57 protein-coding genes (2 of these 57 running past the window's edge) are annotated in these 56,459 nt (G+C 59.6%); 35 read left to right on the forward strand and 22 right to left on the reverse strand.

The window, feature by feature from the left end; genetic code table 11:
- The 4 genes in view from RGAI101_RS21275 to RGAI101_RS13400 are tightly spaced (at most 37 nt apart) and all read left to right on the forward strand, a layout consistent with a single transcriptional unit that may run on beyond the window.
- A protein-coding gene (locus RGAI101_RS21275) for an oligopeptide ABC transporter, permease protein (protein ID WP_008228757.1) crosses the window boundary here: on the forward strand, window positions 1–275 show its 3' portion. Its footprint begins 112 nt before the window's first position; only the last 275 of its 387 coding nucleotides appear in the window; its start codon lies beyond the left edge, outside the window; the stop codon is at window positions 273–275.
- 37 nt (window positions 276–312) lie between these two features.
- On the forward strand, window positions 313–834 hold the full coding sequence (locus tag RGAI101_RS21280; protein ID WP_157044681.1) for an ABC transporter permease: 522 nt from the start codon (window positions 313–315) through the stop codon (window positions 832–834).
- Complete coding sequence (locus RGAI101_RS13395; RefSeq protein ID WP_050763209.1) at window positions 831–2,777, forward strand: dipeptide/oligopeptide/nickel ABC transporter permease/ATP-binding protein; 1,947 nt, start codon at window positions 831–833, stop codon at window positions 2,775–2,777. Before RGAI101_RS21280 ends, RGAI101_RS13395 begins: the two co-directional genes overlap by 4 nt.
- Window positions 2,774–3,721 (forward strand): alpha/beta hydrolase family protein, encoded by a 948-nt coding sequence (locus tag RGAI101_RS13400; protein ID WP_008225625.1) that lies wholly within the window; start codon window positions 2,774–2,776, stop codon window positions 3,719–3,721. The genes RGAI101_RS13395 and RGAI101_RS13400 overlap by 4 nt, the downstream gene beginning before the upstream one ends.
- A 9-nt stretch (window positions 3,722–3,730) precedes the next feature.
- Here RGAI101_RS13400 and RGAI101_RS21285 read toward each other — a convergent pair whose 3' ends face one another.
- Window positions 3,731–4,675 (reverse strand): LysR substrate-binding domain-containing protein, encoded by a 945-nt coding sequence (locus RGAI101_RS21285; RefSeq protein WP_008227211.1) that lies wholly within the window; start codon window positions 4,673–4,675, stop codon window positions 3,731–3,733.
- A 115-nt stretch (window positions 4,676–4,790) separates the two neighbouring features.
- On the opposite strand from RGAI101_RS21285, the gene RGAI101_RS13410 reads away from it, so the two are divergent.
- From RGAI101_RS13410 to RGAI101_RS13425, 4 genes are all read left to right on the forward strand, one after another.
- Window positions 4,791–6,059 (forward strand): CaiB/BaiF CoA transferase family protein, encoded by a 1,269-nt coding sequence (locus RGAI101_RS13410; protein ID WP_008226166.1) that lies wholly within the window; start codon window positions 4,791–4,793, stop codon window positions 6,057–6,059.
- Between the two features lie 84 nt (window positions 6,060–6,143).
- Entirely contained in the window at window positions 6,144–7,727 is a 1,584-nt protein-coding gene (locus RGAI101_RS13415; RefSeq protein ID WP_198133700.1) for a carboxylesterase/lipase family protein, read from the forward strand.
- A gap of 74 nt (window positions 7,728–7,801) precedes the next feature.
- Complete coding sequence (locus RGAI101_RS13420) at window positions 7,802–8,695, forward strand: SDR family NAD(P)-dependent oxidoreductase (RefSeq protein ID WP_008227986.1); 894 nt, start codon at window positions 7,802–7,804, stop codon at window positions 8,693–8,695.
- Complete coding sequence (locus RGAI101_RS13425; RefSeq protein ID WP_157044682.1) at window positions 8,658–11,369, forward strand: AMP-binding protein; 2,712 nt, start codon at window positions 8,658–8,660, stop codon at window positions 11,367–11,369. Before RGAI101_RS13420 ends, RGAI101_RS13425 begins: the two co-directional genes overlap by 38 nt.
- Before the next feature lie 72 nt (window positions 11,370–11,441).
- Here RGAI101_RS13425 and RGAI101_RS13430 read toward each other — a convergent pair whose 3' ends face one another.
- From RGAI101_RS13430 to RGAI101_RS22160, 10 genes are all read right to left on the reverse strand, one after another.
- Window positions 11,442–11,990 (reverse strand): YaeQ family protein, encoded by a 549-nt coding sequence (locus RGAI101_RS13430; RefSeq protein WP_008227425.1) that lies wholly within the window; start codon window positions 11,988–11,990, stop codon window positions 11,442–11,444.
- Window positions 11,991–12,201: 211 nt separating this feature from the next.
- Window positions 12,202–13,293, reverse strand: a complete 1,092-nt coding sequence (locus RGAI101_RS13435; protein WP_008228899.1) for a cupin domain-containing protein — start codon at window positions 13,291–13,293, stop codon at window positions 12,202–12,204.
- A gap of 36 nt (window positions 13,294–13,329) precedes the next feature.
- A complete protein-coding gene (locus tag RGAI101_RS13440) occupies window positions 13,330–14,340 on the reverse strand; it encodes a DMT family transporter (RefSeq protein ID WP_050763212.1) in 1,011 nt (336 codons plus the stop codon).
- Window positions 14,341–14,406: 66 nt separating this feature from the next.
- Entirely contained in the window at window positions 14,407–15,513 is a 1,107-nt protein-coding gene (gene leuB, locus RGAI101_RS13445; protein ID WP_008225287.1) for a 3-isopropylmalate dehydrogenase, read from the reverse strand.
- Window positions 15,514–15,578: 65 nt separating this feature from the next.
- A complete protein-coding gene (locus RGAI101_RS13450; protein ID WP_037229593.1) occupies window positions 15,579–16,523 on the reverse strand; it encodes an endonuclease/exonuclease/phosphatase family protein in 945 nt (314 codons plus the stop codon).
- 32 nt (window positions 16,524–16,555) lie between these two features.
- Entirely contained in the window at window positions 16,556–17,398 is an 843-nt protein-coding gene (locus RGAI101_RS13455) for a hypothetical protein (protein WP_008225277.1), read from the reverse strand.
- A 314-nt stretch (window positions 17,399–17,712) separates the two neighbouring features.
- Window positions 17,713–18,318 (reverse strand): 3-isopropylmalate dehydratase small subunit, encoded by a 606-nt coding sequence (gene leuD / locus RGAI101_RS13460; protein ID WP_008228645.1) that lies wholly within the window; start codon window positions 18,316–18,318, stop codon window positions 17,713–17,715.
- A 54-nt stretch (window positions 18,319–18,372) separates the two neighbouring features.
- Complete coding sequence (locus tag RGAI101_RS13465; protein WP_008224976.1) at window positions 18,373–19,200, reverse strand: hypothetical protein; 828 nt, start codon at window positions 19,198–19,200, stop codon at window positions 18,373–18,375.
- Between the two features lie 15 nt (window positions 19,201–19,215).
- The gene (leuC, locus tag RGAI101_RS13470; RefSeq protein WP_008228417.1) at window positions 19,216–20,625 is read right to left on the reverse strand and encodes a 3-isopropylmalate dehydratase large subunit; all 1,410 of its coding nucleotides are present in this window, start codon (window positions 20,623–20,625) and stop codon (window positions 19,216–19,218) included.
- 65 nt (window positions 20,626–20,690) lie between these two features.
- Window positions 20,691–20,789, reverse strand: a complete 99-nt coding sequence (locus RGAI101_RS22160; RefSeq protein ID WP_085980062.1) for an isopropylmalate isomerase — start codon at window positions 20,787–20,789, stop codon at window positions 20,691–20,693.
- 193 nt (window positions 20,790–20,982) lie between these two features.
- On the opposite strand from RGAI101_RS22160, the gene RGAI101_RS13475 reads away from it, so the two are divergent.
- From RGAI101_RS13475 to rlmH, 5 genes are all read left to right on the forward strand, one after another.
- The gene (locus tag RGAI101_RS13475; RefSeq protein WP_037228285.1) at window positions 20,983–22,323 is read left to right on the forward strand and encodes a mechanosensitive ion channel family protein; all 1,341 of its coding nucleotides are present in this window, start codon (window positions 20,983–20,985) and stop codon (window positions 22,321–22,323) included.
- A 63-nt stretch (window positions 22,324–22,386) separates the two neighbouring features.
- Entirely contained in the window at window positions 22,387–23,118 is a 732-nt protein-coding gene (locus tag RGAI101_RS13480; protein ID WP_008226244.1) for a hypothetical protein, read from the forward strand.
- Between the two features lie 61 nt (window positions 23,119–23,179).
- Window positions 23,180–23,863 carry an FAD-binding oxidoreductase gene (locus RGAI101_RS13485; RefSeq protein WP_008225160.1) on the forward strand — a complete coding sequence of 228 codons (684 nt, stop codon included), beginning with the start codon at window positions 23,180–23,182 and terminating at the stop codon, window positions 23,861–23,863.
- A gap of 156 nt (window positions 23,864–24,019) precedes the next feature.
- Entirely contained in the window at window positions 24,020–24,388 is a 369-nt protein-coding gene (gene rsfS / locus RGAI101_RS13490; RefSeq protein ID WP_008226444.1) for a ribosome silencing factor, read from the forward strand.
- Window positions 24,389–24,406: 18 nt separating this feature from the next.
- On the forward strand, window positions 24,407–24,877 hold the full coding sequence (gene rlmH, locus RGAI101_RS13495; protein ID WP_008228420.1) for a 23S rRNA (pseudouridine(1915)-N(3))-methyltransferase RlmH: 471 nt from the start codon (window positions 24,407–24,409) through the stop codon (window positions 24,875–24,877).
- 19 nt (window positions 24,878–24,896) lie between these two features.
- Here rlmH and RGAI101_RS13500 read toward each other — a convergent pair whose 3' ends face one another.
- Both RGAI101_RS13500 and RGAI101_RS13505 read right to left on the reverse strand, forming a co-directional pair.
- Entirely contained in the window at window positions 24,897–25,253 is a 357-nt protein-coding gene (locus tag RGAI101_RS13500; RefSeq protein WP_008225016.1) for a hypothetical protein, read from the reverse strand.
- 34 nt (window positions 25,254–25,287) lie between these two features.
- A complete protein-coding gene (locus RGAI101_RS13505) occupies window positions 25,288–25,989 on the reverse strand; it encodes a DUF599 domain-containing protein (protein ID WP_037228288.1) in 702 nt (233 codons plus the stop codon).
- Between the two features lie 80 nt (window positions 25,990–26,069).
- Here RGAI101_RS13505 and RGAI101_RS13510 point away from each other — a divergent pair, with 80 nt between their 5' ends.
- The 7 genes from RGAI101_RS13510 (at window position 26,070) to RGAI101_RS13540 (ending at window position 33,399) form a co-directional block, all read left to right on the forward strand.
- Window positions 26,070–27,518, forward strand: a complete 1,449-nt coding sequence (locus RGAI101_RS13510; RefSeq protein ID WP_008228882.1) for an FAD-linked oxidase C-terminal domain-containing protein — start codon at window positions 26,070–26,072, stop codon at window positions 27,516–27,518.
- A 66-nt stretch (window positions 27,519–27,584) separates the two neighbouring features.
- The gene (locus RGAI101_RS13515) at window positions 27,585–28,703 is read left to right on the forward strand and encodes an FAD-binding protein (protein WP_008227259.1); all 1,119 of its coding nucleotides are present in this window, start codon (window positions 27,585–27,587) and stop codon (window positions 28,701–28,703) included.
- Window positions 28,700–29,065, forward strand: a complete 366-nt coding sequence (locus RGAI101_RS13520; RefSeq protein ID WP_008227701.1) for a hypothetical protein — start codon at window positions 28,700–28,702, stop codon at window positions 29,063–29,065. Before RGAI101_RS13515 ends, RGAI101_RS13520 begins: the two co-directional genes overlap by 4 nt.
- A gap of 48 nt (window positions 29,066–29,113) precedes the next feature.
- The gene (glcF, locus tag RGAI101_RS13525; protein WP_008228793.1) at window positions 29,114–30,505 is read left to right on the forward strand and encodes a glycolate oxidase subunit GlcF; all 1,392 of its coding nucleotides are present in this window, start codon (window positions 29,114–29,116) and stop codon (window positions 30,503–30,505) included.
- Window positions 30,506–30,612: 107 nt separating this feature from the next.
- Window positions 30,613–31,401 carry a trypsin-like serine peptidase gene (locus RGAI101_RS13530; protein WP_008228414.1) on the forward strand — a complete coding sequence of 263 codons (789 nt, stop codon included), beginning with the start codon at window positions 30,613–30,615 and terminating at the stop codon, window positions 31,399–31,401.
- A 168-nt stretch (window positions 31,402–31,569) separates the two neighbouring features.
- Window positions 31,570–32,040: an Hsp20 family protein gene (locus tag RGAI101_RS13535; RefSeq protein ID WP_037229596.1), complete on the forward strand. Its 471-nt coding sequence runs from the start codon at window positions 31,570–31,572 to the stop codon at window positions 32,038–32,040.
- A gap of 138 nt (window positions 32,041–32,178) precedes the next feature.
- Complete coding sequence (locus RGAI101_RS13540) at window positions 32,179–33,399, forward strand: aminotransferase-like domain-containing protein (RefSeq protein ID WP_008225711.1); 1,221 nt, start codon at window positions 32,179–32,181, stop codon at window positions 33,397–33,399.
- A gap of 44 nt (window positions 33,400–33,443) precedes the next feature.
- On the opposite strand, the gene RGAI101_RS13545 is transcribed toward RGAI101_RS13540, so the two are convergent.
- The gene (locus tag RGAI101_RS13545; protein ID WP_008225372.1) at window positions 33,444–34,916 is read right to left on the reverse strand and encodes an NAD-dependent succinate-semialdehyde dehydrogenase; all 1,473 of its coding nucleotides are present in this window, start codon (window positions 34,914–34,916) and stop codon (window positions 33,444–33,446) included.
- Window positions 34,917–35,009: 93 nt separating this feature from the next.
- Here RGAI101_RS13545 and RGAI101_RS13550 point away from each other — a divergent pair, with 93 nt between their 5' ends.
- From RGAI101_RS13550 to RGAI101_RS13570, 5 genes are all read left to right on the forward strand, one after another.
- The gene (locus RGAI101_RS13550) at window positions 35,010–35,801 is read left to right on the forward strand and encodes an alpha/beta hydrolase (RefSeq protein WP_008225468.1); all 792 of its coding nucleotides are present in this window, start codon (window positions 35,010–35,012) and stop codon (window positions 35,799–35,801) included.
- A 119-nt stretch (window positions 35,802–35,920) separates the two neighbouring features.
- On the forward strand, window positions 35,921–37,144 hold the full coding sequence (locus tag RGAI101_RS13555; protein WP_037228291.1) for an aminopeptidase P family protein: 1,224 nt from the start codon (window positions 35,921–35,923) through the stop codon (window positions 37,142–37,144).
- Window positions 37,145–37,387: 243 nt separating this feature from the next.
- Entirely contained in the window at window positions 37,388–38,473 is a 1,086-nt protein-coding gene (locus RGAI101_RS13560) for a histidine kinase dimerization/phosphoacceptor domain -containing protein (protein WP_008225635.1), read from the forward strand.
- Between the two features lie 96 nt (window positions 38,474–38,569).
- Window positions 38,570–38,836, forward strand: coding sequence for a hypothetical protein (locus RGAI101_RS13565; RefSeq protein WP_008227012.1), 267 nt, complete (start codon window positions 38,570–38,572; stop codon window positions 38,834–38,836).
- Between the two features lie 14 nt (window positions 38,837–38,850).
- Window positions 38,851–39,474, forward strand: coding sequence for a DUF1523 family protein (locus RGAI101_RS13570; RefSeq protein WP_008225704.1), 624 nt, complete (start codon window positions 38,851–38,853; stop codon window positions 39,472–39,474).
- Window positions 39,475–39,562: 88 nt separating this feature from the next.
- On the opposite strand, the gene RGAI101_RS13575 is transcribed toward RGAI101_RS13570, so the two are convergent.
- Together RGAI101_RS13575 and RGAI101_RS13580 are read right to left on the reverse strand one after the other, a co-directional pair.
- Window positions 39,563–39,943, reverse strand: coding sequence for a histidine triad nucleotide-binding protein (locus tag RGAI101_RS13575; protein ID WP_008225172.1), 381 nt, complete (start codon window positions 39,941–39,943; stop codon window positions 39,563–39,565).
- Window positions 39,944–39,952: 9 nt separating this feature from the next.
- A complete protein-coding gene (locus tag RGAI101_RS13580) occupies window positions 39,953–41,530 on the reverse strand; it encodes a DUF5928 domain-containing protein (RefSeq protein ID WP_037229597.1) in 1,578 nt (525 codons plus the stop codon).
- A gap of 155 nt (window positions 41,531–41,685) precedes the next feature.
- Between RGAI101_RS13580 and RGAI101_RS13585 the strand changes: the two genes are divergently transcribed.
- Window positions 41,686–42,504 (forward strand): sulfotransferase family protein, encoded by an 819-nt coding sequence (locus RGAI101_RS13585; protein ID WP_037228293.1) that lies wholly within the window; start codon window positions 41,686–41,688, stop codon window positions 42,502–42,504.
- A 37-nt stretch (window positions 42,505–42,541) separates the two neighbouring features.
- Here RGAI101_RS13585 and RGAI101_RS13590 read toward each other — a convergent pair whose 3' ends face one another.
- Window positions 42,542–43,231, reverse strand: a complete 690-nt coding sequence (locus RGAI101_RS13590; RefSeq protein ID WP_008228708.1) for an SGNH/GDSL hydrolase family protein — start codon at window positions 43,229–43,231, stop codon at window positions 42,542–42,544.
- A 161-nt stretch (window positions 43,232–43,392) separates the two neighbouring features.
- Between RGAI101_RS13590 and smpB the strand changes: the two genes are divergently transcribed.
- From smpB to RGAI101_RS13605, 3 genes are all read left to right on the forward strand, one after another.
- Window positions 43,393–43,881 carry an SsrA-binding protein SmpB gene (gene smpB, locus RGAI101_RS13595; protein ID WP_037228295.1) on the forward strand — a complete coding sequence of 163 codons (489 nt, stop codon included), beginning with the start codon at window positions 43,393–43,395 and terminating at the stop codon, window positions 43,879–43,881.
- A gap of 105 nt (window positions 43,882–43,986) precedes the next feature.
- Entirely contained in the window at window positions 43,987–44,841 is an 855-nt protein-coding gene (gene sseA, locus RGAI101_RS13600; RefSeq protein ID WP_008227116.1) for a 3-mercaptopyruvate sulfurtransferase, read from the forward strand.
- Window positions 44,841–46,025: an amino acid aminotransferase gene (locus RGAI101_RS13605; protein ID WP_008225271.1), complete on the forward strand. Its 1,185-nt coding sequence runs from the start codon at window positions 44,841–44,843 to the stop codon at window positions 46,023–46,025. The genes sseA and RGAI101_RS13605 overlap by 1 nt, the downstream gene beginning before the upstream one ends.
- 151 nt (window positions 46,026–46,176) lie before the next feature.
- Here RGAI101_RS13605 and RGAI101_RS13610 read toward each other — a convergent pair whose 3' ends face one another.
- Window positions 46,177–47,478 carry an ammonium transporter gene (locus RGAI101_RS13610; RefSeq protein WP_037229599.1) on the reverse strand — a complete coding sequence of 434 codons (1,302 nt, stop codon included), beginning with the start codon at window positions 47,476–47,478 and terminating at the stop codon, window positions 46,177–46,179.
- A 16-nt stretch (window positions 47,479–47,494) separates the two neighbouring features.
- Window positions 47,495–47,833 (reverse strand): P-II family nitrogen regulator, encoded by a 339-nt coding sequence (locus tag RGAI101_RS13615; RefSeq protein WP_005851080.1) that lies wholly within the window; start codon window positions 47,831–47,833, stop codon window positions 47,495–47,497.
- 253 nt (window positions 47,834–48,086) lie between these two features.
- Here RGAI101_RS13615 and RGAI101_RS13620 point away from each other — a divergent pair, with 253 nt between their 5' ends.
- Complete coding sequence (locus RGAI101_RS13620; RefSeq protein WP_008224925.1) at window positions 48,087–50,285, forward strand: transglycosylase domain-containing protein; 2,199 nt, start codon at window positions 48,087–48,089, stop codon at window positions 50,283–50,285.
- Between the two features lie 119 nt (window positions 50,286–50,404).
- On the opposite strand, the gene RGAI101_RS13625 is transcribed toward RGAI101_RS13620, so the two are convergent.
- Window positions 50,405–50,998, reverse strand: coding sequence for an MlaC/ttg2D family ABC transporter substrate-binding protein (locus RGAI101_RS13625; protein ID WP_008225695.1), 594 nt, complete (start codon window positions 50,996–50,998; stop codon window positions 50,405–50,407).
- The gene (locus RGAI101_RS13630) at window positions 50,988–51,734 is read right to left on the reverse strand and encodes an MlaA family lipoprotein (RefSeq protein ID WP_157044683.1); all 747 of its coding nucleotides are present in this window, start codon (window positions 51,732–51,734) and stop codon (window positions 50,988–50,990) included. The genes RGAI101_RS13625 and RGAI101_RS13630 overlap by 11 nt, the downstream gene beginning before the upstream one ends.
- Before the next feature lie 192 nt (window positions 51,735–51,926).
- Between RGAI101_RS13630 and RGAI101_RS13635 the strand changes: the two genes are divergently transcribed.
- The 4 genes from RGAI101_RS13635 to RGAI101_RS13650 are packed head-to-tail and all read left to right on the forward strand — an operon-like array spanning window position 51,927 to window position 54,683.
- On the forward strand, window positions 51,927–52,385 hold the full coding sequence (locus tag RGAI101_RS13635) for a RidA family protein (protein ID WP_008228127.1): 459 nt from the start codon (window positions 51,927–51,929) through the stop codon (window positions 52,383–52,385).
- Window positions 52,382–53,143 (forward strand): glycerophosphodiester phosphodiesterase family protein, encoded by a 762-nt coding sequence (locus tag RGAI101_RS13640; RefSeq protein ID WP_008225397.1) that lies wholly within the window; start codon window positions 52,382–52,384, stop codon window positions 53,141–53,143. The genes RGAI101_RS13635 and RGAI101_RS13640 overlap by 4 nt, the downstream gene beginning before the upstream one ends.
- Window positions 53,144–53,193: 50 nt before the next feature.
- Window positions 53,194–54,381 (forward strand): GNAT family N-acetyltransferase, encoded by a 1,188-nt coding sequence (locus RGAI101_RS13645; RefSeq protein ID WP_037228304.1) that lies wholly within the window; start codon window positions 53,194–53,196, stop codon window positions 54,379–54,381.
- The gene (locus RGAI101_RS13650) at window positions 54,378–54,683 is read left to right on the forward strand and encodes a 4a-hydroxytetrahydrobiopterin dehydratase (RefSeq protein ID WP_008226023.1); all 306 of its coding nucleotides are present in this window, start codon (window positions 54,378–54,380) and stop codon (window positions 54,681–54,683) included. The genes RGAI101_RS13645 and RGAI101_RS13650 overlap by 4 nt, the downstream gene beginning before the upstream one ends.
- 77 nt (window positions 54,684–54,760) lie before the next feature.
- Here the strand turns inward: RGAI101_RS13650 and RGAI101_RS13655 are convergent, their stop codons facing one another.
- Entirely contained in the window at window positions 54,761–55,249 is a 489-nt protein-coding gene (locus tag RGAI101_RS13655; RefSeq protein ID WP_008229386.1) for a peroxiredoxin, read from the reverse strand.
- Between the two features lie 95 nt (window positions 55,250–55,344).
- Here RGAI101_RS13655 and RGAI101_RS13660 point away from each other — a divergent pair, with 95 nt between their 5' ends.
- A protein-coding gene (locus RGAI101_RS13660) for an NAD(P)/FAD-dependent oxidoreductase (protein ID WP_008227765.1) crosses the window boundary here: on the forward strand, window positions 55,345–56,459 show its 5' portion. 94 nt of this gene lie beyond the right edge of the window; the window shows 1,115 of its 1,209 coding nt (coding positions 1–1,115); the start codon lies at window positions 55,345–55,347; its stop codon lies beyond the right edge, outside the window.

Consider the following 56,459-nt stretch of genomic DNA (forward strand, 5'->3'; position numbering starts at 1 on the left):
TCATCGGCGACCGCGGATCGGATGCCCAGTATGAAATGGTGCGCGAACGGCTGGGTCTGAACCAGCCGTTCGTCGCCCGGTATTTTGACTGGCTGGGCCGTGCCGTTCAGGGCGACCTGGGCACGTCGTTTTTCAATTCGGTGCGGGTGACGGATGCGGTGTTGTTGCGCATGCCTGCCGCGCTGTCGCTGACGACTGGTGTCGGTGCTGATTTCGATTGTCGTGGGCCTGGGCGCAGGCATCGCCGCGGCATTGCGTCCGCGGTCCTGGATTGACCGTCTTGCAACCTTTGGCGCGACCATCGGGTAGGCCATCCCCAATTTCTGGCTGGGTCTGATCCTCGCGGCGATCTTTGCCGTCTGGCTGCGATGGTTTCCGGCTACCGGCTATGTGCCGCTAAGCGAATCGGTCATCGGATGGTTGCACTCTATTACCTTGCCTGCGCTTGCACTGGGTCTGTCGACCAGCGCGGCCATCGCACGGCAGGTGCGCTCCGCAATGGTGGGTGTCCTGCAGCAGGATTACATCCGCGCGGCACGGGCGCAGGGCCTGTCGGCGCGTCGGATCATTCTGAAGCACGCGCTCAAGAATGCCCTGGTGCCTGTGATCACGGTCCTGTCGTTTCAGGTCACCATCTTGCTGGGCGGTGCCCTGATCGTCGAACAGGTCTTTGCCATCAACGGCATCGGGTCCCTGGCCATCGCAGCGGTGCGCCAGCAGGACATTCCGATGATACAGGGCATCGTTCTGGTGTTGGTTCTGATCGTCATGGCGGTACAGCTGGTGACGGATATCCTTTATGGTCTCATTAACCCCAAGGCGCGCCCCTCATGACTGATACGACTGTCCCTGCGCCCCGCACACCACGCCCGGCCTGGATGAAACCCGCGACATTGGCCGTTGTGGTGCCGTCGGTCGCGGTGCTGGCCACGCTGGTCGTGTGCGCCCTGTTTGCCGGATGGCTGGCCCCCTATGATCCGCTGTCGCAAAATCTGATCAACGCGCTTCAGGGGCCGTCTGCGGACCATTGGCTTGGCACGGACGATCTGGGGAGGGACGTGCTGTCGCGCATGATCTTTGGCAGCCGGATTGCGGTTATCGCCGCCTGCGAAGCGACCGGGCTGGCCGTTCTGATCGGTGTGCCTGTCGGGCTGTTCATCGGTTATCGCGGTGGCTGGTGGGACTGGATCACCATGCGCATCGTCGAGGGCATCGTGTCCATTCCGGGGATAATGGTGGCCATTGTTATCATCGCCATTCTGGGTACAGGGCTGCACCGTGCAATGTTTGCGCTTGGTATTTTGTATTCGACGGCATTCTTGCGATTGGCGCGCTCTATCGTGCTGACCGAACGCGAGGAGGTTTACGTCAAATTCGCCCGTGTGATCGGCGCATCGTCGTCGCGCATTCTGATCCGGCACATTTTCCTGAACATCGCACCGCCGCTGATCGTTCAGGTGACATTGACCGTGGGCGCGGTTTTGCTGGCCGAAGCCGGGCTTAGCTTTATCGGGATCGGTGTGCAGCCGCCTCAGGCCAGCTGGGGGACAATGCTGAACACCGCTGCGGCCTATATGGAACTGAACGCCTTTCTGGCGGTGCCGCCGGGGCTGGCGATTGTGCTGACCGTGCTGGCAGTGAACCTGCTGGGCGATGTGCTGCGCGATTCCATCGGCCGGGGCGTTCGGGTGCCTGCATCGGCCCCGTCCAAGCCTGCAGCGCAGGTTCGGGTGGCTGCGGGCACGTCCATTGCGGCGCGTCCCGACGATGCGCTGCTGGTCGAGGGGCTCGAGGTGATGGTGTCGCCCAAAGACGGAGGAGAAGTGCCCGTTGTCACCAACATGTCCTTCCGTATTGCCAGGGGCGAAACGCTGGGGCTGTTCGGGGAATCCAGATCGGGCAAAACGGTAACCGGGCTCGGGTTGATGGGATCGATCGGGGCAGGGGGCTGGATCACCCGGGGCCGTATGATGCTGGACGGGACCGATTTACTGCGGCTGACCCCGGCGCAATTAGAAAAGGCACGCGGCAACGACGTGGCGATGGTGTTCCAGGATCCGACAACCAGCCTGAACCCGTCCATGACGGTAGAGCAGATCATAACCGAGCCGATGAAGGTTCACAGCCAGATGGCCCGGCAGGAACGCCGCCAGAAGGCCGCCGAGTTGTTGCGCCTTGTGAACCTACCGGAAACGCATCTGCCGCGCTATCCCAATGAATTTTCGGGCGGGCAACGCCAGCGGATCGCGATTGCCGCTGCCCTTGCTTTGCAGCCAAAGCTGATCGTGCTGGACGAACCCGTCAGCGCGCTGGACGTGTCGACGCAGAACCAGATCATCAATCTGCTGTACGAACGGCGTGACGCGCTTGGCATGTCGTATTTGCTGATCGCGTATGATCTTGCGCTGGTGCATCACATTTCGGACCGGATTGCTGTAATGTATCTTGGTCACATCGTCGAAGAAGGCCCTGCCGACCGTGTCTATCACCGCCCGGCGCATCCCTATACCAAGGCGCTGCTGGATGCGGTGCCGCTGCTGGATCCTGCACGCCAGCGAGCCCGCCGTTCCGAACGCCGGGCGGCGGCGGCTGACGATCTGCCCCGCGCGGCAGATGCGGGCTGCCCTTACCGCAACCGCTGTGCCTTCGCGATGGAACGCTGCCACCGTCATGCGCCGCCGGCTTTGCCTGTCGACGGCGGCGGTACTGCCCAGTGTTTTCTGGTTGATGCCCATCGCGCCGGAGTGTCCGCGCCCGAAGCCGAGGTTCTTGTATGACGATGCCGTGGAGCGCAAAATGCGACACCTATGACGTGGCGGTCAGCACTGTGCCCCTTGCCGATGATACTGGCGGCACGCTGTCGCTGACCTTGCGCTATCCGCACGAGGGCAAGGCAAAGGCGGTGGTCATCTTTTGTCACGGGTTGGGGTCAAGCGGCGCAGCCTACGGCGGGTTGGCCGAAGCTTGGGTCAAACAGGGGTATGTCGTCATCCAGCCGACCTTTGCAGACAGCATCTTCGAGGTGGCCCGCGCATTCCCCGAACTGGGGCTTGATCCGCAGGATGAAGACCTGGTGCTTTGGGCGCGAAAACCGTCTGCCATATGGCAAAAGATGTTCCAGATTTTGCATGATCCGGACTACTGGCTTGACCGGATACGTATCGTGAATGTGGTAATGGACCAGTTGCCGGACCTGCTTCAGCGGGCGTTTGCGCCAGCGGCCGGGCTGCCGCTGGCCATAGCCGGGCATTCCTTTGGGGCCTATACCGCGCAACTGCTGGCGGGGGTCGAAATCGACCTGCCCGATGGGCCCCGCAATTTTCGTGATGATAGATTTGCCGCGGCGCTTGTCCTCAGTGGGCAGGGCCGTGACCAACAGGGGCTGCGGGACGGGTCGTGGGACGATATGACCGGCCCTGTTTTGACCGTGACAGGCAAGCAGGACGGGGGCGCAAAGGGACAGGATTGGCACTGGAAATGCGAGCCCTTCGATCTGGCCCCAAGCGGTGGCAAGGTGCTGGCCGTGCTGGGGGATGCCAACCATTATCTGGGGGGCATGACGCCCGAAGGTGTTACAGTGCCGCATCAGTTCGAAGCCTTGTCGATGGTCACGACGGCGTTTCTGGATGCCTATGTCCGCCAGCGGGCCAGCGCGCGCAACTGGCTGGCGCTAGTCGAAGACCGCATCGGGAATTGCCCGGTCGTCTTTTCGCGCAAGTAGCGGGGCGGATCAGGTATCAAGGCCGGCGGACACGCTGACCAAGGCAGATCTAAACGCCTGAAGTCCGACCACGTGTTCATGTTCGATCAAGGTCAGAAAGCCGATTTCGATCGGGGGCAATCGCAGAAAACCAGTGTCCAGCGTCACGATCTGCTGTTTGACGGCCGGCGAGGTCAGCACAAGACGCGGCAGCACAGCCAACACCGGCATTTCGCGGGCAATGCCGACCAGCCCGTTGGGATCGGCGGCGACTTCTACCGCGATCCTGGGTTCTGAAAGGCCGTTGTTGCGAAATGCCGCGGTCAGTCCCGCGCGGTTCTTGGAGTCTTCGGGTGGCAGCGCCCATGTGGCGTTTTGGAGGTCTTCTGGCGTTGGTTTCGCACGCTTGGCCAGCGGATGGTCGATAGAGCAGACAACCACGAGGTCTGTTTTGAACAGATGCACATGGCGCAGGCTGTTTTTCATCTCCGGCGGGACCACCTCCCAATCGATGCGGCCGACGTAGCAGTTGATTTTCCCGTCCCACAGGTCGCGGGTCATGTCCTTGGCCAACCCCGAGCGGACTGCGTATCTGACATCGGTCCCGTCGTTGGCCGCGATCTGCAGCGCTGACGGGATGACATTGAACAACATCGCAGGATTGGTGCCGACGCGCACCACAGGGGCCAGACCTTCGTCAAGTTCTGCGGCAAGCGTGTGAAATGCGGCCAAGCCCGATCTGGCCCGCTGCAACGCAAGCGCCCCCATCTTGGTCAGCTCGACACCGCGCACCGAACGGCTGACCAGCGTCACGCCAAAGGCAAATTCAAGATCCTTGACCATTTGTGACACCGCAGGCTGGGTCAGGCCAAGCTGTTCGGCCACCGACCGCAAGGAGCCCTGATGTTGGATCAATTCCAGCAATCGAAGATGCCGCAACCGAAGCCGGTCGAGGTGTTGTGCGGAATGGGGCATCAGAAAATCCTATCACATTGCAGGTTTTTTGAACTTTTTCTATTGTTCGAGGCCCCGTATGGCAAGAGAGGATGGAGAATTTTCCAGCCATTTCACGTCAAGGCAGGAGAGCGTGATGAAGAGTGATTTCGAGACCGCAGGCACCGCAGATGCGCAGGCTGCAGATGCAGAGGAAGGGCGCGGGTTCCAACCGTTGGCGGGATTGCGTGTCGTGGATCTGAGTCAGGTTCTGGCGGGGCCCTTTGCGACCTATCAGCTTTCGCTGTTGGGCGCAGAGGTACTGAAGATCGAGAAACCGGGTGAAGGCGACTGGACGCGCAATGGCGGACCAAGTGGCGCGCTAAGCGAGATGGGCATGGGGCTGAATTTTCTGGCCCACAACGCCTCGAAAAAATCGGTGACGCTGGATTTGAAATCGCCAGAGGGGCTGGCCGCGCTGAAACGGCTGATTGCAACCGCTGATATCTTTGTCGAGAATTTCAAACCGGGCGTGGCCGAACGTTTGGGGCTGGGCTTTGAGGCTGTGCGCGAAATCTGCCCGCAGGTCGTGTACTGTTCCATATCCGCATATGGTCAGGATGGCCCGCTGCGCCAGCGCCCTGCCTATGATCATGTCATCCAGGGCATGTGCGGCATCATGATGACCACGGGGCAAAAGGGGGATGGCCCGACAAAGGTGGGTGCGCCCTTTGTCGATTATGCCACCGGAATGAATGCTGCGATGGCGATTTTGGCCGGACTGGCCGAGGTGCGCCGCACCGGGCAGGCGGTACAGATGGATGTGGCGATGCTGGACACGGCATTGATGATGATGGCGTCCCTGGTGACGCAGCATTTGACCGCTGGCTGGATGCCCGCGCAAAATGGCAACGAAGCCTGGAGCCAGAGCCCGTCGTCGGGGGCGTTCCAGACTTCCAGTGGCGTGCTGATGCTGGCGGCCAACAACGACAGGCAATTCGTAAAGCTTTGCGAGGCTGTCGGGCGCGCAGGTATTCTGGCAGATCAGCGCTGGGCGACGCCTGCGGCGCGCGCTGAAACCGCGATTGAATTACGCGAAGAACTGGTTGCGCTTTTCCTGACGCGCCCCGCCGCAGAGTGGGAAGAGATTCTTGCGGCAGCAGAGGTGCCCGCCGCGCGGGTCCGCAGCTTGGACGAAGTCGTGCAGGAAGAACAATTTGCTGCGCGCGATCTGATTTCGGAAATGACCATTCAGGGGCGTGATCTGCCGGTTCATGTTCCGAACTTGCCGTTCAAGGCCAACGGGACGAACCTGCACCCCGCGAGCGCCCCGCCTGTGCTGGGCTCTGACACCGAAGCCGTTTTGCGCTGTGCTGGGCTGAGCGCGCAAGACATTGCGACGATGCGCGACGCGGGCGTGATCTGACAAGACACCACATTTTCACACGGCAGGCTGCGCCCTTGGCGGCGCAGTACCCTGCAAGCAGTTTCGGGAGATCGGGCAATGGCGATGGATGGACAAGACCGCGGCGACACCGACACAGGGCCGACGGCGCAGTTTCCGGCAGGGGCGGCCCGCGGCGTGTCAGAGGCGGGGCTGAATGTATTTCGCGGTCTGCCCTATGCCTTGCCCCCCACGGGCAGACGGCGCTGGCAGCCCCCGGCATCAATGCCCGACTGGGAGGGGCTGCGCGATGCCACAAGGTTCGGTCCTGCCTGTCCACAGCCCTTTCGGCGGTCCGGCAGCGTCTACGAATGCGACATTCCGCTGAAAGACGAAGACTGCCTGAACCTGAACATATGGGCCCCAACGGGGGGCAAGGATCTGCCGGTCTTTGTCTGGATTCACGGCGGCAACCTGTTGCGCGGCGCGGGCAGCGAACCGCTGACCGAAGGGGCGGCTTTGGCACGGCGTGGCCAGGTGGTGGTTACCATCAACTACCGGCTCAACATCCTTGGCTATCTTTCGCACCCCGAACTGGACGCCGAAAGCGCCGATGGCGTTTCCGGTAACTATGGGTTGCTGGACCAGATCGCGGCACTGGAATGGGTTCAGCGCAACATCGCGGCGGTCGGCGGCAACCCCGACAATGTGACCGTCGCCGGAGAATCCGCAGGGGCGCTCAGCGTCTATTATCTGATGTGCGCGCCTGCGGCCAAGGGCCTGTTCCACCGGGCGATCGCGCAAAGCGGACACATCTGTTCGGCGCAGGCCCTCAAGACCGAAGTCTACGGCATGGGCACGGGGCACGAGACGGGAAAATCGATCATGGCCGCGCTTGGATGTCAAAGCATTGCCGCGTTGCGCGAGTGGGACCCACAGAACCTTGCCCTGGCGGCAGACAAGGCAGGCTTTACCGCGCAGGGGGTGGTTGACGGTGTTGTGTTGCCCGACCAGCAGCTGCACCTTTTCCAGACAGGACAGACGGCACAGGTCCCGCTGATCGCGGGATTTAACAGCGGTGAAATCCTGACGCTGGAATTCTTCATGCCGCCGCTGCCCGAAACCGCAGAGGATTACGAGGAGATGATCCGCGCGCGCTATGGCTCCCTTGCTGACCGGTTTCTGGCCCGGTATCCGTCCGATGACATCAAGGGCAGCACACAAGCCGCCGTTGGCGAGGCCCTGTTTGGCTGGAGCGCGCTAAGCGCGGCCAAAGCGCAGGTCAAAGCCGGTTTGCCAGCCTATGTTTACTACTTCGATCACGGCTATCCCGAGGCGCAAGACCGCGGGCTGCACGGGTTTCATGCGTGTGAACTGGCCTATTTGTTCAACACGATGGCAGCATCGCCGCCCGCCTGGCCCAAGGCACCGGACAGCGTGCAAGAGGCCAGCTTTACCCGCGCCTTTGGCGACTACTGGACGGGTTTCACCCGCGACGGGGTCCCGACAGCCACCGGGGCTCCGGACTGGCCCGACTACAGCGACAGCGGTGCGGTCATGCACTTTGCCGACACGCCGCGGGTTGCGCGCGATCTGTTCGGCGACATGTACGCTGTGATCGACGCAGATTTCGCACGGCGCAGGGCAGATGGAGACCGTCCATGGAGCTGGAACGCAGGCGTGGGCGCACCCGTGCCGTCAGCCGACTGACACCTCAGACAGACGTAGAAACGGGATAAAACCGGGGTGGCCTCCGGATCACAAGAATAAAGGCGAGGACAAGAATGATTGATCTGACTGGACGTGTGGCCATTGTAACGGGCGCAGGCGGGGGTTTGGGCCGCGCACATGCGCTGCTTTTGGCGTCGCGCGGGGCCCGTGTCGCGGTAAACGATCTGAGCGTTGCACAAGCGCAGGCCGTGGTGGATGAAATCACCGCAGCGGGCGGCGACGGGATGGCGGTTGCCGGGTCCGGATCGGATTTCGACGCGGTCGAAGGAATGGTGGCGCAGGTCATGGATCGCTGGGGCCGGATCGATGCGTTGGTGAACAACGCCGGTATTTTGCGGGACAAGTCATTTGCAAAGATGGCGCTGGAAGATTTCCGCCTTGTGATGGATGTTCACCTGATGGGGGCGGTCCACTGCGCCAAGGCCGTATGGCCGCATATGCAGGCGCAGGGCTATGGGCGGATTGTGATGACGACATCGTCGTCGGGCCTGTACGGAAACTTCGGTCAGTCAAACTATGGCGCTGCGAAAATGGCGCTGGTCGGGTTGATGCAGACATTGGCGATTGAAGGCGCACGCCATGACATCCGGATCAATTGCATCGCACCCACTGCGGCAACGCAAATGCTAGAGGGACTGTTGCCCGAAGCGGAACTGGACCTGCTGCAAGCCGACCACGTCAGCCCCGGACTGTTGACGTTGCTGCACGATGAAGCCCCCACGCGCACGATCTTGTGTGCCGGGGCAGGGGCCTTTGCCACCGCCAATGTCACGCTGACCGCCGGAGCCTATGCCGGAACGGGGCCGGACACCCCCGAGAAGGCACTGGCGCAATGGGAAAAGATCACCGACCGAACCGGCGAATGCGTGCCGCAATCGGGTGCCGAACAGGGACGTCAGGAACTGGCCCATGCCGGGTACACCCGCGACGATGTGCAACCGAATTGAACCGCGCACCGACAGCCCAAAAGGCGTACAGCACATGACCCAGTTGAAAACGACATGTCCGGTATTGCCGGTGACGACCATCCAGGACATCCGCGAAATCGAAGCGCAGCCCTATGACATCCATGTCACGGCCCGCAATCTATACGATCTGTTCCGCGCGACGGCCCTGCACGGTGGCACGCGCAAGGCATTGACGGTGTTGCGCTCCGGTGATCCGGATGATGTCGGCGTGTCCTTGAGCCATGCAGAGATGTTGCAGGCAGTGACGGGGGCCGCAAACCTGTTCCGGTCATTGGGGCTTGGCCCGCAAAAGGGGGGCGCGGCGTTCCTTGCGCCGACGGTGCCCGCCTTGTTGTTGGGCGCGCAGGTGGCGGGCGTGGCCAGCACGATCAACTATTTGCTAAGCGCGGAAGCGATCATTGACCTGCTGAACGCCCAAGCGGCGACGATCCTTGTGATCCCGGCGGCGTATCTGGACCAAACCTGTTGGGACAAGGGTAATTCCATCCGCCAGGCGGTCCCAACCTTGCAGCATGTGCTTGTGATCGGTGCAACGGAACAGGCAGACGGATTGACGCCGCTTGATGCTGTCTTACGGCCCTGCCGCACCGACGAATTGTCCTTTACGCCAACCGACGACCCGGATGCGGTGAGCGCGCTGTTTCACACCGGCGGCACCACAGGAAGCCCGAAGCTGGTGCCGTTGACGCATGGCAACCAGATTCACGCAGCCTTCGGATTCGGGCAGGTGTTCGGCTATGATGATACGGATGTGGTAATCAACGGGTTTCCGTTTTTCCATGTCGGCGGCACCATGACCGTTGGGTTGTCGGTGCTGGCGGCGGGCGGGCATCTGGTGGTGCCTTCTCCCTGTGCACTGCGTCCTGCCGAAGTGATCCAATCCTACTGGCACTTGGTCGAGGCGTTCTCGGCCACGGTGGTCAGTGGCGTGCCGACGTCAATCGCCGCACTGACGACAGCCTGGGCGGAGGGGCGCGATGTTTCATCCGTGAGGATGGCGGTCACGGGCGGTGCCGTGCTGCCCGCCGCAGTGGCAAAGCGGTTTCAGGATGTTACCGGCGTGCCGTTGTTTGAAACCTACGGGATGACGGAAACGGCTGCGGCCATCGCTTTTAACCCCGGACGGGGGACGGCCGTTTTAGGGAATGTCGGACTGCGCGCGCCCTATTCCGAAACCAGAATCGTCCAGGTAGATGACATGCAGACCGTGTGCACCCCGACCAAAAGCGGCCTGGTGCAGGTGCGCGGTCCGCAGGTGTTTCCGGGCTATGTCGATGCGGCGCATAACATCGGGGTGCTGGACGGCGACGGATGGCTGACAACGGGCGACATCGGCTATCTGACGGCGGATGAAACGCTGGTTCTGACAGGACGGGAAAAGGATTTGATCGTGCGCAGCGGTCACAATATCGACCCGTCGGCCATCGAGGACGTGGCAAACCGGTTTCCCGATGTACAAATCAGCGCCGCCGTGGGGTTGCCCGATCAATATGCAGGCGAAGTGCCGATATTGTTTGTGGTTCCCAACCCCGCTGCAACCATCGACGTCACAGCCCTGGCCGCGATGCTTGAGGCAGAACTGCATGAACCCCCCGCGCGTCCGCGCCGGATCATGGTGATAGATGCCTTCCCTGTGACGGCTGTGGGCAAGATTTTCAAACCAGCGCTGCGCGCGCGGGCGATTGTCGAAAAGCTGCGCACCGAGGTCGCGCATCATTGCGGCGACAGTGTATCGCTGGATGCGACAGTGGGCACGGATGCGCAGCAACGGGTGCAGGTTGATGCGGTCCTGACTGGTGCGACACCGGCACAGATCGCGGCGCTGCAAGCGGCACTGGCCCCCTTGCCGCAAGCCTATCGTCTGACCCGAGCAGACCCCTGTGTTCGGCTGGATGTGTCCGACGGCGTTGCCCTGCTGACCCTCGACAGACCAGACAGCCTGAATGCGGCATCCCGCGCCCTGATGCATTCGCTGGACGCGCGGCTGCACCAGATCAAGGCAATTCCCGACCTGCGCGTGGTCATACTGACAGGCGCGGGCCGGGCGTTCTGTGCAGGCGGCGATCTGATCGAATTCGACCAAGAGCGTGCTGCAGGCACACTGATTGACACGCTGGCTTATAACCAGAGGGTGATTTCGATGATCGAGGCGCTCGAGGTCCCGGTAATCGGTGCCGCCAACGGGATTGCCGTTGCCGGTGGTCTGGAAATGCTGCTGTGTTGCGACATTCTGCTGGCTGCCAGCACCGCACGGCTGGGCGACGGTCATGCGAAATTCGGCATCCTTCCGGCGGGCGGGGCGACGGTGCGTCTGGGGGAAAGGATCGGGCCGACACGTGCGGCGCAGTTGTTCTTTACGGCGGGAATGATTGACGCGCCCACGGCACAGGCTTGGGGGTTGGTCAACGAGGTGGTGCCTGCAGATCAGCTGCTGGAGCGCGCCCGGGAGCTGGCCGGTGAAATCGCCGCGTGCAGTCCGCAGGCCGTGCGCCGTATCAAAAGGCTCAGCCGTGCCGATGTGATTTCACCCGGTCGCGATGCCAGACTGGCCGCAGAGATCAGTGAATTCGCACAGCATATGGCGGGGACCGATCTGCAAGAAGGATTGCAGGCCTTTCGTGAAAAGCGGTTGCCGAAATACACGAAGGGTTAATCGAAAGCCCCCGTCCGGGCGATTGGGGATGGGGGCATTTGTAGGCGGGGGCGGATCGCGATCCGTCAAAGATCACTGATCGGCATCTTTCCATTTGACGGGGCTGACGTAGACGATGCTGTCATCGGCACTGACCATGACTTCGCCTTCCTGAATATTGACCTGCAATTTCATCGAACGGGCTGCAAGTTTCGCCAGGTCGCTCGTGTCCGTCTCTGAAAGATTTGTGACCTCGAGGTTGTTGAAACGGGTGGTGCTGTTCTTGATCTTTTCCCACCACATGTCGGCTGTCTTGCCGCCATAACTGTAGACAATCACCTTGTCGGCTTTGCCACAGGACTGGCGCACAACCTTCTCGCTGGGAAGTCCTAGGGCCACCCACAGTTCCAGCTCGTCGCTCAGGCTTTTTTGCCAAATGTCGGGTTCGTCATCTGTTGAAAGACCTTTTGTCATTTCCAGTTGTGCGTGGGCATTCAACGCAAAAGCCACAAGACGTACCATCAGCCGTTCATCCGTTTCCGAAGGGTGCTTGGCAACGGTCAGTTTATGGGTCTCGTAATAGTGCCGGTCCATATCGGAAACGGAAAGTTCAACTTTGTAAATGGTGGCTTTCTGCGCCATGATTTGTCCTGCTTTCAAAGATTGGGATGCCTAATGCGTCTGGCGGCGTTGTGAAAGCAGATAAGGACAGGCACCGCACAAAAGGCTGCTGCGATGTGTCACAAAGATGTTCTCACCTTGAAGGCGCGCGGGGGTTCGCGTGGCCTTGGCCTACGGTCTTGCCTGCCTCAGATCGCAAGTTTGCAAGAAACTGTCGCATCCGGCCGGTTTATCATCCCAGAAGCGTTGTGTTGAAATCACCGCGCAGACCGGCCTCGAGCAGTTCAAGGTCATCCGAGCATTGCGTATATTGCGCCACCATGCCTGGCGGAATGACGAAGGCGTCGCCGGGTTGCAGATCACGGGGGTCCTGACCTTCGGCGGTCAGGGTCATCGACCCTTCCATGACAAAGGTGAAATGGATGTCGGCGTCGTGTTTGCTGGGCGGCGGGGTCTGGCCATCGACGCGCACGACTTGGATACCTGCCACGCCTTTGGTGCCGTCACTGATCCCTGTGTCGCGCGCGGTAAAACCGGGAATCCGGAAAGGCTGCCAAACTGCACCGTCTTTCAGGTGATGCACAAAGCGCTGGCCGTCCCATTCGCGCATGGGGTCGCCCTTGCCATTGGGCAGGGTCATGTCGTGGTCGATGGTGGTGACATGCTCTGCTGGTACGCCAATCTCGATCACCTCGATGTTGGGCGATGCTTCGACCACGCGGTGGCGGATGCCGGGGGGCTGGGTCACGCAATCGCCCGCATGCAGGCGGATCAGATCGCCTTGATCTTCGTACAGGACATCGACCCAGCCGCGGTAGCAAAAGATCAGCTGAAACCCGACGGTATGGTAGTGCACCATATCCGGAACCGGGCCGCCATCAGGGATGCGGATGTGGCTGGCGATGATCGACCCGCCAAGCCGCGAGGGGATCAGATCGCGGTAATGCATGCCAGCGCGGCCAATGACCCAAGGGGCCTCGTCGCGCAGGCGACGCACCGCGAATTCGTGCTGCGTTTGCGGCTGGTCAACTGCGGGCGACAAGGGGGCAATTTCGATCTGCGTGCCATTGGGGGCCACCAGCGCGCGGGCACCATCGGCAAAGCTGTCGGGATCATCGGTCAGGATGCGGATCTTGCCGGGCGGCACGTCGGCCCCTTTTTCGATCCGGATGCGCAGACCGTGACCGGAAAAGCTGGCCACCGACGGGTCATCGGCGGGAAAGATGCTGTCGAGGCGCAGGCCAAGGGTCTTGGTATAGAACGGCAGATCATTGCGCAGTTCCTGGGTGGGCAACAGCACTTCGGCTTGGATCGGGTGTGTCATTTCAGGCTTCCGGTTTGGTTTGGCGCGACACTGGCACTAATCGCTGGCGTCCTCAACGGTCTGTTGTGTCTCGGGGCTGGCAACGCTGATGCGGGGCAGGCCGCCCATTTCGGGCCGGCGGCTTAGGGCGCGCAGGACCGGTTTGTTCAGCGATACGGAACCGCCGGTTTCACGCACGACAATGTAGATGCCGCTGGTAATGATGATGAACGCGCCCAGAAATGTCATCAGGTCGGTTGTTTCGTCAAAGAAAAGCCAGCCAAACAGCGCCGCCCAGATGATCTGGCTGTATTGCATCGGTGCGACCAGCGCGGCGTCGGCAAGGGTGTAGGCGCGGATCATCAGGGTCATCGCAAGGACCGCCAGAACGGACACCGCCAGCACCAGCCCCAGGTCGGCGATCGGCATGGGGACATAGACAAAGGGCAGCAGGCACAGCATCACCACGAAATTCGCCATCAGCGGATAAAGCAGCAGCACTTCGCGGCGTTCCTGTCCGCCGATCTTGCGCATCACGACGGCGGTCAGCGCAGTACCGAAAGCCGAGATGAACGCGGCCAGATGGCCGATACCCAGATCCGCAGTGCCGGGGCGCAGCACGACCAACACGCCCAGCATGCCGACCACAACGGCGACCCAGCGGTGCGCGCGCACAACTTCGCCCAATATCGGGACGGAAAGGATCGTGATCAGGATCGGGGAGGCAAACAGGATCGCATAGGTTTCGGCCAAGGGCAGGACGGAAAATGCGTAAAAGGCACTGAACCCGCCAACGACAACCGCAATCGTGCGCACCAGTGTCAGAAATGGTGATTTGGGCCGCAAATTCGCGGCGGTCTTGTCGCTGATCAGCATCAGCGTCACGACAGGAAAGCTTAGCAGAACGACAAAGAAAACGATCTGCACCGGAGAATATGTTTCCCCAAGCTGTTTGATCGCGGCGTCATGGGTCGCATAGACCGCAAAGGCAGCCAGTCCAATCACCATACCGCGCAAGCTTGACCCAAGCGCGGCAGTCGGTTCAGCAACTTTGTTTGTCTGGCTCATATCGGTTGCCCGGTCTTTTGGGAGGGCGAAACCCCGACCCGTTTTCAGGTCGGGGTTGGTCAAGTCTTAGAGGCTGGAGTCGAGCGCTGCCAGGATCGCATCGCCCATTTCGGCGGTCGAGATCGGCGTGCCGTCCTCTGGTCCCATCAGATCTGCGGTGCGTGCACCATCGGCCAGAACCTTTTCAACAGCTTGCTCAAGGCGCGTGGCCTCTTCGCCCTGATCAAAGGAATAGCGCAGCGCCATCGCAAAGCTCAGAATGCAGGCGATGGGGTTCGCCTTGCCCTGGCCCGCAATATCGGGGGCAGAGCCGTGTACGGGTTCGTACAGCGCCTTGGGGCGGCCATCGGCGTTGGGTGCCCCCAGCGACGCGGATGGCAACATGCCAAGGCTACCGGTCAGCATGGCGGCGCAATCGGACAGGATGTCGCCAAACAGGTTGTCGGTGACGATCACGTCGAACTGCTTGGGCGCGCGGACCAACTGCATCGCGCCGTTGTCTGCGTACATGTGGGACAGTTCGACATCAGCGTAATCTTCGTCATGCACTTTCTGCACGACCTCACGCCACAGGATGCCGCTTTCCATGACATTGGCTTTCTCCATCGAACAGACCTTGTTGCCACGGCGGCGGGCCAGTTCGAACGCCGACCGCGCGACGCGGTCAATCTCGGATTCGGTATAGCGCTGTGTGTTGATGCCGACCCGTTCGTTGCCTTCTTCGAAGATACCGCGTGGTTCGCCGAAATAGACACCGGATGTCAGTTCGCGCACGATCATGATGTCCAGACCAGCGACGATGTCTTTTTTCAGCGACGAGAAATCCGCGAGGGCGTCAAAGCACTGCGCGGGGCGCAGGTTGGAAAACAGGTCCATTTCCTTGCGCAGACGCAGCAAACCGCGTTCCGGCTTTACGCTGAAATCAAGCACATCGTATTTTGGACCGCCCACGGCACCCAGCAATACGGCATCTGCTGCCAGGGCCTTGGCCATTGTGTCGTCATGCAGGGGGGTGCCGTGTTTGTCATAGGCGGCACCACCGACCAGATCGTGTTCGACGTCGAACGCCAAGTCACGCTTTTCACCGTACCAATCAATGATGCGGACAACCTGGTCCATGACCTCGGGGCCGATGCCGTCACCGGCGAGGATAAGCAATGTGGGATTGGCCATGCGAAAACTCCTGAGAAATATGTTGCAAGCGGCGTAGCGCGACCACGTGGGGGCGTCAAGAACGGCTAGCCGTCCAGATCGACCCAGATCAGGCTGTGGCGGCTGGCTGCCGGGTCTTCTGCGCTGCCTGTTCCGACGACGCGCCAATCGGTCGAGGGCAGCAGGTAGTCAACGCGCATGGATCCTATTTCTTCGAATTGCGCTGTTTTCCGGTCTGGTATCGGGTCTTCGAACTGCGGATGCGTCAGGAGGGTGGTGATCGCGGATTTCAGCCCTTCGCCCTTGTCAGGGTCTAGATTTGCCCCACCCAAAAGCACAAACCTGTTCGCAGGCGGCGGATCAAAGGCACCGGCAAGGTACCTGTCCCAGAACATGATTTCGTCATGGTTGCGCTTGCCGTTGCGATCTTCGGGGCCGTCAAAGACAGGCGGGGTCGCGTGAAAGGTCAGCAGGGTGACGGCACCCAGACCGGGGACGTCCACGGGAACGACCCAGTGACCGTTTGACGACAACCGCAGCACCTGCTGCGCGTCATCTGAAGGAAAGGGGCCATCCTTGGTCATCGGCAAAAGGGCACCCGGCAGATCGCGCCACAGCATCGCGGTGTAATTCTGAACGCCTTCGGTCAGGATGGGATGGCGTGACAGGATCGCCATGGCACCGGCACCGAAAAAACGACCGTAGCCTTGGGCATCGCGGGCCTCTCCGGTTTTGCCGTTGCCGTCAAGATCAAGGCCGGTCTGACGCCCAGCGTTCGGGGGCAGGGCGAAACGGTGCGGATAATCGGGACCTGCCTGCGCGATCGCACCGGCAAGGGCATTCAGGGCAGCCCCCTGCAAATCATAATCAACGCCTTGGAGCACCAGAATGTCAGGCGCGGCCCCCGCGATAAGGCCAAGCACCGCGTCAATCTGCGCGTCGTCACCCTTGACGATATCGCGCAGCAAAAGACCGGGACCCTTGCGCGACAGTTCGGTGTTGAAGGTTGCGATGCGTACAGGATCGGCCAGCGCCGCGCCCGCGCAGATCAGGGCCCATGCGATCAGGCTGGCTGAAAGGCCTGATCGTCTGCTGCGGAGGCATAGGCGCGACGACGCTTTTCCTCGATCATGTCGGCGATTTTGCCCATGGCAATGCCGCGCATGATGATGCTTGCCGGAAGAAAGGCCCATGCGGCAATTGTCCAAATCTGGGTTTGCGGGTTCTGTAATGTAATCGGGTCTAACAGGTTTGCGGCTGCTTTGACCACTGCGGGGATCACGAAGGGCAGCAAAAAGCCAAGGGCGATGTTGATGCGGGCATCGCGCTGCAAGCGGTAGATTACATCGCCGCCGGCCGTGGGGTCGAACAAGGGCAGGTTGACCCAGACATTGAACGCGCCGTTGCGCGCAGGCCAGTTCATGATGCGTACAAGGATCAGGAAGGCGACCATCGACACGAGCGAGATCAGATAGGCCATCCCCGCCGACGTGCGCACCGACGTGACAAGATCATGGTCAGTGGTCTCGGGCAGCATCAGCACGATCATCCGGACCGGGGAATAAGGGAAATCCATCGCATTGCCGATAATCGTCCCGATCGACGTCAGCGCACCGGTCAATGCTGTCGGGTCGGTCTTGCCCCGCAGGATTACCGTCAGCACCAGAACCGTCACCGCAAGTGAAATAAAGCGCAACCGGTTGAACGGGGCGGCCTCGCGGAATTCGATGATGCTGGGGAAGTTGGAGTTGTATTCGATAAACGTCAAAAAGCAGGCAAGCAGCGCGACAAGCATCGTGATCTGGCTGGAATCGTTGATGACACCGGGCAACATCAGCGCCGGAGTGGCCACCAGCAACGCCACCAGAATGCCGCGCGCAAGGGCGCCGGAGATACGTGCAATCACAAAACTACCCTTCCAAACTGGCCAGACACGGTTCGATGCCGCAGTCTTGTCCCAACTTGATGCCTTGGTTTAATCAAGGCCTGCCTCATTGTTGCCCAATTTGTGCCTTCTTTCGTCTCAATCCTCAAGTCTCATCGTTAAGATGGCCTAAGGCTCGGGGCATTTTGAGGGCGGCAGTGGTGCGTTCTTGCATCATCGGGTGCGTGAAAAGGATGCAAACCGCAAGATGTTGTGGGCGAGGGCGTATCGCCCACAACGGAGGTAAAATTCAACCTGCTGATGGATGAATCAGGGGCCCGAAAGCGGGACCTGTCCTAGACCCAAGGGCGCGACTGCGATGCCGTCGCTTCGAAGCTGTCGATGGAGGCGGCTTTTTCCATGGTCAGGCCGATGTCATCCAGGCCGTTCATCAGGCAGTGCTTCTTGAAGCTGTCCACGTCAAAGCGGATGACCTCTCCGTCCGAACTGGTGATCGTCTGTGCTTCGAGATCAATTTCGATCCGCGCGTTCGACCCTTTTTCAGCGTCTTTCATCAGCACGTCGACCTGTTCCTGGGGCAGGGCAATCGGCAGGATGCCGTTCTTGAAGCAGTTGTTGTAAAAGATGTCGGCAAAGCTGGGCGCGATCACGCAGCGGATGCCGAAATCCTTGATTGCCCAAGGCGCATGTTCGCGCGACGATCCGCAACCAAAGTTTTCGCCCGCGACCAGAATTTCGGCTTCGCGGTATTGTGGTTTGTTCAGCACGAAATCGGGCACTTCGTTGCCGTCGCGATCAAAGCGCATTTCGTCGAACAGGTTCACGCCAAGGCCGGACCGTTTGATAGTTTTCAGGAACTGCTTGGGGATGATCATATCCGTGTCGATGTTGACCATCGGCATGGGGGCGGCGATGCCCGAAAGTTTGTCGAATTTATCCATGGTATCCTCGTCTTGGTTTCTGTGGTGCGTCTGGCACCGAATAGGTTGAAGGGGCTATGCCTTGGCTTGTGCCTGGCGGAAGGCCTGAACCTTTTCCTGCACGCCGTGCAGGAATGATCCGGGCTGTGGCCCCTTGTTGATGTGGCGTTTGCGCAGTTGCGACAGGGCGATATGGGCACCGACCGTGTCATCGGTGAACCAGTTGTAGCAGCCCCCCTTGGGATCAAAGAACAGATCCGTCAGATCCCATGGCACCGCGTCCAGCGTTTCCTTGGGGCGGGCCATGGCGAATTCATCATGCGCCACAAGCCGCGAGGTCACATAACTGGGGCCATAGGCCTGACGGCTGATTTTCGAGGCCCCGATGAAGCGGTCCTTTTTGGGAAGCTCAAGGATCTGCCTGCGCATCCGGTGCCGCATCCAGCCGTAGTCAAGGTCTTTGCTGGCGACCTCTTCCACCATCTGGATCAACGCAGGCGATGTCGCGGGCAGGCACAGAAACGCATTGGTGATGTGGTCGTAATCAATTTCACCGTCGCGGACCATCAGATAGCCGTTCCAAAGTTCAAGCGGCTTGGTCGACACCACATCGGTATCCACCCATGTCAGTCCGGTTCTGGCGATCATGTTCAGGCGGAACAGATCGACAAAAGCGGCGGGTGGCATGTGTTTACGCTCGTTTTCGTCGTAGTCGAAAACGTCGCGCATGTGCGTGACCGTGACGCCATCCAGCTTTGGCATTGCCGCTGGCTGGTCCGAGAACAACGTGACCTCGTGCCCGGTGGCCACAAAGGATTCCAGCATCAAAACCTCAAGCCAAGACAAGTCCCGCCCGATCCAGGCGGTGCCGATCCTGGCCCTTGTTTTTGTCACTGTGTCCATTGCGGCCCCTCGTCCCTAGATATCAAGCTGACGGATATCTGTCAGACGACCTGTGATCGCCGCTGCGGCTGCCATGGCGGGGGACATCAGGTGCGTGCGCCCCTTGAAACCCTGACGGCCTTCAAAGTTGCGGTTCGATGTCGATGCGCAGCGTTCGCCCGGTGCCAGTTGGTCGGGGTTCATCGCCAGACACATGGAACAGCCGGCAAGGCGCCATTCGAAGCCGGCCTCTTTGAAGATATCGGCAAGGCCTTCTTCTTCGGCCTGAGCGCGGACCAGTCCCGAGCCCGGTACGATCATGGCGCGCAGGCCGTCCTTGACCTTTTTGCCTTTCAGGATCGCGGCAGCGGCGCGCAGGTCTTCGATGCGGCCATTGGTGCAGGACCCGATAAAGACAGTGTCGATCTCGATGTCGGTCAGGGCCATGCCTTCGGTCAGGCCCATGTATTCGATGGACCGCGATACCGCATCAACCTTGCCGCCTTTGTAATCGGACGCGGCGGGGACTTTTGCATCAATCGGCAGAACATCCTCGGGCGAGGTACCCCATGTCACGACCGGTGCGATGTCTTCGCCCTTGAGAGTGATCACCTGATCCCAATGCGCGTCATCGTCAGAGTACAGCGTTTTCCACCATTCAAGGGCGGCTTCCCACTGGGCACCTTTCGGGGCGTGGGGGCGGCCCATGCAATATTCGAACGTCTTTTCGTCCGGCGCGATCAGACCTGCGCGTGCGCCGCCTTCGATTGCCATGTTGCAGACGGTCATGCGGCCTTCCATCGACAGATCGCGGATTGCTTCGCCGCAATATTCGATGACATAGCCGGTGCCGCCAGCGGTGCCGGTCACGCCGATGACAGACATGGTGATGTCCTTGGCCGTCACGCCGGGGCTCAGCTTGCCGGTGATTTCGACCTTCATGTTCTTGGACTTCTTCTGGATCAGCGTCTGCGTGGCCAGAACATGTTCAACCTCGGAGGTGCCGATGCCGTGGGCAAGTGCGCCAAAGGCACCGTGGGTCGCCGTGTGGCTGTCGCCGCACACGACGGTCATGCCGGGCAGTGTCCAGCCCTGTTCGGGGCCGACGATGTGCACGATGCCCTGACGGACGTCAGACACCGGATAATAGTGCAGCCCGAATTCCTTGGCGTTGGTGTCCAGCGCTTCGACCTGAATGCGGCTGTCTTCGGTCATGGTCTTGGCGTTGGCGCGGTCCAGCGTGGTGGGCACGTTGTGATCCGGCACGGCAATGGTTTTTTCGGGTGCACGCACCTTGCGGCCCGTCATGCGCAGACCCTCAAAGGCCTGCGGGCTGGTCACTTCGTGGACCAGATGGCGGTCGATATACAAAAGGCAGGTGCCGTCATCGGCTTCATGCGCGACATGCGCATCCCAGATTTTATCATAGAGCGTTTTGGGGGACATGGGGTCCTCTCCCGTCTGTTAGGTATGGGGTGGGGTGTTCGGAAACGTCAGCAGTTCAGAGCCGCTTATAGCTGCGCCAGCACAGTACGGGTCGCCCCGAAGAAGCGTTCGCGCAAGCGCGCGCGGTCACCGATGTTGAACAGAACGTCCGAAGCATGTGTCATGCTGCGCTAATTAGCCTCTTTGCGCCCTATGTTCAAGGATTCTGACAGGCGGGTCCGGCCTTGCGCAATCGGGGTCAACCGCTGTCATACGGGGGGGGCCGGTTTGACGCTGGCGCATCGCTGCTTGCTCAATCGGTCGGATTATCCCAACATTGCGGGGCGTGCATTTTTAACTGTCTGCGAGAGTTACACCATGTCCCCCGATCCCTTTGCCGACTTTGTCGCAAGCTTGCAGGCCTTTATTGCCGGGGGCCTGAACCTTGCGCACAGCCTGATGCAACCGGGGTGGCGGCAGTACCAGATCATCATCCTGATCCTGGTGGCGGTGCTGTCCTGGGGACTGCACCACATGTCCAGCAACTGGGTGCAGTCATGGGTCCGCAGCCAGGAGGGTTGGGCGAAATGGCAGTTGCGCATGATCGTGCAGATCAAGCGGCGTCTGGGTCTGATCTGGTTCGTCCTGATTTCAGGGGCAATCTATCTGGTGATGCAAAACATCACCTGGCCGTCGCGTTCCTATCTGATCGGGATATTTTCGACCCTCGCGGCAATCTGGGTCTGTATTGCCTTTGCCACCCGGTTGGTGCGCAACCGGCCCATGCGGCGGCTGGTGACCTGGGCGCTTTGGATCTACGCGACGCTGAATTCGCTGAACCTTGTCGACGACGTATCGGTGTTTCTTGATTCACTGGCGGTGACGATTGGCGAATTCAGGTTGTCCGCCTTGACGGTTCTGACGGCGGTCGTCGCCATCGGTCTGCTGTTTGCCATCGCGCGGATCGTCAGCCAGACCACTGCGGCGACCATCCGCAAGAACGAGGACATAAGCCCGTCGATGCAGGTGCTCGCGGTCAAGGGCGTCCAGATCACCCTTTACGGGATCGCGTTCTTTGTCGGCGTCAAATCCGTGGGTATTGATCTGACGGGGCTTGCGGTGCTGTCAGGGGCGATCGGTGTCGGTCTGGGTTTCGGTCTGCAAAAGGTGGTGTCCAATCTGGTGTCGGGCGTGATCATCCTGTTGGACAAGTCGATCAAGCCCGGCGACGTCATCAGTCTGGGTGAGACATTCGGTTGGATCCAGACGTTGGGCGCGCGCTATGCGTCCGTGGTGACGCGCGACGGCAAGGAATATCTGATCCCGAACGAAGACCTGATCACCGGACAGGTGGTCAACTGGTCCCATTCCGATGATTTCGTCCGGCTCGATATCTATTTTGGCACGGCCTATGACGATGACCCGCATCTGGTGCGCAAACTGGCGGTCGATGCCTGCCAAGGTGTGAACCGCGTGCTTCAGGGGCGCGCTCCGGTTTGTCACATCGTCGGCTTTGGCGACAGCAGTGTGGATTACATCCTGCGCTTCTGGATCAGGGATCCAACCGGTGGTCTGACCAATATTCGCGGCAATGTGTATCTCGCGCTGTGGGATACCTTCAAGGAAAACGGCATCTCGATTCCGTTTCCACAACGCGAGGTCAAGATGCTGCCCGACAGCCAACTGGCGCTGCATCGTGCCAAGCGCGACGAAAGTTAACTTGCCGGGTGCGCTTCGTGTTCTATCTTCGCATGTAATGTGTGCTCGCGGAGGGGGTTATCCATGACAGACAAGCAAACAGTGGTCCTGATTCTGGGGAGCGGTCCCAACGTGATCGCCAGTCAGGATTGGCCCGCTGACTGGTTTGACCATATCGTGGTGATGAACAACGCGTGGCGGGTGCGTCCGGATTGGAATGCGCTGGTCTATCCCGAAGATTTCCCGGCCGACCGGATGCCCGGCGCCGTGACCGGCGACCAAAAGCTGGTGGATGCCAGTGCCTTTGTCCCCACGCAGAACCACTTTGGCGGTTTTGTGTATGCTGGCGGCACCATGGCCTACACGACAGCCTATTGGGCGCTGTCCGCGCTGCGGCCCACGATCATGGCGTTCATGGGATGTGACATGGTGTATCCCAAAACGGGCAAGACGCATTTTTACGGCACCGGCACGGCTGATCCGCTGCGCGATGACATCACCCTGCGCGATCTGGGCGCGAAATCAGCGCGGCTTGCGCTGGTGGCTGCGGAACAGGGCTGCGCCTGCGTGAACCTGTCTTCCGATCCGTCCGCGCTGTTGTTTCCGCGGGCCAGGCCCGATGGGCTGCGCAAGCGCCGCTTCAGCCTTGATCTGGATCGCGCCCGCTATGCCGCGCTGCGCGAAAAAGAGGACACATTGGGTTATCACACGCCGACGGGCCGCTATTGGGAAGACGTGGAAAAGGTTGACCCCAATGCCGTCGCGGCCCTTGATCAAGGCTGGCGCGACCTGTTTGGCCAGCATGCGGGAACCTGACACAGGGACTTGATGGAACCTGCTAGGGGGCGGGCGGGTTTTATTCTCAAAGGAGATTCAAATGCCCGATAAATCTACGCTCAAAGCGAAATCCGCCGTCACCCACGACACCAACCGCTATGTGTTCAGCCGCCCCGAAGGGATGCAGTTCGAACCCGGTCAGGCCGCCGAAATCGCCATTCTCAAGGACGGCTGGAAAGACGAAGGCCGCCCCTTCACCTTTGTTTCGATGCCATCCGACGCGGATCTTGAGTTTGTCATCAAGACCTACCCCGAGCATGACGGTGTCACCGAACAACTGGCCCAGCTTGAACCGGGGGCCGAGGTGACGATCGACGGCCCGTTCGGTGCGATCCAGGATCAGGGACAGGAAAGGGGCCCAGGCGTATTTCTGGCCGCTGGTGCGGGAATCACGCCCTTTATACCGATTCTCAAAAAGCGTGACCGGGACGGCAAGATGGATGGAACAACACTGATCTATTCCAACAAGGCCGAAAAAGACATCATCCTGCGCGACCAATGGGAAGCGATGCAGGGGCTGCGTGCAATATTTGCCGTGACCGATGAAAAAGCCGACGGTTTGCACTTTGGCAGAGTAGACAAAGCGTTCTTGGCCAAGGAAATCAGCAACTTTGACCAGAAGTTCTATCTGTGCGGTCCGGGGGGCTTTGTCGATGCAATGCGCGATGCTCTCAAGGCGTTGGGTGCGAAGCAGGATGATATCGTCACGGAAGATGGCTGGTAAACGCCTGTTACCCTTGCTTGTTGTTGAAATTTAACCTAGGCGCGCCTATTCTAAGGTATCCCCAGCGCCGGGGGCCTGTCGGCGCGCCTAAAGGAGGACAATGTCCTGTCAACACTTTCAAACGCAGCTCCCACTGCGCAGTCGCAGGCCGTTTTGATGAACGCCAGCGATGAAACCGCCACAAGCGACGCGCTACTGGCATCCATCTTGAAACAACTCGACGAAGACAAGGCCGAAGATATCGTGCAGATCGATCTGCGCGGGAAGACGGCTATTGGCGATTACATGGTTGTCTGCACAGGTCGCTCGACGCGGCAGGTGTCTTCGATCGCGGAAAAGCTGGCGCAGATGGTCAAGGATGACTATGGCCGGACGCCCAAGGTCGAAGGCAAGGATACGGGCGACTGGGTCCTGATCGACACCGGCGATGTGATCGTTCATGTCTTCCGTCCCGAAGTACGCGAATTCTATCAGCTGGAAAAGATGTGGATGACCACGGAAGCGCCAGCCGTGATGCCGCATTAAGTCCCCAGGGATTTCGCGGTGCGCGTTCATATCTGTGCGGTCGGGCGTTTGCGCGCCGGACCGGAAAAAGATTTGATTGACGATTATCTTACCCGATTTGACCGGACCGGCCGCGCCCTTGGGTTGGGGCCGATCCAGATTGTGGAAGTCGAAGACAAAAAGAATGGCGGCATGCCTGCCGAGGCTGCGCTTTTACGCCGTGCCATCCCTGATGGCGCGGTTATTTGCGTTCTGGACGAGCGTGGCAAGGTCGAACAATCGCCAGACTTCGCAAGCCGGCTTGGCGGTTGGCGTGACCAGGGACGCGGTGACGTGGCCTTTGTCATCGGCGGGGCGGATGGCATCGCCAAGGACCTGCGCCAAGAGGCAGACCATGCGTTGTCGTTTGGCAAGATGGTCTGGCCACATATGCTGGTGCGGGTGATGCTTGCAGAGCAGCTTTACCGCGCTGCATCCATATTGGCTGGCGGGCCGTATCACCGGGTCTGATTGCGACCGCGTTTAACGCTTATTTAAGTGGAACGCGCTTTATCTCGGGATTCCAGCCGCCCACGGTGTCGCGGACCTGAATGCCGACCTCTTTCATATTGTCGGGCAGGTCGATCCCGGACAGGGACCGTGTCAAAGGCTGCTCGTCCACGTGAGGGTGGATCAGTTCACGAATGGCGATCTGCTTGCCGGTCTTGTCGACAACCCGCCAGGCATCCGAAAAATGTTCCCATCCCCGGTCCTCGTGGCTGATGGTTACCGTAAAGGACCACAGCCCGCCCTTTTGGGTGGCGCGCACGGATTTAATCGTTGCGTAATCAGCCGCGGCCGCTTGCGCGGTCAGGATAAAAAGGGCCGACAGGACTGTCTTCAACATGAGTTCACCAAGGTTCCAGAGACGAGCGATTACACTACAACGCGCCGTTTTCCAATAGGATCCGCCTGGACTGCGAAGTAAATTCCCGCCGCCACACGATCACCACCGTGAAAACCACGGTAAAGCCCAACATAATAGGGCCAATCACCCATCCCAGACTGGCCAGTGCAAAATAAAGTGATCGAAGCCCACGATTGAAGCTTCGCGCCGCGGTGATGTTTATTTCCGCCGCTTTGTGCGCAAGCACTGGCGCACGAGGATCATCGACTTCATTTGGTACCGCCGCCATCAGGACGGAGCAGTACCCGAACAGCCGGTTTGACCAGACGAACTTCAGGAAGCCATCGGTCAGGAAGATGATCGGCAACAGCATCTTGAACTCCCACGCGACCGTCGGAAGGTCGGTCAGGGCCAGATCTGCAACCACCGTGGACAGGCGTTCGGAGTTGCCCAGCAGCGCAAGTGTTCCCCCCAGGGCGATCACACTGGTCGACGCGAAGAACGCTGTGCTTTGGCGCAGCGTGCTGATCATCTGCGCATCAAAGACGCGGGGCTGGCGCGTGATCATTTGCGCCATCCATTCCCGCCGGTACTGCGCCATAAGGTGTGACACAGAGGGGCGTTTCGGGTTGGCATGCTCTATCACCCAGGTCAGCCCGAACCATGCCACGAACACACCGGCAAGAGCCACGTAATCCAGCGGCTGAAAGAGAGAGATACGGTCCATCCACGTCATACAAAGCTGCATAGGCAGCGTGTTCAGTCTTGCCAATGGTATAAATTGGTCATATTACTTTACCAAATTGGAGGTCCGCCATGGAAATGCCTGTTCCTAACCCCGCAATCATGGCCTGCAAAGCGCGGGTGGTTGAGCGTTTGCAGGCGGTCTTGCCTGATGATGCGGTGATCTTCGACGAACGAGAGACCCGCGCCTATGAATGCGACGCGCTGACCGCCTATAAATGCCCGCCCATGGTCGCCGTGCTGCCGTCTTCGACCCAACAGGTATCCGACGTGCTGCGGATTTGCCACGAAGAGGGCGTGCCGGTCGTGCCGCGCGGTTCAGGCACGTCGCTCGCGGGTGGTGCGCTGCCGACGGCGGATTGCGTCATCCTTGGTGTGGCGCGAATGAATGATGTGATCGAAACCGATTATGAAAACCGCATCATCCGCGTCCAGACCGGCCGCACCAACCTGAGCGTGACGGGGGCGGTCGAGGAAAACGGTTTTTTCTACGCCCCTGATCCGTCAAGCCAGTTGGCTTGTGCGATTGCAGGCAACATCGCGATGAATTCCGGCGGGGCGCATTGCCTGAAATACGGTGTGACGACGAACAACCTGATGGGCGTGAAGATGGTCTTGATGGACGGCGAGATCATTGATTTCGGCGGCGGGCATCTGGATGCGGGCGGCCTTGACCTGCTGGGGCTGATCTGCGGATCGGAAGGCCAGTTGGGTGTCGTGACCGAAGCCACCTTGCGCATCCTGCACAAACCCGAAGGCGCGCGGCCTGTTCTGATCGGCTTTGACGATAACGAGGTCGCGGGGGCCTGCGTCTCGGATATCATCAAGGCGGGCGTTCTGCCCGTGGCCATCGAATTCATGGACCGTCCCTGCATCGAGGCGACCGAGGCTTTCGCCAAGGCAGGCTATCCGATGTGCGAGGCATTGCTGATCGTCGAGGTCGAGGGATCGGACGCCGAGATCGACCACCAGCTTGAGCTGATTTCCGAGATCGCACGGCGGCATAACCCGGTTGAACTGCGCCAGTCCAAGTCAGCCGAAGAAAGCGCCAAGATCTGGCTGGGCCGCAAGTCGGCCTTTGGGGCAATGGGACAGATCAACGATTACATGTGCCTCGACGGGACGATCCCGGTGTCCTCCTTGCCGCATGTTCTCAAGCGGATCGGCGAGATGAGCGATCACTACGGGCTGAAGGTTGGCAATGTGTTCCATGCCGGCGACGGCAACATGCACCCGCTGATCCTGTTCGATGCTAACAAGCCCGGAGATCTTGAGCTGTGCGAGGAATTCGGGGCCGAGGTGCTGAAGCTTTGCGTCGAGGTTGGCGGTTGTCTGACCGGTGAACACGGCGTCGGCATCGAAAAACGCGATCTGATGCATGTGCAATACGCTCACGACGATCTGGATGCGCAGATGGCTGTCAAAGATGTATTTGACCCCGCTTGGCTGTTGAACCCCGCCAAGGTGTTCCCGCTTGATGCCTCTGAAAGCCGTCGCGCCGTGAAGCTGGCGGCCGAGTAGGGCAAACGCTGGCCCCTGCGGTTTTGGCAGGCGGCCGGATTTGGATATTTAGGAGCCAGAGAAGATATGGACATCACCTCAGAAGATGCGTTGGTGGATGCGGTCAAGGGTGCCAGCGGTGCTTTGGCTGTCCGTGGTGGCGGGACGCGGGGCGTGCCTGCGGTTGGCGATGTGTTGTCAGTGGCCGGGCTGAATGGGATTTCATTGTATGAACCCGGTGCTTTGACCCTGGTTGCGCAGCCCGGAACGCCGGTGGCGGATATCGAGGCAGCTTTGGCGCAGGAAAACCAGCGGCTGGCCTTTGAGCCGATGGATCACCGTGGACTGTTAGGCACAACGGGGACCCCGACCATTGGCGGGGTGATGGCGGCGAATGTCAGCGGCCCGCGGCGTATTTCGGTTGGGGCGGCGCGTGATTTTCTGTTGGGGGTGCGGTTCGTGGACGGCCGTGGGGCCATCGTGAAAAACGGTGGCCGCGTGATGAAGAACGTCACCGGCTACGATCTGGTCAAGCTGATGGCGGGATCGTTCGGCACGCTTGGCGTGTTGACCGAGGTTTCGATGAAGGTCCTGCCGCGTCCAGAAACGCAGGCGACGTTGGTGCTGCTTGGCTTGGATGATGTGGGGGGCGTTTCGGCTTTGGCGCGCGCGCTTGGCAGCCCATTCGAAGTGACAGGGGCGGCGCATGATCCCGCCGCGCAAAAAACAATGTTGCGGATTGAGGGTTTTGAAACCTCCGTCGCATATCGACTGGGGCAGCTGCGGGCATTGCTGACGACGACCGGGGCGGAAATGGATGTTCTGGACGAAAAGGCTTCGGAAAGCATGTGGATGACGGTGCGGGATGTGGCGGCCTTTCAGGGGCAAAGCGGTGATATTTGGCGGGTGTCTTGCAAGCCTTCTGACGGGCCTGCCATCGCCGCGCGATCCGGGGCCGAGGCCTGGTTTTACGACTGGGCAGGCGGGTTGATCTGGTTGCGCGCGGCACCGGGCCATGATGTCCGGACGCAGATCGGCACGTTTGACGGCCATGCGACGCTGGTGCGGGCGGATGCGTCGACGATGGCGCAGTTCGGTATGTTTCACCCCGAAACGGCGGGCGTTGCCCGGTTGACCGCAGGGCTGCGCGCGCAATTCGACCCCAAGGGGATCTTTAACGCTGGATTGATGGAGAACGCGGCATGACATTGATCGCGGTCTTTCTGATCGTATTTGTCGGCGGGCCGTTGATGTTCCGGTTTCAGACGATGCGCGCCCCGTCGCCCGCAGGATCGCGTTTTCTGGTGGTTTTTGCCCTTGCCTGCGCAGTCGGTGCCCTTGGCCTGCGCTATGCTGAGGTGTCGCACTGGGGGGGTGATCCGCTGGTGACTGCGGCGGGAATCGTTCTGATCTGGTTCGGTTGGATCACGGTGCTGGCGTTTGGTGCCCAAGCCTTGCGGCGCGCTGATCCGGGCCGGGCCATGCGCCGCCTTACGGCGGTCCTGGGGGCCGCTGGAACGACGATGCCCTGGTTTGGACTGGCTTTGGCCAGCTACGCCATCGCTTAAACCCATCAAGATGTTCAGGGTCAAAGACCCGCAATCGCCGGAGAATCCATGCAAACGACCTTTACCCCTGAGCAACTGAAAAGCCCTGCGATCCAACGCAGCAATGAAATTTTGCGCGCTTGTGTGCATTGCGGATTCTGCACGGCCACCTGTCCGACCTATCAAGTGCTTGGCGATGAATTAGACAGTCCCCGTGGGCGGATTTACCTGATCAAGGACATGTTGGAAAACGACCGTGATCCCGATGCCAAGACGGTCAAGCATATCGACCGCTGCCTGTCGTGCCTGGCGTGCATGACCACCTGCCCATCGGGTGTGCACTATATGCATCTGGTGGATCACGCGCGCGATTACATCGAACAGCGCTACAAGCGGCCGTTCAGTGACCGCGCCTTGCGTTGGGTTCTGGCACGTATTCTGCCCTATCCGATGCGATTCCGGGTCGCGTTGCTGGGGGCCAAGATCGGGCGTCCCTTTGCCCGGTTCATGCCGGATGCGCGGTTGCGCGCAATGATCGAGATGGCCCCGAAGACGATTCCGCCGGTCAGCCGCAACGACGATCCGCAAAGCTTTGCGCCGCAGGGGGCGCGCAAGAAGCGGGTGGCGCTGATGACGGGCTGTGCGCAGAAAGCGCTGAACACCGATATCAACGACGCGACCATCCGTTTGTTGACCCGGATGGGCTGCGAGGTTGTCGTGGCCGAAGGCGCGGGCTGTTGCGGCGCGCTGACCCATCACATGGGGAAAACAACCGAAAGCCACGCAACGGCGGCCAAGAACATCAAGGCATGGTGCGCCGAGATGGACGGGCAGGGGCTGGATGCGATCGTGATCAACACCTCGGGCTGCGGTACGACGGTAAAGGATTACGGCCATATGTTTCGCAACGATCCCTTGGCAGCGGACGCGGCGCGGGTATCGGCGATTGCGCGTGACGTGTCAGAGGTCTTGATAGACCTCGGCGACCCTGAGGAAGGAAGCATGGCACGGCAGCCCGCCAAGGATGATATAGCCGGAACGGATGCGCTTGAGCCGCGCAAACCCGAGCATCACGGGATGGTCGTCGCTTATCATGCGGCCTGTTCTTTGCAGCATGGCCAGCAAATCAAGACCTTTCCCAAGGACTTGCTGAAAAACGCGGGATTTACGGTGGTGGAACCGGCTGATTCACATCTGTGTTGCGGCTCTGCGGGGACGTATAATCTGATGCAGCCTGAAATTTCAAAGCAGTTGAAAGACCGCAAGATCAAGACCTTGCAGGCCAAGAACCCCGATGTGATCGCAGCGGGAAACATCGGGTGCATGATGCAGATCGGATCGGCGGCAGGCATTCCGGTGGTGCATACGGTCGAGCTGCTTGATTGGGCTTCTGGCGGGCCAAAACCCCCCAGCCTGAGTGCGGAAATCGGGGCAAAGCCGCCGATTCCCATGTTGCGCTAGCGGGATTGCCCTATTTTTGACTTATCCTTTGATTAAGCCTACCAAACACTAAATCGCATTTCAGGTAAGGGAAGTTATCCGTGCGGCGTTGGGTAATCCTTTCCATCATGGCGTTGACCGTTGGAACGCCTGCCTTTGCGCAGGATGCGCAGTTGCGAAGACTTGATTCCGGGGTAGAAGCCGGTGCGTGGGAAGCGGTGGGCAGGCTTGATATCGCGGGAACGGGCTTTTGCACCGGCGCGCTGATCGCGCCGCGGCTGGTGCTGACGGCGGCGCATTGCCTGTATGACCGCACCACCAAGCAACGCATAGACCACGGCAAGGTCGAATTCCTTGCCGGTTGGCGCAACGGGCGGGCCGGGGCCTACCGAATGGTGCGGCGTGCTGTCGTGCATCCCGATTATGTCTATGACGGACAGGTGTCCTCGGACAGGGTGCGCAACGATCTGGCCTTGCTTGAATTGGATCGCGCCATTCAAAACACCACGATCACACCGTTCGAGACGGCCCGCCGCCCGCGCCGTGGCGACAAACTGGGCGTCGTCAGCTATGCCAAGGACCGGTCCGAGGCCCCATCGCTGCAAGAAGTCTGTAGCGTGTTGGCCCGTCAGGAAGGCGTTCTCGTTACCACTTGTTCGGTCGATTTCGGCTCAAGCGGAGCGCCGATCTTTACCTTCGAAAGCGGCGTGCCGCAGATTGTGTCGGTCGTGTCGGCCAAGGCTGTGGTTGACGGCAAGGCGGTGTCGCTTGGCACAGCCCTCGGCGCACCGCTTGCCCTTTTGCAGGCCGCACTGGTCGCGGGCAAAGGCGTTTACCAAGAACCGGGACCCGCCAGCAGACGCATCAATGCACTGGATCGCAACCGCAACACCGGGGCGAAATTCGTCAAGCCGTAGGGCTGATCACCTCCAGTACGATTGCCGCCAAAAAACTCTTGAAAGCGCATTTGACCATCCCCACATCATTGAAACCGGAACGCCTATAAAGGGTTTCGGGACTGAAGACAGGGCCTGTCCAGCACGGAAGGCCCGCAACTTGAAATCGCTCGAATGAGGATGAACACCATGCGTAACTTTGATTTTGCACCGCTGTACCGCTCGACTGTTGGCTTTGACCAGATCGCCAATCTGATGGACCGGGTTTTGACAAATGATGCCCCCCAGCCCACATATCCGCCCTATAACATCGAAAAGATGGGGGATGATGCTTACCGGATTTCCATCGCGGTAGCTGGCTTTTCCGAGGCTGATCTAAGCGTTGAAGTCCGCGAAAAGTCGCTGATTGTTGCGGCGCGCAAGGCGGATGAAGACAGCCAAAAGACCTATCTCCACCGTGGTATTGCCACCCGTGCCTTTGAACGTCGCTTCCATTTGGCGGACCACGTTCAGGTGACCGGTGCGTTCCATGCGGACGGGATGTTGCACATTGATCTTGAACGGCAGGTCCCCGAGGCCCTGAAACCGCGCCAGATCCAGATCGCGAACACCGCAGGTACCACGAAAAAAGATGTGGTTGACGCCAAAGCCGTAAACTAAGTGTCCCCACATATTTGACCCGAAGGCCCGGAGCATACGCTTCGGGCCTTTTTTGTTTTCGCTCGACTAGGTCATAAATGTTGACTTAAAAAGCGGCCCGCGCCAAGGTGCCGGAACTCCAACAACAAGGAATGCCGGATGTCCTTACAAGAAATCTTTGCCACCCGCGCCAGCCGCATGAAAGCGTCTGAAATCCGCGAACTGCTGAAGTTGCTGGATCAGCCTGACATCATCTCGTTCGCGGGGGGCATTCCGGACCCGGCCCTGTTTCCAAAGGCCGCGTTTCAGGATGCCTTTGCCGAGGTTCTGGCCGGTCCAATGGCGGCGCAGGGGTTGCAGTATTCCACCAGCGAAGGGCATGCGCCGCTGCGCAAATGGATCGCAGGACAGATGCAGGCCATCGGCATTCCGGCAACGCCTGAGAATATCCTGATCACGTCCGGATCCCAGCAGGCGCTGGATTATCTGGGCAAGCTGTTTCTGTCACCCGGAGATACCGCGCTGGTCGGCTGGCCCACCTATCTGGGCGCATTGGGCGCGTTCAACGCCTACGAGCCGCGCTATGACAAACTGGACCCGCTGAGCAACCGATCGGGTGCCGATTACATGGCAGAGGCCGAGGCTGCGGGCGGCAAAGCCAAATTCGCCTATCTGTCGGTTGATTTTGCTAACCCCACCGGTGCCACGGTCAGCCGTGCCGCCCGCGAGCGCGTCATCGATCTGGCAGACGAGATGGAGATCGCCGTGATCGAAGATGCCGCCTATCAGTCGTTGCGCTTTGACGGCGAGGCGATTCCGCCGATCCTCGCGCTTGAGGCTGCGCGCAAGGGGGGCGACCTTGAGGCGTGCCGCACGATCTATTGCGGCAGCTTTTCCAAGACGTTGTCGCCCGGTTTGCGCGTGGGCTGGGTCTGTGCCGCGATGCCGGTGATCAGCCAGCTTGTGTTGATGAAGCAGGCGGCGGATCTGCATAGTGCCACGCTGAACCAGATTGCGATCACACAGGTGGCCGAACAGCATTTTGACAGCCATGTCGCCACGATCCGCACCGCTTATAGTGCGCGGCGCGACGTGATGCTGAACGCGCTGGAAGAACATATGCCGGATGGCGTCAGTTGGACCAAGCCCGAGGGCGGGATGTTCATCTGGGTGACATTGCCAGAAACGCTGGATGGGGCCGATTTGCTGGCGGAATCGCTGAAAACGGAACGGGTTGCCTTTGTGCCCGGCCACGCGTTCTTTGCCGACGGGTCAGGGCGCAACACACTACGGCTAAGCTATGCAACTTCGGACGAGGCCAAGATCGCCGAGGGCATCAAGCGGCTGGGCAATCTGATCGCCAAAGCGCTGGACGCCTGAACGAAAACGGGCGGCAGTCGAAACTGCCGCCCGTATCCCGCATATCAGACCGACATGCAGATGTATTTCATCTCGAGGTAATCCTCGATCCCGTGGTGGCTGCCTTCGCGGCCCAGACCGGACTGTTTGACGCCGCCGAACGGTGCCACCTCGGTCGAGATGATGCCGGTGTTCACGCCAACGATACCGTATTCCAGCGCCTCGGCGACCTTGTAAACGCGGCTCAGGTCCTTGGCATAGAAGTAGGACGCCAGACCGAAGATCGTGTCGTTGGCCATTTCGATCACATCATCTTCGGTGTCGAATTTGAACAGCGGTGCCAGCGGACCAAAGGTTTCTTCTGTCGCGACCATCATATCCTGGGTCACACCGGTCATGATCGTGGGGGGAAGGAAGTTGCCGTCCATGCCGCCATCTGCGCCCATGACCACAGTTGCACCCTTCGATTTCGCATCCTCGATATGCTCTTTGACCTTCTCGCCGGCGGCGGGGTTGATCAGCGGGCCCAGATCGACACCCTCGCCAAAGCCGTCACCGACCTTCATCTTCTGCACGGCTGTCTTCAGCTTTTCGGCGAAGGCGTCATAGACACCGGCCTGCACATAGATGCGGTTGGCACAGACGCAGGTCTGACCGTTGTTGCGGAATTTGCACAGGATCGCGCCTTCGACGGCAGCATCCAGATCGGCGTCGTCGAACACGATGAATGGCGCGTTGCCGCCCAGTTCCATCGAACACTTCATGACTTGATCGGCGGCTTGCTTCAGCAGGATGCGACCCACTTCGGTCGATCCTGTAAAGGTCAGCTTGCGCACGGCGGGGTTCTCGCAGAACTCCTTGCCCACGGCAGAGGAGGACGAGGATGGCACCACGTTGAACACGCCCGCAGGAATGCCCGCACGTTCAGCCAGCACACCCATGACGATGGCCGACAGCGGTGTTTCAGCAGCAGGGCGCGCAACGAATGCACAGCCTGCGGCCAATGCCGGGGCGGCCTTGCGGGTGATCATCGCGTTGGGAAAATTCCACGGCGTGATGGAGGCCGCAACGCCGATGGGCTGCTTGATCACGGTGATGCGCTTGTCGCGCTGGTGGCCGGGAATGGTTTCGCCGTACACGCGCTTGGCCTGTTCGCCCATGAATTCGATGAACGACGCGCCATAGGCAATCTCGCCCTTGGCTTCGGCCAGTGGTTTGCCTTGCTCGGCGGTCAGGATGGCCCCCAGATCGTCCTGGTTCGCCATCATCAGATCGAACCATTTGCGCATCACGACCGCACGTTCCTTGCCAGTCCACTTGGCCCATTCCTTTTGCGCTTGTTCGGCCTGCGCAATCGCGCCCGCCACCTGCGCACGGCTTAGATTGGCGACTTTCGCAATCACGTCGCCGCGTGACGGGTTGGTCACGTCAAAGGTGCCGTCGTCGCCGTCCACCCATTTTCCGCCGATATAGGCGCGGGTTTCCAGCAGGCTGGGGTCTTTCAGCATGGATTTCAGGTCTGTCTTTGCGTCAGTCATTTTGATCTCTCCGCTTTTGTTTGTGGAACCCAAAGCAACATTCGCTATGATTGTCTAGTTCCAGTTTGTTATGGAGCCCCAAGGGAGACCCAAATGCAATTAGATGACGCCTACGCCAACGCCGCCTATATCGAAGGCTCAGAAGACTATCCGCCCCGCTGGCAAAAGGCCGCCGCCGCGTTCCGCAAGAAGCTGGGGTTTCGCGCGCAAAAGGGCATTTCCTATGGCCCGACCGACCGCGAGGTCTATGATTTCTTCGAACCCGAAGGCGTTTCGCGGGGCACAGTTGTCTTTGTGCATGGCGGCTATTGGAAGGCGTTCGCACCTTCTGACTGGTCCCATCTGGCGGCAGGTGCCTTGTCGCGGGGCTATGCTGTGGCGATGATCGGCTATGATCTGTGCCCCAATGTCCGCATCAGCCAGATCACGGGGCAGGTTGCCCGCGCTATGATCGACATCGCCAAACGTACCCAGGGCAGCCTTTCACTGGCTGGTCATTCCGCCGGGGGGCAGTTGGTCGCCCGCATGACCGACCCGCTGGTTCTGCCCGGTGACGTGCGCGACCGGATCGTGAACATCGTATCAATCTCGCCGGTGGCCGATCTGACGCCGCTTTTGCAGACCTCGATGAACGAGATCTTGCAGCTTGACGAAGCAGAGGCCGCGGCCGAAAGCCCGGTCAACATGACGCCGCCGCATGGGGTGAACGTGACGATCTGGGTCGGTGCCGATGAACGCCCCGCCTTTATCGAACAGGCCGAACAGTTTTCCCGCGTCTGGGGCGCAAAGCTGACCGTCGTCGAGGGCCGTCACCACTTTGACATCATTGACCTGCTTGAGGACCCGGAAAGCGACATGGTCAAAGCGCTGCTTGGCATCAAGTGACCCCTTGATCGGTGTGCGAAAATAGGCGAAAGGATGCATGAGCTTGGACGATGGCGTCGTCCTCACTTTAGGCTCTTGCGTCCTGAACGCCGGGACCTTTCTGTAAGGGAGGGTCTGATATGACCACCACATCCAAAGTTATACGTCCGGACATGTACCGCTTTCACAATGGTGAGAAATCTCCGTTGCCGTTCGAGGCTGCGGAATACGAGGCGCGTCTGGAAGAATTGCGCGAACGGATGGACAGCGCCGGTGTGACCGCCGCCGTGTTCACGTCGATGCATAACATCGCGTATTATTCGGGGTTCCTGTATTGTGCTTTTGGTCGGCCCTACGGTCTGGTCGTGACGGAAACCGACTGCGTGACCATCTCGGCAGGGATCGACGCGGGCCAGCCTTGGCGGCGCAGTTTTGCCGATAACATCACCTACACCGACTGGCAGCGCGACAATTACTGGCGGGCGGTGGCGTCGGTCACGGGCAAGGGCGGCGTGATCGGCTACGAGGGCGATCACCTGACCCTGATGCAGCGCGACAAGCTTGAGGATTTCCTGGAGCCTGTGGTCATGGTCGATCTGTTCGAAACCACGATGCGCCAGCGGATGCACAAGTCAGAGGCGGAAATCGCCCTGATCCGTCAGGCGGCGCAGGTGGCCGATATGGGCGGCTATGCGATCCGCGATGCAGTCAAGGTTGGCGCGCGCGAAATCGACATCGCCATGGCAGGCCGTGACGCGATGGAGCTTGAGATCGCCAAACGGTTCCCCGATGCGGAATACCGCGACACGTGGGTCTGGTTCCAGTCGGGGCTGAACACCGACGGTGCCCATAACCCGGTGACCGCACGGCAACTGGAGCGCGGTGATATCCTGTCGCTGAACACGTTTCCAATGATCTCGGCCTATTACACCGCGTTGGAACGCACGATGTTCGCGGGCGAGGTTGATGCCGCCAGCCTGAAGATTTGGGAGGCCAACGTCGCCGCCCACGAATACGGGATGAGCCTGCTGAAACCGGGTTCAAGCTGCGCCGACATCACCCACAAGATCAACGCGTTCTTTCAAGAGCGCGATCTGCTGCAATACCGGACCTTTGGCTATGGTCATTCGTTTGGCGTGTTGTCGCATTACTATGGCCGCGAGGCAGGGTTGGAATTGCGCGAGGATATCGACACGGTGCTTGAGCCCGGCATGGTCATCTCGATGGAGCCGATGCTGACCGTTGGCGCGGATCAGCCCGGTGCGGGTGGATATCGCGAGCATGATATTCTGGTAATCACGGAAGACGGGAACGACAATATCACGGGCTACCCATACGGTCCGGAGTTCAACGTCGTCGGATAATCCTGCGTTTACCTGTGTCTGTCCGGACCAATCGCGACGGTCCGGGCGGGCACATTCAGGACCGGAAATATCACCCTATCACGATATAGTGCCTGTAGTTTCCCCTTGGTCAACCTGGTGCATCATCGCATATTGCCCGTTTTCATTTTATGGAGGATACATATACTCGGACGGATATCCGTCTCATTTGTTGCTGCTGTATTAGCGATTATCGATGTTATTCATGAAAGTTGAGATCATTCCATGAAAGCTGCCTTGATCGAACAAGAGGAAATGCGCCTCGCGTTGTTGCGCGGTTATAACATTCTAGACACGGCCCCGGAACCGGGTTTTGACGAAATTACGCAGCTTGCCGCCGAAATCTGCGATGTACCGATTTCCATGATATCCTTGGTCGATGACGATCGTCAGTGGTTCAAGGCCAAGGTCGGTCTGGACATACCGGGCAGTGCGATTGAAAACAGCATTTGTGCCCATGCCATCGCTGGCGATGAATATCTTGAGATCACCGACACCACTGACGATGCCCGCACGGACAGGAACGACTTTGTCACGGGGGACGATTCGATCCGCTTTTACGCAGGGGCGCTGCTGGAAGATGATAAGAAGCTGCCCCTTGGCACCCTGTGCGTGCTGGACAAGAGACCCCGCGAACTGAACGATTTCCAGCGCCGCGCGCTTCAAACGCTGGCCAATCAGGCCATGCGCCAGATCGAGCTGCGCAAGGCATTGGCCGATGCGGAAATATTGCGAAAAGAGGTCGATCACCGCGTCAAGAATTCTTTGCAATCCCTCGAGGCGTTGATCCGCCTGCAAGTGCGCAGTGAAAAATCGCCTGAAGCGCGGTCCGCGCTGGATGCGGTGCAGGGCCGGCTGGCCACGATCAGCCGCCTCCACGAAGCGTTGTATCTGACGGATACGGGGGCTTCGGTGGATATTTCAGCCTTTATCACGAAGGTCGTGCAGTCAGCCCAGGAACAGATGCCGCAGGGCGTGACGGTAAATTCGACGATGGAGAATTGTGATTTGCCGTCCCGCTCGGCCTCTTCGGTCGGGATGATCGTGAACGAGGCGATGGCGAACGCGTCAAAATACGCCTACCAAGACAGCAGACGCGGGACATTCACCGTGACTGGAAAGCATGAAAACGGCTTTTACCACCTAAGCTGCATCGACGATGGCCCCGGTTTGCCGGAAGGCAACGGCAGCGATACCGGCCTTGGCATGCGGATCCTGATGGCCGCGGCGCAACAGCTTGGCGGCGAAATGACGATGCCGGAACGCGAAATCGGGACCGAAATCAAGGTCGTCTGGCCTATCGATCATTGATGCCTGCACCCTATCGCGTCTGAACGGCTTGGTCTTGCGGTAGGCGATGATCGCCTGATTCCATTGCGGTAGGGGCGTCTTAAGGGGATTGGACAGATGCTTGCGCTCGTTGAATTGATCGTTGTCGGCTTTGTTGTCCTGACCATCATCTACGTTGGTCTGTCGCTGTATTCGCGCAGGGTGCGGCGCGGAAAGCTGCGGCGAAAATGGCAAAATGGCCCCCGGCTTGTGGACATGGACAGTTTCGTGCGACGAGGGCTTAGAAAATATGACACCTCGATCCGTCGCAAACTGATCTTGGGGGTTTATATCATACCGGTGTGTTTGGTCATCCTGATCATCTACCTGACCAATTTCAGCTGAAGGAAGCCGGCGCTATGGGCATTATCAAATGGATTTTCTGGGGCACGATCTGGGCCTTGGTCGCAGCATTCTTCCACTACACGCTGCCGCAGGTGGATATCGTGCGGATTACCGATACCTATGAAAAGCGGATCGATTTTGGCGAGAATTCGATTTTCTGGTCAAATGCGGATGTGGGGAACAACAACACCTTGGGCAATCGCGATGTATTTTTCATCCAGACGCGCCGCGCCAAGGGTGATGTAATGGTCTATCGCAACGAGGATACGGGGTGGGGTTGGCCGCCCTATTTCAAGTTCGATACGACAAACTTGCAGGCCGAAGCGTCGGACCTGCGGTCAGCGTCGGAAAGCCCGCAATATGTCGCGCTGAAGCATTACGGGTGGCGTAATGAATTCCTGTCGATTTTCCCCAACGCAATTTCCGTGCGCCCGGTGGCCGGTCCGGATGCGTCCAAGGGTATCCCCTTCCTGAACATCATTATCCTGACGCTATTTGCTGCGCTGACTTATGCCATTTGGGTCCGCTGGCGTCGGTTCAGGGCAAAGCGCATCGATCCGACGCTTGAGCGGATTGAAGATGATTTTGCCGAGAAGCAGGGGAAGTTTTCCCGCTGGCGGGCCAGCAGGAACAAGTAATGCCATCCGAAGGGTCTAAGGGGTAGAGGGGGCGCTGCCCCCGCCCTGACGGGCCCCCCGGGATATTTAAGAGCCAGAGAAGAGGGGATCAGTCCGCGCGTGCGACCATGCGGCCCATCGGCCGGCCCCCCAGGATGTGGACATGCAGGTGCGGGACCTCCTGGACGCCATGTGCGCCTGCGTTCGAGATCATGCGGAACCCTTCGCCCAGTGTGAGCGTGACGCCTTCGGCTTTGCAGACCTCGGATATGGCGCGGATATAGCCGACGATTTCGGCGTCGGAGGCCGCTTCTGCGAAGTGGTCGAAGCTGACGTAAGGGCCCTTTGGGATCACCAGCACGTGCGTCGGAGCCTGGGGCTGGATGTCGCGGAAGGCCAGTGCGTGATCGGATTCGTAAACTGTGTCGTTGGGAATTTCGCCGCGCAGGATTTTGGCAAAGATGTTCTGATCGTCGTACTGGTAAGCCATGGGGTGTCCTTAGTCAGAAAACAGATAATGGGTGTCTGCAATCTCATGCGCCTTTTCGCGCGGAATTTGCAGGAATGCAGCAAGTGTGGCCGCATTTTCTTCGGTTGTCGCAATTTCACGCATGCGTCCGTAATGTTCAAACTGTGAATCGCGGATGCGGTCGGATTCAAACACCATGTCGTTGCGGATTGTCGGCAAGAGCCGTTGCAGCGTGTCGTCGGCGGTCCGTTCCCCCGCAAGGCCCACGCGCATGGCGTGCCCCACCAGATAGTCATCCGAGAACTGGCATTCGATCTCGAGGATGCGGGTGACGGAGCGGTCTGAGGCGAAGTCGTGTAGCAGTTCGATATTGCCCGGGTCCATGCAGACGATCAGACGGTCGGTATCGTAATAGTCGAACAGCATCCGCATTAGCGCGCGCCGGTGGCGGGTGCGTTTGCCCAGGGTTTTCTGGATGCCGCCCAGATCGGGGAGCGGAGTGCTTTCTTCGTTGAAGAGGTATTCGATAGACGGCAGGTTCGTGGTCTGGCGAATCCGTTCAAGCACGCGCTTGGCGACGTGCCATTTCTTGCAGATCACAATCAGCAATTCGCGCTCGCGGCCCAGCGTGCTTTCGGTTTCCCAAAACCGCGTCGCAAAGCGGCGTCCGATGCGCCCGCGCCCGCTGAGGAAGTTGAAAAGGCTGCGGCCTTCGTTGCTGATCTGGAACCCGACGCCCTTGGCGGAATAAAGCAGGCCAAGCCGGCGTTTGAGGTCCGTCGCTTCGCTGCTGATCTTGCGGGCGAACAGGTAGTCCTGGGCCAGCAGAAGGTCGTAGTGGTCGTTGTAGAACGTCAGCGGCATGCCGTAGTCGGTGAACATCAGGAACGTCAGTGTGCGCGCGCGGATTTCGCTTCCGGGCACCAGGTGGCGCACGATGGTCTGGAAAAAGGTTTCGTCCGGAATCCATGTCGTCTTGAAAAACCGCATCACGTCTTTGCGTTTCTTGGTGAATTCCAGCACGATTTCGATCGTCTGACGACGCAGGCACCACCATTGGCTGCCAATCTGGATTTGCAGATCTTCGGGGATTTCGCGGGTCAGGCCAAGGCGTTTTTGCAGTTCGAACATCCAGTAAAAACGGCGTTTCTGGGTGCGCTCGTTGAACCAGTGGCGGTAGATCAGGCGTTCTTCCTTCCAGCCTGTCTTGATCCAGTCGCTTTCGAAGTAATCAAAGCTTTCGATGAAATCGACGTCATTTTCATCAAGGTAGTCATGGGCATATTCCGCCGATTTGATCGCCATGCAATCGCCTGACAGCATGTAGAAATGCGTCGCACGCGGAAATGCGTCCACCGCGCTTTCGACTGCGTTCAATGTGGCTTGCACCAGTGACCATTCGCCCCATCCGCACCTGATCCGCTTGCGCGCGAAGGTCACGCTGGGATTGTCGGCAAGCGCCTTGGTGATTTGCTGAAAATGCGTTTCGCTGGCAGAGGCGTCAAAGTGGATCGCCATATAATCGCCACATGATGTCAGCCGTTCCGCCTGCCGGATAATGGCATCGGGGTCTTTGTGGCATAACAGAATATAGGCGATTTTTGCCATGGTCAGAAGACGCGCCCTTTGCACCGGATGAGTTTGATAGATAAAGACGATCAGCGATTGAATAAACCGCGAATATTTGCTTTTTTCACAACGAGGCCATTCTGTTGCCATATATCGTGGCATAAATGACAAAAAATTAGGAGGCCGGGCAGAAAATGGGTTTTCCAGGCACTTGGATGACGGAAAGTGAAAGCGTGGTGTACCGTGTGGTGCCCAAATGCGCGTGCTCGACCATCGGTCAGATCATGTTCTATTCCGACCATGGCTCGTTCTTTGACGGCGACATCCACGATGCCCAGACCGGTATGCACAAATGGGCGTTGGATGAATCGCAGGCCCCCATCACGGCGAATGTGCAAAGCCACAGCTCCTATGCATTTACCTGTGTCCGCAATCCCTACACCCGCGTGCTCAGTTCGTTTTTCGACAAGATTTGTGGCATTCAGCGCAACGGCAAACGATATCGCGGCAATCTGGTGCCTCTGCTGGTCCAGAAATACGGGATCGAAGTCGGCGGGGTCGATGGCAAGCAAGAGTTCGACCAGATCGCCAGCTTCCGGCGGTTTTTGCTGTTTGCGCGGGACACCATCCGGTGGCGCAGACCGATGGACCCGGATATTCACTGGTCCTCACAGGCCGGTCACGTCAGCACGTTCATCGTGAATGGCGGCACCTATGACAAGATCGTATGGACCGAACGTTTCAACCAGGGCATGCAAGACGTGCTGGATGCGATCGACACCCCGCATCAGGTTCAATTGGCCGATATTCCACGCTTTAATGAATCCGAAGGGCATGGCCCCAAGCGCGCGCATCCGGTCGAGGATTATTTCGACGATCTGTCGATGCATCTGGTGCGCGAAATCTACAAGCGTGACTTTGATCTGTTCAAATATGATTTCGATAATCCGGCCAACAAGATGCCCGTCGCCGAGATTGATCTGGACGAGGTGCATGCAAAGCTGGGCGATTGATCGTCCCTGATGCTGACACGGTGAAAGCGCGAAAGCCCTAGGGTTGGCCGCCGATCACAACCTGCGCAATTCGTGCCGCTGCCGCCTTGCTGCCCTTGATCGACGGGTGGATCATATCGGCGGCGTGAAATGACCTGTCGCCGCTTGGTACCATGTCGGCGAGTGACACAAAGGTCACGCCCTGATCCCGCTGCGCCATGACGGCAATCCGTGCCTCAAGCGCGTCCCCTTCGGCTTTGCAATGTTCAATGGGCGACCATGTGCCGGGGCTGCGCAGATAGCCGACATAGGCGACCTGTGCGCCGGCGCTGCGCGCCTTGGACACCAGCGCGGGGATTTCGCCGCGCGTGCCATCAGGGCTGATCAGCTTGTTCATCCGCCGTGTGCAGCGCGTGCAGCCACAACCCAGCCACATGTCGTTGCCCCCGCCATTGATCACGACCCAATCCCAGGGCCCGTCCCGATACTGCTTTGATATTTTCAGCCCCAAAGCACCGGTGATCGGCAACATATAGCGATAGCGCGCACCCGTGACGGCCCTGCTTTTCACCTGCGCGCCCAGAAACCTTTTCAGCTGGTCTGGCACGGCTTGCCCGGCCAGTGTGTTCGTCGTCATGAAGGAATCGCCCATGACAAGAATGCGCAGCGGCTCTTTTGCCTGGGTAATTGTCGATGAAAACAGGATGATGGCGGCAGCGACGGTAAATCGGGCTAAAAAACGGCGCATTTGAAATTCCCTTGGTTAACGCCAATGAAATAGGGGTCAATTCTGGCATTTTTGTGAAATTAGGTTCTCTGCGGGGAAACAGCACGGCCCGATTGGTGCATAAACACAAACGATATGCGGCCCATCTTGCGCGCAGGGCCTGTGCGTCTTACATCCTGCCTATGTCACAGGTAAAATCATCTTCGAAGTCGGACCCGAATTACAAGGTCATTGCCGAAAATCGCCGCGCGCGGTTTGATTACGCGATCGACGACGACGTCGAATGCGGCATCATCCTTGAGGGGTCCGAGGTCAAATCCCTGCGCAACGGCGGGGCCAACATCGCGGAAAGCTATGCTGCGGTCGAGGATGGCGAGCTCTGGCTCGTGAACTCCTATGTGGCACCGTATAGCCAGGCCAAAACCTTTACCCACGAAGAACGCCGCCGCCGCAAGCTGCTGGTGTCCAAAAAGCAACTGTCCAACCTGTGGAACGAAACCCAACGCAAGGGCATGACGCTGGTCCCGCTGGTGATGTATTTCAATCATCGCGGCATGGCCAAGATCAAGATCGGCATCGCCAAGGGCAAAAAGCTGCACGACAAGCGTGAGACCGCAGCCAAGCGCGACTGGTCGCGTCAAAAGCAACGGCTGCTCAAGGATCACGGCTAGGCGGATATGCCCGCCGATTTTGCCCCTGTTCCAGGTCCCAAACACTTGCCTGCCCCCGCCTGCGCGGGTAGGCATGAGAAAACCTGTTCTAGAAGGGGCTGACCCATGGCCGACGACCCAAAGACGCTTGTTTCAACCGACTGGCTGGCACAACACCTCAAGGATCCCGATCTGCGCTTGCTTGATGCCTCGTGGTATCTGCCGGACGCTGGACGCGACCCCAAGGCCGAATATAACGAGGCCCACATCCCCGGCGCGCGCTTCTTTGACATCGACGAAATTTCCGATGCGCGGTCGGACCTGCCGCACATGGCTCCTCCGGCTGAAAAATTCATGTCGCGCATGCGGGCGATGGGTGTGGGTGACGGCCATCAGATCGTTGTCTATGACGGTGCCGGTCTGTTGTCGGCTGCCCGTGTGTGGTGGCTGTTCAAGCTGATGGGGCAGGAAAATGTTGCCGTGCTGGACGGTGGCCTGCCCAAGTGGATCGCAGAGGGCCACCCGACCGAGGACATGCCCCCGATCCCGCGTGATCGCCACATGACGGTGCGGATGCAGAACCAGCTGGTGCGCGACGTGACGCAGGTTGCCCAGGCGTCCAAGCTGAAAGACCCGCAAATCGTCGACGCCCGCGCCGCTGCGCGTTTCCGCGGCGAAGCCCCCGAGCCCCGCGAAGGTCTGCGCGCAGGCCACATTCCGGGGTCGCGCAATCTGCCCTACACGGAACTGCTGACCGCCGATAACACCATGAAGCCTGTGGAGGACACCAAAGCCGCATTCGAGGCCGCAGGCATCGACCTGTCGCGCCCGGTCATCACCACCTGTGGCTCGGGCATCACGGCGGCCATTCTGGCGCTGGCACTGGAACGGATGGGCCATAAGAACTGGTCCCTTTACGATGGATCTTGGGCGGAATGGGGCATGTTCCCCACCGTGCCCGTTGCGACCGGAGACGCATAATGTTCGAAACCCTCAAGGCGCAGCCCGCCGACAACATCCTTGCCCTTATGCAGATGTACAAGGACGACCCCCGCGAGACCAAGATCGACCTTGGCGTTGGCGTCTACAAGGATGCCACGGGTCTGACGCCGATCATGCGTGCCGTCAAATCGGCGGAACATCAACTCTGGGAAGCCCAGAACAGCAAGTCCTACACTGGCCTTGCGGGTGACCCGGATTTCGGCGATGCGCTGGTCAAGCTGGTGCTGGGCGATGCCGTCCGCCGCGCCAATGTGGCCGCCGCCGCGACCCCCGGTGGGACAGGTGCCGTGCGCCAGGCGTTTGAACTGATCCAGATGGCGCGCCCCGATGCGCGGGTGTTCGTGTCCGATCCGACGTGGCCGAACCATCTGTCGATGCTGAAATATCTCGGCATGACGATCGTGCCCTACCGCTATTTCGACGAAGATACCCGTGGCGTTGATTTCGACGGCATGACTGCGGACCTCAAGACCGCGCAAAAGGGTGATGTGATCCTTCTGCACGGCTGCTGCCACAACCCGACAGGCGCGAACCTGAACGCGACCCAATGGGACGCCGTGATCAAGATCCTGCAAGACAGTGGTGCGACCCCGATGATCGACATTGCCTATCAGGGCTTTGGTGATGGTCTGGACGCGGACGCCGCCGCCACCCGCAAGGTCGCCGCATCGGTTCCCGAGTGTCTGATCGCGGCCAGCTGTTCCAAGAACTTCGGCATCTACCGCGAACGCACGGGCATGCTGATGGCCGTTTCCTCTGATGCGTCGGCGCAGAAGCTGAACCAGGGCACGTTGGCCTACCTCAACCGTCAGAACTTCAGTTTCCCGCCGGATCACGGCGCGCGGCTGGTAACGATGATCCTGAACGACGATGCCCTGCGCGCGGATTGGATGGCCGAACTCGAAGACATCCGTAACGCCATGCTCGGCCTGCGCAGCCAGCTTGCCAGCGAATTGCAGCGCCTCTCGGGCTCTGACCGCTTCGGTTTCCTGGCAGAGCACCGCGGCATGTTCTCGCGCCTTGGCACGACACCTGACATGGTCGCCAAGCTGCGGGATGACCATGGCATCTACATGGTGGGCGACAGCCGCATGAACATTGCCGGACTGAATGCCCAAACCGTGCCGATCCTTGCCAAGGCGATCATCGACGTCGGCATCTGACCCCCGGTCTTCACCCTTTCTTAAATACTCAAAAACCGCAGCGCTTCCCCAAGCGCTGCGGTTTTTTTCTGATGTCTCGACAGATACCCCGAGGACATGAAAAAACCCGGGCGCGAACGCCCGGGTTTCAGCCTGTCTAAAGGCCTGTGACTTAGCTCTTCGAGAACTCAGGATAGGCTTCCATACCCAGTTCGGAAACATCCAGACCTGCAATCTCGGCCTCTTGGCTGACACGGATGCCCATGGTCACCTTGAGGATCGTCCAGACGATTGCCGACACGATAAAGACGAACGCGCCGATCGAGGCAAAGCCGATGATCTGTGTCACGAAGGACGTACCTTCAGTGTAGACCGGTACCACCAGCGTACCCCAGAAACCGGCGATCAGGTGAACCGGGATCGCACCCACGACATCGTCGATCTTGAGCTTGTCGAGGAAAGGAACCGCAAAAACCACGATCACACCGCCAACTGCACCGATCCAAAGGGCACCGAACAGCGTCGGGTCAAGCGGACCCGCAGTGATGGACACCAGACCGGCCAAAGCGCCGTTCAGCAGCATGGTAAGGTCGATCTTCTTGTAGAGGATCTGTGTCAGGATCATCGCAGCGACGGCACCACCGGCAGCTGCCATATTGGTGTTGGCAAAGATCTGTGCCACGGCATCGGCGTCGATCATCGACCCCATTGCCAACTGCGAACCACCGTTGAAACCGAACCAACCCAGCCACAGGATGAACGTACCCAGCGTGGCAAGTGGCAGGTTCGAACCCTGCATCGGCACAACACGGCCGTCCTTGTATTTGCCGATACGTGGCCCAAGGATCAGGGCACCGGCAAGGGCTGCAAAGCCACCGGCAGCGTGAACCAATGTGGACCCGGCGAAGTCAGAGAAGCCCGCGTCAGACAACCAGCCTGCACCCCACTGCCAGCTTGCTTCGATCGGATAGATAAAGCCTGTCAGGATGACGGTGAAGATCAGGAAGGGCCACAGTTTGATACGCTCGGCCAATGTGCCCGAAACGATGGACGCGGTGGTCGCACAGAACATCAACTGAAAGAAGAAGTCGGAGGCATTGGAATAGCCGCCTGCATCAATCGCCGTTTTGATGTCCTTGGTCGCAAAGGTGCCGAAGACGCCCGGAATGATCCATGCATCGCCCGGATACATGATGTTGTAGCCAACCAGCCAGTACATGATCGCCGCCAGTGCGAACAACGCGATGTTCTTTGTCAGCTGTGTTGTCACGTTCTTGGAACGCACCAGACCCGCTTCGAGCATGGCAAAGCCGGCGGCCATCCAGAACACCAGAAAGCCACCGATCAGGAACAGCAGCGTGTTGAAGATGAATGCCGTCTCGGACGCGCTTGCGAACTCGGCATCTTGTGCCAACGCGAACGTCGGCAGCAGTGCTGCGGCGACGGCGGTTGGAATGATATATTTTTTGTTCATCATCTCTTCCCTAAATTTAGATAGCGTCTTCGCCGGTTTCACCCGTACGCACGCGCACTGCCTGCTCGACATCAAGCACAAAGATCTTGCCGTCACCGATCTTGCCGGTGTGGGCCGTGCGTGTGATGGTCTCGACCATCTGGTCTGCCAGCGCATCCGCGACGACCAGTTCAAGTTTGACCTTGGGTACGAAGTTGACGACGTATTCCGCGCCGCGGTAAATTTCAGTGTGACCGGACTGGGCACCAAAGCCCTTTATCTCTGTCACCATCAGCCCGCGCACGCCCGCTTCGGTCAGCGCTTCGCGGACCTCTTCGAGCTTGAATGGCTTGATTGTTGCAATGATGAGTTTCACCTATAATCCCTCTTTTGCCAGCAGGCCTCCCCTGCGATATGCCTTGCAGGAAAGCGGAACTCTGCTCAGTTTAGAAAGGGCTGACTGCCCAGAGGTTAGGCCTTCACGGGCAGTTAAGATTAAAATATGGGCAGATAATGAGAATTGCCTAAAAAATGAGCACAAAATTGATGGACTGCTCTGACCTCTGCGCTAAACAATCCCCCGCAGGCAGGATAGAGTCGCGAAAAAGAGCGGTCGAGCGAGTAACAAGATGAGTGATTCACCTAAGCGAAAGCGGCCTCTGGTCGCTGACAAGCGCAATTCCGGAAAAGCGTCCCGCGTTGCTAAAAAAGCGCCTGCAAAAAAGGCACCGGCCCGCCGCAAGGCTGCCCGCAGATCTGCGCCGCGCAGAGGCGGGCCCATCGGCTGGCTCAGCGCTTTGGTGCGATGGGTGCTGCGCCTGATCTGGGTCATCACCTGGCGCGTCACGGCCGTTGCGCTGCTATTGCTCGCGCTTGCCGTAGGCTATTTCTATACCACGCTGCCGCCGCTCGAGGCGCTGCTGGACGGGCGCGCGCGCGGGTCCGTCACGATGCTGGACCGCAACGGCGAAGTCTTTGCCTGGCGCGGTGACCAGTTCGGCGGGGTGGTGACGGCGGACAGCGTGTCCCCCCATCTGAAGAACGCGGTGATCGCGACCGAAGACAAACGGTTCTACCAGCATTTCGGGGTCAGCCCGCGCGGCGTTGCCTCTGCCGTGCGGATCAACCTGTCAGAAGGGCGTGGCCCGCTGTCGGGCCATGGCGGTTCCACGATCACCCAGCAGGTGGCCAAGCTTTTGTGTCTGGGCGAACCCTATGATGCGACATCGGGCCAGACGGAAAGGGAATACGAGGCGGAATGCCGTCGGTCATCGCTGAAGCGTAAGGCGAAAGAGGCCGTGTATTCCATGGCAATGGAGGCGAAATATTCCAAAAATGACATTCTGTCGATCTATCTGAACCGCGCCTATATGGGCGGCGGTGCCTTCGGAGCCGAAGCCGCCGCACAGCGTTTCTTTGGCAAACCTGCTTCGGCGTTGAAGCCTGCCGAGGGTGCGATGCTGGCCGGGTTGCTGACCGCACCGACGACGCTTTCGCCGACCAACAACCTGGACCGGTCGCAAAACCGGGCGGCGACTGTAATCCGCCTGATGCAGGACCAGGGTTATCTAAGCCAGGCCGAGGCGGACAAGGCGATAAACAACCCCGCCGAACTGTCCGAGGCCGCCGAAGCCAAGGCCGGGGGCTATTTCGCCGATTGGGTGATGTCGTCGGGTCCTGAATTCTTTACCCGCAACACCACCGAAGACGTGATTATCAAGACCACGCTGGACCAACGCATCCAGCGCGCTGCCGAAGAAGGGCTGAACTGGGTTTTCGATAACAAGGTGCGTGCCGGGTCCAAGGCGCAGGCCGCTGTGGTCATCATGTCTGCGGATGGTGCCGTGCGCGGTATGGTGGGCGGACGCAAGACCAATGTTGCCGGTGCCTTCAACCGCGCATCGCAAGCGATGCGGCAGACAGGATCGGCGTTCAAGCCGTTCATCTATGCCGCCGCTCTTGATCTGGGGTATTCGCCGAACGACCTGATCGAAGATGCGCCCTATTGCCTTGATATTCCGGGGTCGGGCCAATGGTGCCCCAAGAACTACACCAACAGCTTCAAGGGGAACGTGACGCTGACCACGGCGCTGAAGGATTCGCTGAACATTCCGGCGGTGAAGGTATCGGAAAGCGTGGGCCGCGATATCGTCAGCCAGGTGGCCACGTCGTTTGGCATCAAAAGCGATCTGGCCGCCGGCCCGGCGCTGGCGCTTGGGGCATCGGAAAGCACGCTGATCGAAATGACCGGTGCCTATGCTGGCATTCTGAACGGCGGATCTTCGGTAAAGCCTTACGGGCTTGTTGACCTGACCTTGCAGGGCGAGACGGAGCCCCTGATGGGCACCAGCGGCGGGATCGGGGAACGGGTGATCCAGGAAGACGCGGCCCTGCAGCTGGTCTATATGATGGAGAAGGTCGTATCCGAAGGCACAGGGGGGCGCGCGAAATTTGGCGGGCGCGAACTGGCTGGCAAGACCGGCACGACCCAGGCCAACCGCGATGCGTGGTTCATCGGTTTTTCCGCCGATTACGTCGCCGGGGTCTGGATGGGGTATGACGACAACACCCCGCTGACAGGGGTGTCAGGCGGCGGTTTGCCGACTGAAATCTGGCACGAGGTCATGGTCCGCGTGCACGAAGGGATGCCCAACAGGCCGCTGCCGATGATCGTCCCGGCACCTGCGGTGGTCGAAGCGCCGCCCGCGCGGCAGCAAACTGCGCCCTCTCGCCGGCAGGACCCGGTCAGCCTGATCGATCAGGTCTTGCGGGACATCTTTGGCGGTGGATCATCCCAAGGGGGTAGCGCACGCCCCGGGAACCGTTAGGCACTGCGACACAACAAGAAAAGGGGAGGCTGGTGTGAACCAGTCTCCCCTTTTCGCATTCGGGCTTTGGCCGCTTTAACGCTGCATGGCCAAAGGTTATTTCCAAGGTGGCGTTCGGGTCAGCCTGCGTTTTTAAGGTCTTGGGTCGTTTCTGTCAGATCACCGCCGCGCCGGTCCAGCATCGACCCGATTTCGCTCCGCTCGGTCAGCAGCAGGTTCACGCCCTCGAGGAACATGTTGAAAAACTGCAGTTCGCCGGATTTGTCCGATACCAGAAAGATCACCTCGATCGGGTTTTCACCCTTGAGATAGGCCGTGGTCTTGATCTCGAAACCCGGCTTGATCTTGCGGGCCCCTTCGACTTCGATGCGCCCGCCAATAAACTGGCGAAACCGCTTGCCGTATTTCTGCGCGATGTAGCTGCCGAATGCCGCGCTGAAGGCGGATTTCTGCGCCGCGCTGGCACTGCGTCCATCAACCCCAAGCGCGTATTGGGCCATGATCTCAACGTCGGCATATCGGCCGAACAATGCTTCGAACTGGCGGATCATCGCGGGTTCGGACCCGCCTGCATCAATCACCTTGTAGATGTCAGCAATCAGCCGCTTGATGAACGCAGTGGCATCGCCCTGGGTCAGCGCTGCCGCGGGGCGCGCAAAAGCAAGCGAGACGACACCCCCGACAAAAAGACGTCTGTCTATTTTACTGGGCATAGGGATCATCATAGACCGCGGGCGCGCCTGTGCGTTGCGACAATTCATACCGGCGCTTTTGCAGATAGATCAGCCGCGCCTGGGCATAGCTGTCGGCACTGCCGTCCAATACATCGCTGATCACCTCGCTGCGGCGGCTGTTCTTGAACACCCGGTCGGCAAAGCCGGTCACCGGGGCCACATAGCTGTCGGGGCTTTCAAGCCTGTAGGACAGCGGGTTGGTGAACAGGTCCACGACCTTGCCCGCCACATCCCGCCGCGTCGACGGGCCGATAACCGGCAGTTCGTAATACGGGCCTTCGCCGACGCCCCAGACATACAGCGTTTCGCCGAAATCGGTGTCATGCTCGGGCACTTTGAATTCGCTTGCGGCATCGATGATACCGCCCATCCCAAGAACCGAGTTCACCAAAAACCGCGTGCTTGCCAGAGTAAACCCGGGCACGTCACCCTGCAGGACCGAATTCACCGCAACCTGCGGCATCGACAGGTTTTCAGAGATGTTGTGGATCACGGTCTGGAATTCCACCGGCACGGCCTTGGCAATCCCGCCCCCGTTGCCCGACCCGGCAAGCTTTTTGTTGAAGGCATGCACCTTGCGGTTCGATTGTTCGTGCGGGTCATTGATGCCTGTGGGTTGGACTCGGGCGGCACCGCTGCACGCCGCAAGCCCTGCGACCAGTACAAGGCCAATCACGCTGCGGAAAATCGGTTTCGGAAGGGTCGGCATACTCATGACAGTGTCCTCATGGAGGGAATACAGGTTTGCAGGGTTATGGGGGCTGCCCACAAGATAATCAACTGATGTTTCCCCCGCGAATTGCGCGCAAATACCACTGGGGCCGGTCGCTGAGATGCCCCCTTTCCGTTTGCGTAACACAGCGTTATCGTTGCGCGCAAACCTACCTGATTTCAAAGGATCACTGCCATGAGCATCACCGAAACCCTTAACGCCCTTGGCGTCACGCTCCCCGACGCGCCAGCGCCTGCCGCGAATTATGTGCCGTTCGTCAAGACGGGCAACACCGTCTATATCTCTGGCCAGATCTCGAACGGTCCCGATGGTTTGATCATTGGCAAACTGGGCGAAAACATGGATGTGGCCGCCGGTGCCGCCGCTGCGCGGACCTGTGCCATCAGCCTGCTCGCGCAGGTCAAGGCTGCCTGCGATGGCGACATCGAACGGCTGGTGCGCGTGGTCAAGCTGACGGCTTTCGTCAACTCCACAACCGACTTCACCGACCAGCCCAAGGTCGTGAACGGCGCGTCCGATTTCCTGGTCGAAGCGTTGGGCGATGCAGGGCGTCATGCGCGTTCGGCGGTTTCCGCAGCGTCCTTGCCCATGGGTGTTGCCGTTGAAATCGAAGGCATCTTCGAGATCAAATGAAGCTGCCCGCCGCTTTTCACCGCGTCCCTTTCGCGCATCGCGGATTTCACGACCCAAGCCAAGGGCGGCCCGAAAACAGTCGGGCTGCCTTTAGCGCCGCAGTCGCGCGCGGCTACGGGATCGAACTTGATGTGCAGCTCAGCGCAGATGGCGTGGCGATGGTGTTTCACGACTATGCCCTGGACCGTTTGACCGACGCCCAAGGGTCGGTCCGTTTGAACACGGCATCGGATCTAATGAAAATCCGGCTGAAGGGCAGCGATGAAACGATCCCGACGCTTGCCGAAATTCTGCAGCTGATAGATGGTCGCGTCCCGCTTCTGGTCGAGATCAAGGATCAGGATGGCGGCATGGGCGACGATCTGGGCCCTCTGGAAAAGGCGACCGCGCAGGATCTGGATGCGTATCAGGGCGATGTCGCCGTCATGTCGTTTAACCCCAACGCCGTCGCACGCATGGCCGATCTGGCCCCTGCCATTCCGCGTGGCATCGTGACCAGCGCCTACCGTTATTACGACTGGCCCTTGCCCAAAGCCGTGTGTGACCGCCTGCGCGAGGTGCCGGATTATGACCGCACGGGGGCCTGTTTCATTTCTCACGAACTGGACGATCTGTCCCGCGACCGCGTGACCGACCTGCGCAAGGCGGGGGCGATGGTGTGCTGCTGGACCGTGCGCAGCCCGGATGATGAAGCATTTGCGCGGCAATATGCTGATAATGTCACCTTTGAAGGCTATGATGCGCCGTTGCCTGCTTGAACCTTTGGGCTTTGGCCACAGATAAGAAGCATGGCAATCGGGGTAGCATCATGAGCGCGCAACAGGTCGAGATCACGGTATTTCCCCGGATCGCGGACATCGGCCAGACCGAATGGGATGCCTGTGCCTGCCCCGAAACCGCATCAGGCGCGCGGCCCGATGATCCGTTCACCACCTATCGCTTTTTATCCGCGATGGAAGACAGCGGCAGCGTCGGCCCCGGCACAGGCTGGCAACCGCAATACCTCACTGCCGCGATCGGGGGGCAGGTGATTGCCGTGGCCCCGATGTTTGCCAAATCCCACAGTCAGGGTGAATATATCTTTGACCACAGCTGGGCCCATGCCCTGGAGCGCGCTGGCGGGCATTATTACCCCAAGTTGCAAATCGCCGTTCCCCATACCCCCGCCACCGGCCGGCGTTTCCTGACCCGCCCCGGTTTCGAAGACGCAGGGATGGCTGCGCTGATCCAGGGTGCCGTGCAACTGACCGACAACAACGGGTTGTCGTCCCTGCACATCACCTTTTGCACCGAGGCAGAGGCCATGGCGGCCCAGGACCTTGGCCTGATGGCCCGCAAGAGCCAGCAGTTCCACTGGCAAAACCACGACTACGCAGATTTTGACGGCTTCCTTGCCACGCTCAGTTCGCGCAAGCGCAAGAACATCCGCAAGGAACGCGCGCAGGCGCAGGCCTTTGGCGGAACGATCGAAACCTTCATCGGCGACGCGATCGAACCCGAGCATTGGGACGCGTTCTGGCAATTCTATCAGGATACGGGCGCGCGCAAATGGGGCACGCCCTATCTGACCCGCCAGTTCTTTGACATCGCCCAGGAAACCGTGCGCGACGACATGGCGCTGGTTCTGGCGCAGCGTGACGGCAGGTGGGTTGCAGGCGCGCTGAACTTTATCGGGGCTGACGCGTTATATGGTCGGTACTGGGGCTGCACGGAACATCACCCGTTTTTGCATTTCGAACTGTGTTATTATCGCGCCATCGACATCGCGATTGATCTGGGCTTGGCCACGGTCGAAGCGGGCGCGCAAGGTGAACACAAACTGGCGCGCGGCTATCTGCCAACCGCCACATGGTCGCTGCACTGGATGCGGGACGAAGGCTTTGCCCGCGCGGTCGAGGACTTTCTGCGTCAGGAACGCGCAGCCGTGGACCACGAGATCGAGATATTAACAGATTACGGCCCCTTCAAAAGGGCGAACATCGAGGAACAACAATGAGCGAAAAATTAAGCGAAGAGACCCGGAAAACCGTGCTTGCCCCCTTGTTTGCGACAGGGTGGGAAATGACCGACGGGCGTGACGCGATCACCAAGACATTCAAGTTCAACGACTTTGCCGATGCGTTCGGCTGGATGACCCGCGCGGCGATCTGGGCTGAAAAGTGGAACCATCACCCCGAATGGGAAAACGTCTACAACAAGGTCGTCGTGACACTGACGACCCATGACGTCGACGGGCTTAGCGCGCTGGACGCCAAACTGGCGCGCAAGATGGACGGGCTGATGGGCGCTGCCGCCTAAGTCTTTTCGGCCGTGCAAACAAAAACGCAGCCCCCGGTATCCGGAGGCTGCGTTTCGCGTTCATACCCTAGCGGTGATCACATGTTGTCAAGCAACGCCTCGCCGCCGGACAGTTCGCACATGCCGGGGTTTTCTTCGGCCTGAAACAGCGAAACCTTGCCGTCATCGACCAGCATTGCATAGCGCTTGGACCGCGCCATCAGGCCAACGGGTTCAGCGGTGAAATCCATGCCGATCGCCTTGGTGAAGGCGCTGTTGCCATCGGCCAGCATTGTGATGCCCGCAGCAGAGGCACCTGTCGCGTCGCCCCATGCCTGCATCACGAAGGGGTCATTGACGGAAACGCAGATAATCTCGTCCACGCCCTTGGCATCAAACTGGTCCTTGGTCCGGATAAAGCTGGGCACATGCGCGGAATGGCAGGTTGGCGTAAACGCACCGGGTACGGCAAAGATAACAACCTTGCGGCCTTTCAGCTTGTCGGCCATTTGCACTGGCGCAGGGCCATCTGCACCCATTTGCATCAGCGTCGCATCGGGGAGCGTATCACCTTGAGAAATCGTCATATCCGTGACCTTTCATGTCATTGCGTTTGTCTCTTGCTTAGATATAGGCTTTGGGCGCGGGCAGGAAACCGGTTTTTTCAAGTGAGGGGCAGAGGATGGGACATGTTATTGTGATCGGGGCAGGGCAGGCCGGGTCATCTTGCGTGGCCAAGCTGCGCAATTCCGGCTTTGACGGGCAAGTGACACTGATCGGGGCCGAACCTGTGCCGCCCTATCAGCGCCCTCCCTTGTCCAAAGCGTATCTGCTGGGCGACATGAGCCTTGAGCGGCTTTTTCTGCGGCCCGAAAGTTTTTATGGCGACCTTGATATTGAACTGATGCTGGGCACCCCCGTCGAAAGCATCGACACTGCCAGCCAGACCATCCGCATAAATGGCGACGACATGGCCTATGACGATCTGGTGCTGACCACCGGATCGGTCCCGCGCCGCTTGCCCGCCAGCATCGGGGGCGCGCTGGACGGCGTGCATGTGGTGCGTGATCTGGCCGATGTGGACGCAATGGCCCCGCGCTTTGGTGCGGGCAAGAAGGTGCTGATTGTCGGTGGCGGCTATATCGGGCTCGAAGCCGCCTCGGTCGCGGCCAAGCTGGGGTTGAACGTCACGCTGGTCGAGATGGGCGACCGTATCCTGCAACGCGTCGCAGCCCCGCAAACCTCGGATTTTTTCCGCAACCTGCACAAGTCTCACGGTGTGGACATCCGCGAAGGCATCGGGCTTGAACGTCTGGTCGGCGACACCCGCGTGACCGCCGCCCGCCTGTCTGACGGGACAGAGCTGCCGGTGGATTTCGTGATCGTTGGCGTCGGTATCGGCCCCGGTATCGACCTTGCCCAAGCTGCGGGAATCGAGATCGAGAATGGCATCAAGACCGACAGCCACGGTCGCACCTCGGCACCGCATGTCTGGGCTGCGGGCGATTGCACGTCGTTCCCTTACCGCGGGGGCCGGATCCGGCTTGAATCCGTGCCGAACGCCATTGATCAGGCTGAATGTGTCGCTGAAAACATCATGGGCGCAAACAAGGATTACCAGGCGAAACCGTGGTTCTGGTCGGATCAATATGATGTGAAACTTCAGATCGCGGGCCTGAATACCGGATATGATCGCGTGATCACCCGCCGGACAGACGAAGATTCTATTGCGTTCTGGTACTACAAAGGGGCCGAACTGCTGGCCGTTGATGCCATGAATGACCCGCGCGGTTTCAT

The organism is Roseobacter sp. GAI101, assembly GCF_000156335.1.
Taxonomy (GTDB): Bacteria; Pseudomonadota; Alphaproteobacteria; order Rhodobacterales; family Rhodobacteraceae; genus Sulfitobacter.

Coding starts and splice junctions, on each gene's coding strand:
- RGAI101_RS13395 (WP_050763209.1), top strand. CDS start 831: ATGACTGATACGACTGTCCCTGCGCCCCGCACACCACGCCCGGCCTGG.
- RGAI101_RS13400 (WP_008225625.1), top strand. CDS start 2,774: ATGACGATGCCGTGGAGCGCAAAATGCGACACCTATGACGTGGCGGTC.
- RGAI101_RS21285 (WP_008227211.1), bottom strand. CDS start 4,675: ATGCCCCATTCCGCACAACACCTCGACCGGCTTCGGTTGCGGCATCTT.
- RGAI101_RS13410 (WP_008226166.1), top strand. CDS start 4,791: ATGAAGAGTGATTTCGAGACCGCAGGCACCGCAGATGCGCAGGCTGCA.
- RGAI101_RS13415 (WP_198133700.1), top strand. CDS start 6,144: ATGGATGGACAAGACCGCGGCGACACCGACACAGGGCCGACGGCGCAG.
- RGAI101_RS13420 (WP_008227986.1), top strand. CDS start 7,802: ATGATTGATCTGACTGGACGTGTGGCCATTGTAACGGGCGCAGGCGGG.
- RGAI101_RS13425 (WP_157044682.1), top strand. CDS start 8,658: ATGCCGGGTACACCCGCGACGATGTGCAACCGAATTGAACCGCGCACC.
- RGAI101_RS13430 (WP_008227425.1), bottom strand. CDS start 11,990: ATGGCGCAGAAAGCCACCATTTACAAAGTTGAACTTTCCGTTTCCGAT.
- RGAI101_RS13435 (WP_008228899.1), bottom strand. CDS start 13,293: ATGACACACCCGATCCAAGCCGAAGTGCTGTTGCCCACCCAGGAACTG.
- RGAI101_RS13440 (WP_050763212.1), bottom strand. CDS start 14,340: ATGAGCCAGACAAACAAAGTTGCTGAACCGACTGCCGCGCTTGGGTCA.
- leuB (WP_008225287.1), bottom strand. CDS start 15,513: ATGGCCAATCCCACATTGCTTATCCTCGCCGGTGACGGCATCGGCCCC.
- leuD (WP_008228645.1), bottom strand. CDS start 18,318: ATGGATAAATTCGACAAACTTTCGGGCATCGCCGCCCCCATGCCGATG.
- RGAI101_RS13465 (WP_008224976.1), bottom strand. CDS start 19,200: ATGGACACAGTGACAAAAACAAGGGCCAGGATCGGCACCGCCTGGATC.
- leuC (WP_008228417.1), bottom strand. CDS start 20,625: ATGTCCCCCAAAACGCTCTATGATAAAATCTGGGATGCGCATGTCGCG.
- RGAI101_RS22160 (WP_085980062.1), bottom strand. CDS start 20,789: ATGACACATGCTTCGGACGTTCTGTTCAACATCGGTGACCGCGCGCGC.
- RGAI101_RS13475 (WP_037228285.1), top strand. CDS start 20,983: ATGTCCCCCGATCCCTTTGCCGACTTTGTCGCAAGCTTGCAGGCCTTT.
- RGAI101_RS13480 (WP_008226244.1), top strand. CDS start 22,387: ATGACAGACAAGCAAACAGTGGTCCTGATTCTGGGGAGCGGTCCCAAC.
- RGAI101_RS13485 (WP_008225160.1), top strand. CDS start 23,180: ATGCCCGATAAATCTACGCTCAAAGCGAAATCCGCCGTCACCCACGAC.
- rsfS (WP_008226444.1), top strand. CDS start 24,020: ATGAACGCCAGCGATGAAACCGCCACAAGCGACGCGCTACTGGCATCC.
- RGAI101_RS13500 (WP_008225016.1), bottom strand. CDS start 25,253: ATGTTGAAGACAGTCCTGTCGGCCCTTTTTATCCTGACCGCGCAAGCG.
- RGAI101_RS13505 (WP_037228288.1), bottom strand. CDS start 25,989: ATGACGTGGATGGACCGTATCTCTCTCTTTCAGCCGCTGGATTACGTG.
- RGAI101_RS13510 (WP_008228882.1), top strand. CDS start 26,070: ATGGAAATGCCTGTTCCTAACCCCGCAATCATGGCCTGCAAAGCGCGG.
- RGAI101_RS13515 (WP_008227259.1), top strand. CDS start 27,585: ATGGACATCACCTCAGAAGATGCGTTGGTGGATGCGGTCAAGGGTGCC.
- RGAI101_RS13520 (WP_008227701.1), top strand. CDS start 28,700: ATGACATTGATCGCGGTCTTTCTGATCGTATTTGTCGGCGGGCCGTTG.
- glcF (WP_008228793.1), top strand. CDS start 29,114: ATGCAAACGACCTTTACCCCTGAGCAACTGAAAAGCCCTGCGATCCAA.
- RGAI101_RS13530 (WP_008228414.1), top strand. CDS start 30,613: ATGGCGTTGACCGTTGGAACGCCTGCCTTTGCGCAGGATGCGCAGTTG.
- RGAI101_RS13535 (WP_037229596.1), top strand. CDS start 31,570: ATGCGTAACTTTGATTTTGCACCGCTGTACCGCTCGACTGTTGGCTTT.
- RGAI101_RS13540 (WP_008225711.1), top strand. CDS start 32,179: ATGTCCTTACAAGAAATCTTTGCCACCCGCGCCAGCCGCATGAAAGCG.
- RGAI101_RS13545 (WP_008225372.1), bottom strand. CDS start 34,916: ATGACTGACGCAAAGACAGACCTGAAATCCATGCTGAAAGACCCCAGC.
- RGAI101_RS13550 (WP_008225468.1), top strand. CDS start 35,010: ATGCAATTAGATGACGCCTACGCCAACGCCGCCTATATCGAAGGCTCA.
- RGAI101_RS13555 (WP_037228291.1), top strand. CDS start 35,921: ATGACCACCACATCCAAAGTTATACGTCCGGACATGTACCGCTTTCAC.
- RGAI101_RS13560 (WP_008225635.1), top strand. CDS start 37,388: ATGAAAGCTGCCTTGATCGAACAAGAGGAAATGCGCCTCGCGTTGTTG.
- RGAI101_RS13565 (WP_008227012.1), top strand. CDS start 38,570: ATGCTTGCGCTCGTTGAATTGATCGTTGTCGGCTTTGTTGTCCTGACC.
- RGAI101_RS13570 (WP_008225704.1), top strand. CDS start 38,851: ATGGGCATTATCAAATGGATTTTCTGGGGCACGATCTGGGCCTTGGTC.
- RGAI101_RS13575 (WP_008225172.1), bottom strand. CDS start 39,943: ATGGCTTACCAGTACGACGATCAGAACATCTTTGCCAAAATCCTGCGC.
- RGAI101_RS13580 (WP_037229597.1), bottom strand. CDS start 41,530: ATGGCAAAAATCGCCTATATTCTGTTATGCCACAAAGACCCCGATGCC.
- RGAI101_RS13585 (WP_037228293.1), top strand. CDS start 41,686: ATGGGTTTTCCAGGCACTTGGATGACGGAAAGTGAAAGCGTGGTGTAC.
- RGAI101_RS13590 (WP_008228708.1), bottom strand. CDS start 43,231: ATGCGCCGTTTTTTAGCCCGATTTACCGTCGCTGCCGCCATCATCCTG.
- smpB (WP_037228295.1), top strand. CDS start 43,393: ATGTCACAGGTAAAATCATCTTCGAAGTCGGACCCGAATTACAAGGTC.
- sseA (WP_008227116.1), top strand. CDS start 43,987: ATGGCCGACGACCCAAAGACGCTTGTTTCAACCGACTGGCTGGCACAA.
- RGAI101_RS13605 (WP_008225271.1), top strand. CDS start 44,841: ATGTTCGAAACCCTCAAGGCGCAGCCCGCCGACAACATCCTTGCCCTT.
- RGAI101_RS13610 (WP_037229599.1), bottom strand. CDS start 47,478: ATGAACAAAAAATATATCATTCCAACCGCCGTCGCCGCAGCACTGCTG.
- RGAI101_RS13620 (WP_008224925.1), top strand. CDS start 48,087: ATGAGTGATTCACCTAAGCGAAAGCGGCCTCTGGTCGCTGACAAGCGC.
- RGAI101_RS13625 (WP_008225695.1), bottom strand. CDS start 50,998: ATGCCCAGTAAAATAGACAGACGTCTTTTTGTCGGGGGTGTCGTCTCG.
- RGAI101_RS13630 (WP_157044683.1), bottom strand. CDS start 51,734: ATGAGTATGCCGACCCTTCCGAAACCGATTTTCCGCAGCGTGATTGGC.
- RGAI101_RS13635 (WP_008228127.1), top strand. CDS start 51,927: ATGAGCATCACCGAAACCCTTAACGCCCTTGGCGTCACGCTCCCCGAC.
- RGAI101_RS13640 (WP_008225397.1), top strand. CDS start 52,382: ATGAAGCTGCCCGCCGCTTTTCACCGCGTCCCTTTCGCGCATCGCGGA.
- RGAI101_RS13645 (WP_037228304.1), top strand. CDS start 53,194: ATGAGCGCGCAACAGGTCGAGATCACGGTATTTCCCCGGATCGCGGAC.
- RGAI101_RS13650 (WP_008226023.1), top strand. CDS start 54,378: ATGAGCGAAAAATTAAGCGAAGAGACCCGGAAAACCGTGCTTGCCCCC.
- RGAI101_RS13655 (WP_008229386.1), bottom strand. CDS start 55,249: ATGACGATTTCTCAAGGTGATACGCTCCCCGATGCGACGCTGATGCAA.